Source organism: Rhodococcus sp. IEGM 1302, assembly GCF_030056935.1.
GTDB lineage: Bacteria > Actinomycetota > Actinomycetes > Mycobacteriales > Mycobacteriaceae > Rhodococcus_F > Rhodococcus_F qingshengii.
In genome coordinates, this window is record NZ_JASHKY010000007.1 from 57,672 (window position 1) to 115,342 (window position 57,671).

The 57,671-nt window shown below is 63.3% G+C and carries 54 protein-coding genes, 6 tRNA genes and 1 pseudogene (2 of these 61 cut by a window edge); 24 read left to right on the top strand and 37 right to left on the bottom strand.

Features of this window, described 5'->3' with window-relative positions; genetic code table 11:
• From QM609_RS13595 to QM609_RS13630, 8 genes are all read right to left on the bottom strand, one after another.
• Nucleotides 1-862 carry the 5' end (the start) of an ABC transporter substrate-binding protein gene (locus QM609_RS13595; protein WP_003943316.1) on the bottom strand. The gene continues 869 nt to the left of window position 1, outside the view, so only the first 862 of its 1,731 coding nucleotides appear in the window; its start codon is at nt 860-862; the stop codon falls past the left edge of the window.
• Between the two features lie 2 nt (nt 863-864).
• Complete coding sequence (gene secF / locus QM609_RS13600) at nt 865-2,088, bottom strand: protein translocase subunit SecF (protein ID WP_007732958.1); 1,224 nt, start codon at nt 2,086-2,088, stop codon at nt 865-867.
• Nucleotides 2,085-3,806: a protein translocase subunit SecD gene (gene secD, locus QM609_RS13605; RefSeq protein WP_007732956.1), complete on the bottom strand. Its 1,722-nt coding sequence runs from the start codon at nt 3,804-3,806 to the stop codon at nt 2,085-2,087. The genes secF and secD overlap by 4 nt, the downstream gene beginning before the upstream one ends.
• A gap of 197 nt (nt 3,807-4,003) precedes the next feature.
• Nucleotides 4,004-4,351, bottom strand: coding sequence for a preprotein translocase subunit YajC (gene yajC / locus QM609_RS13610; RefSeq protein WP_003943339.1), 348 nt, complete (start codon nt 4,349-4,351; stop codon nt 4,004-4,006).
• Between the two features lie 138 nt (nt 4,352-4,489).
• Complete coding sequence (gene ruvB, locus QM609_RS13615) at nt 4,490-5,587, bottom strand: Holliday junction branch migration DNA helicase RuvB (RefSeq protein ID WP_003943304.1); 1,098 nt, start codon at nt 5,585-5,587, stop codon at nt 4,490-4,492.
• Nucleotides 5,584-6,183: a Holliday junction branch migration protein RuvA gene (ruvA, locus tag QM609_RS13620; RefSeq protein ID WP_007732953.1), complete on the bottom strand. Its 600-nt coding sequence runs from the start codon at nt 6,181-6,183 to the stop codon at nt 5,584-5,586. Before ruvA ends, ruvB begins: the two co-directional genes overlap by 4 nt.
• Nucleotides 6,180-6,749, bottom strand: coding sequence for a crossover junction endodeoxyribonuclease RuvC (gene ruvC / locus QM609_RS13625; protein WP_003943325.1), 570 nt, complete (start codon nt 6,747-6,749; stop codon nt 6,180-6,182). The genes ruvA and ruvC overlap by 4 nt, the downstream gene beginning before the upstream one ends.
• A gap of 124 nt (nt 6,750-6,873) precedes the next feature.
• Nucleotides 6,874-7,626, bottom strand: coding sequence for a YebC/PmpR family DNA-binding transcriptional regulator (locus tag QM609_RS13630; RefSeq protein WP_007732951.1), 753 nt, complete (start codon nt 7,624-7,626; stop codon nt 6,874-6,876).
• A 145-nt stretch (nt 7,627-7,771) separates the two neighbouring features.
• Between QM609_RS13630 and QM609_RS13635 the strand changes: the two genes are divergently transcribed.
• On the top strand, nt 7,772-8,128 hold the full coding sequence (locus tag QM609_RS13635; RefSeq protein ID WP_003943322.1) for a GntR family transcriptional regulator: 357 nt from the start codon (nt 7,772-7,774) through the stop codon (nt 8,126-8,128).
• Nucleotides 8,125-9,045 (top strand): hypothetical protein, encoded by a 921-nt coding sequence (locus tag QM609_RS13640; RefSeq protein WP_050656601.1) that lies wholly within the window; start codon nt 8,125-8,127, stop codon nt 9,043-9,045. The genes QM609_RS13635 and QM609_RS13640 overlap by 4 nt, the downstream gene beginning before the upstream one ends.
• A 13-nt stretch (nt 9,046-9,058) precedes the next feature.
• On the opposite strand, the gene QM609_RS13645 is transcribed toward QM609_RS13640, so the two are convergent.
• Both QM609_RS13645 and QM609_RS13650 read right to left on the bottom strand, forming a co-directional pair.
• Nucleotides 9,059-9,760: a GAP family protein gene (locus tag QM609_RS13645; protein ID WP_050656602.1), complete on the bottom strand. Its 702-nt coding sequence runs from the start codon at nt 9,758-9,760 to the stop codon at nt 9,059-9,061.
• 1 nt (nt 9,761) lies between these two features.
• Nucleotides 9,762-9,962, bottom strand: a complete 201-nt coding sequence (locus tag QM609_RS13650; protein WP_003943331.1) for a hypothetical protein — start codon at nt 9,960-9,962, stop codon at nt 9,762-9,764.
• Between the two features lie 693 nt (nt 9,963-10,655).
• Here QM609_RS13650 and QM609_RS13655 point away from each other — a divergent pair.
• Both QM609_RS13655 and QM609_RS13660 read left to right on the top strand, forming a co-directional pair.
• Nucleotides 10,656-10,799 (top strand): annotated as a pseudogene (locus tag QM609_RS13655) (histidine kinase); the annotation flags it as partial.
• 444 nt (nt 10,800-11,243) lie between these two features.
• Nucleotides 11,244-11,921 carry a response regulator gene (locus QM609_RS13660; protein WP_050656604.1) on the top strand — a complete coding sequence of 226 codons (678 nt, stop codon included), beginning with the start codon at nt 11,244-11,246 and terminating at the stop codon, nt 11,919-11,921.
• A gap of 25 nt (nt 11,922-11,946) precedes the next feature.
• Here the strand turns inward: QM609_RS13660 and pdxT are convergent, their stop codons facing one another.
• Nucleotides 11,947-12,552 carry a pyridoxal 5'-phosphate synthase glutaminase subunit PdxT gene (gene pdxT / locus QM609_RS13665; protein WP_047269319.1) on the bottom strand — a complete coding sequence of 202 codons (606 nt, stop codon included), beginning with the start codon at nt 12,550-12,552 and terminating at the stop codon, nt 11,947-11,949.
• On the bottom strand, nt 12,552-13,421 hold the full coding sequence (gene tesB / locus QM609_RS13670) for an acyl-CoA thioesterase II (RefSeq protein ID WP_007732935.1): 870 nt from the start codon (nt 13,419-13,421) through the stop codon (nt 12,552-12,554). Before tesB ends, pdxT begins: the two co-directional genes overlap by 1 nt.
• Before the next feature lie 79 nt (nt 13,422-13,500).
• On the opposite strand from tesB, the gene QM609_RS13675 reads away from it, so the two are divergent.
• Nucleotides 13,501-14,124: a nucleoside/nucleotide kinase family protein gene (locus QM609_RS13675; protein WP_003943324.1), complete on the top strand. Its 624-nt coding sequence runs from the start codon at nt 13,501-13,503 to the stop codon at nt 14,122-14,124.
• 35 nt (nt 14,125-14,159) lie between these two features.
• Here the strand turns inward: QM609_RS13675 and QM609_RS13680 are convergent, their stop codons facing one another.
• The 3 genes from QM609_RS13680 to QM609_RS13690 all read right to left on the bottom strand — a co-directional run bounded on the left by QM609_RS13680 (nt 14,160) and on the right by QM609_RS13690 (nt 17,157).
• A complete protein-coding gene (locus QM609_RS13680; RefSeq protein ID WP_003943337.1) occupies nt 14,160-14,981 on the bottom strand; it encodes an acyl-CoA thioesterase in 822 nt (273 codons plus the stop codon).
• 114 nt (nt 14,982-15,095) lie between these two features.
• Nucleotides 15,096-16,607: an HNH endonuclease signature motif containing protein gene (locus QM609_RS13685; protein WP_050656605.1), complete on the bottom strand. Its 1,512-nt coding sequence runs from the start codon at nt 16,605-16,607 to the stop codon at nt 15,096-15,098.
• Nucleotides 16,608-16,833: 226 nt separating this feature from the next.
• Complete coding sequence (locus QM609_RS13690) at nt 16,834-17,157, bottom strand: NUDIX domain-containing protein (RefSeq protein ID WP_050656606.1); 324 nt, start codon at nt 17,155-17,157, stop codon at nt 16,834-16,836.
• 162 nt (nt 17,158-17,319) lie between these two features.
• On the opposite strand from QM609_RS13690, the gene QM609_RS13695 reads away from it, so the two are divergent.
• Nucleotides 17,320-17,796, top strand: a complete 477-nt coding sequence (locus QM609_RS13695) for a RidA family protein (RefSeq protein WP_050656607.1) — start codon at nt 17,320-17,322, stop codon at nt 17,794-17,796.
• Between the two features lie 101 nt (nt 17,797-17,897).
• Here the strand turns inward: QM609_RS13695 and pdxS are convergent, their stop codons facing one another.
• From pdxS to QM609_RS13740, 9 genes are all read right to left on the bottom strand, one after another.
• Nucleotides 17,898-18,806, bottom strand: coding sequence for a pyridoxal 5'-phosphate synthase lyase subunit PdxS (pdxS, locus tag QM609_RS13700; protein WP_003943338.1), 909 nt, complete (start codon nt 18,804-18,806; stop codon nt 17,898-17,900).
• A gap of 171 nt (nt 18,807-18,977) precedes the next feature.
• Nucleotides 18,978-20,000, bottom strand: coding sequence for an NUDIX hydrolase (locus QM609_RS13705; RefSeq protein ID WP_050656608.1), 1,023 nt, complete (start codon nt 19,998-20,000; stop codon nt 18,978-18,980).
• Nucleotides 19,997-21,124, bottom strand: a complete 1,128-nt coding sequence (locus QM609_RS13710; protein WP_003943332.1) for a glycosyltransferase family 4 protein — start codon at nt 21,122-21,124, stop codon at nt 19,997-19,999. Before QM609_RS13710 ends, QM609_RS13705 begins: the two co-directional genes overlap by 4 nt.
• The gene (locus QM609_RS13715) at nt 21,121-22,023 is read right to left on the bottom strand and encodes a phosphatidylinositol mannoside acyltransferase (RefSeq protein WP_042919909.1); all 903 of its coding nucleotides are present in this window, start codon (nt 22,021-22,023) and stop codon (nt 21,121-21,123) included. The genes QM609_RS13710 and QM609_RS13715 overlap by 4 nt, the downstream gene beginning before the upstream one ends.
• Nucleotides 22,020-22,697, bottom strand: coding sequence for a phosphatidylinositol phosphate synthase (gene pgsA, locus QM609_RS13720; protein WP_007732918.1), 678 nt, complete (start codon nt 22,695-22,697; stop codon nt 22,020-22,022). Before pgsA ends, QM609_RS13715 begins: the two co-directional genes overlap by 4 nt.
• 81 nt (nt 22,698-22,778) lie before the next feature.
• Nucleotides 22,779-23,333, bottom strand: a complete 555-nt coding sequence (locus QM609_RS13725; RefSeq protein WP_003943307.1) for an ATP adenylyltransferase — start codon at nt 23,331-23,333, stop codon at nt 22,779-22,781.
• A complete protein-coding gene (gene thrS, locus QM609_RS13730) occupies nt 23,330-25,387 on the bottom strand; it encodes a threonine--tRNA ligase (RefSeq protein ID WP_050656609.1) in 2,058 nt (685 codons plus the stop codon). The genes QM609_RS13725 and thrS overlap by 4 nt, the downstream gene beginning before the upstream one ends.
• 133 nt (nt 25,388-25,520) lie before the next feature.
• On the bottom strand, nt 25,521-25,973 hold the full coding sequence (locus tag QM609_RS13735; protein WP_030536868.1) for a TIGR02611 family protein: 453 nt from the start codon (nt 25,971-25,973) through the stop codon (nt 25,521-25,523).
• A 171-nt stretch (nt 25,974-26,144) separates the two neighbouring features.
• A tRNA-Val gene (locus tag QM609_RS13740) sits at nt 26,145-26,216 on the bottom strand.
• 293 nt (nt 26,217-26,509) lie between these two features.
• Between QM609_RS13740 and QM609_RS13745 the strand changes: the two genes are divergently transcribed.
• From QM609_RS13745 to QM609_RS13765, 5 genes are all read left to right on the top strand, one after another.
• Nucleotides 26,510-26,582, top strand: a tRNA-Gly gene (locus tag QM609_RS13745).
• A gap of 25 nt (nt 26,583-26,607) precedes the next feature.
• A tRNA-Cys gene (locus QM609_RS13750) sits at nt 26,608-26,678 on the top strand.
• Nucleotide 26,679: 1 nt separating this feature from the next.
• Nucleotides 26,680-26,754, top strand: a tRNA-Val gene (locus QM609_RS13755).
• Between the two features lie 92 nt (nt 26,755-26,846).
• Nucleotides 26,847-26,922 (top strand) — tRNA-Gly (locus QM609_RS13760).
• A 16-nt stretch (nt 26,923-26,938) separates the two neighbouring features.
• Nucleotides 26,939-27,013, top strand: a tRNA-Val gene (locus QM609_RS13765).
• A gap of 146 nt (nt 27,014-27,159) precedes the next feature.
• On the opposite strand, the gene QM609_RS13770 is transcribed toward QM609_RS13765, so the two are convergent.
• Nucleotides 27,160-27,636 carry an alpha-isopropylmalate synthase regulatory domain-containing protein gene (locus tag QM609_RS13770; RefSeq protein WP_003942597.1) on the bottom strand — a complete coding sequence of 159 codons (477 nt, stop codon included), beginning with the start codon at nt 27,634-27,636 and terminating at the stop codon, nt 27,160-27,162.
• A gap of 174 nt (nt 27,637-27,810) precedes the next feature.
• Complete coding sequence (locus QM609_RS13775) at nt 27,811-29,196, bottom strand: GH1 family beta-glucosidase (protein WP_050656610.1); 1,386 nt, start codon at nt 29,194-29,196, stop codon at nt 27,811-27,813.
• 116 nt (nt 29,197-29,312) lie between these two features.
• Here QM609_RS13775 and QM609_RS13780 point away from each other — a divergent pair, with 116 nt between their 5' ends.
• On the top strand, nt 29,313-30,509 hold the full coding sequence (locus QM609_RS13780) for an MFS transporter (protein ID WP_050656611.1): 1,197 nt from the start codon (nt 29,313-29,315) through the stop codon (nt 30,507-30,509).
• A gap of 67 nt (nt 30,510-30,576) precedes the next feature.
• Complete coding sequence (locus tag QM609_RS13785) at nt 30,577-31,110, top strand: GNAT family N-acetyltransferase (protein ID WP_007732909.1); 534 nt, start codon at nt 30,577-30,579, stop codon at nt 31,108-31,110.
• A 12-nt stretch (nt 31,111-31,122) separates the two neighbouring features.
• On the opposite strand, the gene zapE is transcribed toward QM609_RS13785, so the two are convergent.
• A complete protein-coding gene (gene zapE, locus QM609_RS13790) occupies nt 31,123-32,139 on the bottom strand; it encodes a cell division protein ZapE (RefSeq protein ID WP_003942629.1) in 1,017 nt (338 codons plus the stop codon).
• Nucleotides 32,140-32,182: 43 nt separating this feature from the next.
• Here zapE and QM609_RS13795 point away from each other — a divergent pair, with 43 nt between their 5' ends.
• The 4 genes from QM609_RS13795 to msrB are packed head-to-tail and all read left to right on the top strand — an operon-like array spanning nt 32,183 to nt 36,290.
• Nucleotides 32,183-32,932 (top strand): pyrimidine reductase family protein, encoded by a 750-nt coding sequence (locus QM609_RS13795; protein WP_050656612.1) that lies wholly within the window; start codon nt 32,183-32,185, stop codon nt 32,930-32,932.
• 19 nt (nt 32,933-32,951) lie between these two features.
• Nucleotides 32,952-34,505, top strand: a complete 1,554-nt coding sequence (locus QM609_RS13800) for an alpha/beta fold hydrolase (protein WP_050656613.1) — start codon at nt 32,952-32,954, stop codon at nt 34,503-34,505.
• A gap of 60 nt (nt 34,506-34,565) precedes the next feature.
• Complete coding sequence (locus QM609_RS13805; protein ID WP_007732903.1) at nt 34,566-35,849, top strand: glycosyltransferase family 87 protein; 1,284 nt, start codon at nt 34,566-34,568, stop codon at nt 35,847-35,849.
• 9 nt (nt 35,850-35,858) lie between these two features.
• Nucleotides 35,859-36,290 (top strand): peptide-methionine (R)-S-oxide reductase MsrB, encoded by a 432-nt coding sequence (gene msrB / locus QM609_RS13810; protein WP_003942631.1) that lies wholly within the window; start codon nt 35,859-35,861, stop codon nt 36,288-36,290.
• A gap of 54 nt (nt 36,291-36,344) precedes the next feature.
• Here the strand turns inward: msrB and QM609_RS13815 are convergent, their stop codons facing one another.
• The 7 genes from QM609_RS13815 to hemE form a co-directional block, all read right to left on the bottom strand.
• The gene (locus QM609_RS13815) at nt 36,345-37,265 is read right to left on the bottom strand and encodes a WXG100-like domain-containing protein (RefSeq protein WP_050656614.1); all 921 of its coding nucleotides are present in this window, start codon (nt 37,263-37,265) and stop codon (nt 36,345-36,347) included.
• Nucleotides 37,265-37,576 (bottom strand): hypothetical protein, encoded by a 312-nt coding sequence (locus QM609_RS13820; RefSeq protein WP_050656615.1) that lies wholly within the window; start codon nt 37,574-37,576, stop codon nt 37,265-37,267. Before QM609_RS13820 ends, QM609_RS13815 begins: the two co-directional genes overlap by 1 nt.
• Entirely contained in the window at nt 37,569-38,042 is a 474-nt protein-coding gene (locus tag QM609_RS13825) for a YbaB/EbfC family nucleoid-associated protein (protein WP_223304570.1), read from the bottom strand. Before QM609_RS13825 ends, QM609_RS13820 begins: the two co-directional genes overlap by 8 nt.
• Nucleotides 38,043-38,124: 82 nt before the next feature.
• Nucleotides 38,125-40,401 carry a molybdopterin guanine dinucleotide-containing S/N-oxide reductase gene (locus QM609_RS13830; RefSeq protein WP_050656616.1) on the bottom strand — a complete coding sequence of 759 codons (2,277 nt, stop codon included), beginning with the start codon at nt 40,399-40,401 and terminating at the stop codon, nt 38,125-38,127.
• Between the two features lie 54 nt (nt 40,402-40,455).
• The gene (gene hemQ, locus QM609_RS13835) at nt 40,456-41,151 is read right to left on the bottom strand and encodes a hydrogen peroxide-dependent heme synthase (protein ID WP_003942644.1); all 696 of its coding nucleotides are present in this window, start codon (nt 41,149-41,151) and stop codon (nt 40,456-40,458) included.
• A 4-nt stretch (nt 41,152-41,155) separates the two neighbouring features.
• Nucleotides 41,156-42,517, bottom strand: coding sequence for a protoporphyrinogen oxidase (locus QM609_RS13840; protein WP_007732889.1), 1,362 nt, complete (start codon nt 42,515-42,517; stop codon nt 41,156-41,158).
• Complete coding sequence (hemE, locus tag QM609_RS13845) at nt 42,514-43,611, bottom strand: uroporphyrinogen decarboxylase (protein WP_050656617.1); 1,098 nt, start codon at nt 43,609-43,611, stop codon at nt 42,514-42,516. Before hemE ends, QM609_RS13840 begins: the two co-directional genes overlap by 4 nt.
• 168 nt (nt 43,612-43,779) lie before the next feature.
• Between hemE and QM609_RS13850 the strand changes: the two genes are divergently transcribed.
• From QM609_RS13850 to QM609_RS13870, 5 genes are all read left to right on the top strand, one after another.
• Nucleotides 43,780-44,370 (top strand): DUF3000 domain-containing protein, encoded by a 591-nt coding sequence (locus QM609_RS13850; RefSeq protein ID WP_003942604.1) that lies wholly within the window; start codon nt 43,780-43,782, stop codon nt 44,368-44,370.
• Between the two features lie 60 nt (nt 44,371-44,430).
• Entirely contained in the window at nt 44,431-45,837 is a 1,407-nt protein-coding gene (locus tag QM609_RS13855; protein ID WP_003942594.1) for a WS/DGAT/MGAT family O-acyltransferase, read from the top strand.
• Between the two features lie 11 nt (nt 45,838-45,848).
• Entirely contained in the window at nt 45,849-47,138 is a 1,290-nt protein-coding gene (locus QM609_RS13860; protein WP_050656618.1) for an HRDC domain-containing protein, read from the top strand.
• 161 nt (nt 47,139-47,299) lie between these two features.
• On the top strand, nt 47,300-48,520 hold the full coding sequence (locus QM609_RS13865) for a thiolase family protein (RefSeq protein ID WP_003942598.1): 1,221 nt from the start codon (nt 47,300-47,302) through the stop codon (nt 48,518-48,520).
• Entirely contained in the window at nt 48,521-50,626 is a 2,106-nt protein-coding gene (locus QM609_RS13870; protein ID WP_050656619.1) for a 3-hydroxyacyl-CoA dehydrogenase NAD-binding domain-containing protein, read from the top strand.
• Between the two features lie 65 nt (nt 50,627-50,691).
• On the opposite strand, the gene QM609_RS13875 is transcribed toward QM609_RS13870, so the two are convergent.
• Complete coding sequence (locus tag QM609_RS13875; protein WP_082239186.1) at nt 50,692-52,263, bottom strand: GMC oxidoreductase; 1,572 nt, start codon at nt 52,261-52,263, stop codon at nt 50,692-50,694.
• A gap of 102 nt (nt 52,264-52,365) precedes the next feature.
• Nucleotides 52,366-52,917 (bottom strand): TetR/AcrR family transcriptional regulator, encoded by a 552-nt coding sequence (locus QM609_RS13880; protein WP_050656620.1) that lies wholly within the window; start codon nt 52,915-52,917, stop codon nt 52,366-52,368.
• A gap of 124 nt (nt 52,918-53,041) precedes the next feature.
• Here QM609_RS13880 and QM609_RS13885 point away from each other — a divergent pair, with 124 nt between their 5' ends.
• A complete protein-coding gene (locus tag QM609_RS13885; protein ID WP_050656621.1) occupies nt 53,042-54,058 on the top strand; it encodes an iron-siderophore ABC transporter substrate-binding protein in 1,017 nt (338 codons plus the stop codon).
• 349 nt (nt 54,059-54,407) lie between these two features.
• The gene (locus QM609_RS13890; RefSeq protein WP_050656622.1) at nt 54,408-55,850 is read left to right on the top strand and encodes a sugar porter family MFS transporter; all 1,443 of its coding nucleotides are present in this window, start codon (nt 54,408-54,410) and stop codon (nt 55,848-55,850) included.
• 88 nt (nt 55,851-55,938) lie between these two features.
• On the opposite strand, the gene dxs is transcribed toward QM609_RS13890, so the two are convergent.
• On the bottom strand, nt 55,939-57,671 hold the 3' portion of the coding sequence (gene dxs, locus QM609_RS13895; RefSeq protein ID WP_050656623.1) for a 1-deoxy-D-xylulose-5-phosphate synthase. It continues 214 nt past the right edge of the window; only the last 1,733 of its 1,947 coding nucleotides appear in the window; its start codon lies off the right edge, out of view — the gene reads right to left on this strand; the stop codon is at nt 55,939-55,941.

Sequence of the window (57,671 nt, forward strand, 5' to 3'; positions counted from 1 at the left end):
CGAGATCCTCGGTCAGATTCACACCACGTGGCCAGACGACGATGCGATCGGTCGCCGGCTTGTTGCCCCACCACCGCTCGTTCGCGACCAGCACCAGGCCGTCGTCGGTACTGTACGAGTCGATTCGATACGGACCAGCGGAGGGCAGTACGGAGGTGTCCACCTGACCTGGAGTCAGGTTCCACCCGGTGTTCCAGAAGTCCGCGATCTTCGACAACGCTTCGGTGTCACCGGCATTCACCGCGCTCACCACGTCGCTGACACCCGTGCGCTGCGTCACGACGTGTGAAGGCATCAACGCAGTCGCACCGAACAACGACCGCCAATCGGTGAACGATCGCCCGGGTTTGAAGAACACCGTCGCGTCCTTCGCCCCGCTCTGGCAGTCGATCCGGTCGATGTCCGCGTATCCGAGATTGTTCGCCGTGTCGAACATGGGCTTCACGGCACCATCGACGTCTTCGGTGAACTTGCCACTCGACGCCGCCCAGGTGAGGACGAGATCGTCACAGGACATCGGAATCCCGTCGGAGTACACGGACGCCGGATTGAGCTTGTACGAGACCGTGAGCACGTCACCGGGCAACTCCGACGCCGTTCCGATGTCGGTGTCGGAGACAGGTGCTCCGGCCGGGCCGGTGAACGTGAAGCCGGGAAGCACCCGGCCGAACGCGGCCATCGCCCCGGACACCGATCCAGCTGTCGTGTTGGCGTTGTACGTGGAGATGGAGTTGTCGATGGCATATCCGATGGACGGAACCTGCTCGGCGCTTTCCGAGCAGGCCGCCAACGAACCCGCAGCCACAGCGGTGGCCGCAACGAACGTCATCGATCGAACCAGTGTGCGTGTTCTTGGGAGCATGTTCAGTGCCCCTTCTTGTTTCGCTTTCCGGTCGGCCGCGCACCCGGCTGCGGAGCAACCGGCGCACGGCGTGCAACTGGTGCGCCGACGGCAACCGTCTGCGTACCCTTCTCGGCCAGCGTAGCCCGGCGCGAGAGCACCTTACGAGTGTGCGCGGCAACGGGTCCCCAGCGTTCCTTCATCGACACCAGGAGCGGCGTCGCGAAGAAGATCGAGGAGTACGCACCCACGATGATGCCGACGAGCTGAACGAGCGCAAGGTCCTTGAGTGTGCCGACGCCGAGCATCCAGACCGCGACGACCATCAGAGCGATCACCGGGAGCACACTGATGACGGTCGTGTTGATCGATCGCATCAAGGTCTGATTCACCGCGAGGTTGGCCTGCTCGCCGTACGTCCGGCGCGTCAGATGCAGAACACCGCGGGTGTTCTCTTCGACCTTGTCGAACACCACCACGGTGTCGTACAGCGAGAAGCCGAGAATGGTGAGCAAACCGATCACCGTCGCGGGCGTCACCTCGAAACCGACGAGCGAGTAGACGCCGGCAGTGACGATGATGTCGAAGAACAACGCAACGATCGCAGCTACCGCCATGTCCCGCTCGAAGCGGATGGCGATGTAGATACTCACGATCACCAGGAACACAATCAGCGCGATCAGCGCCTTCTTGGTGATCTGGCCGCCCCAGGTTTCACTCACGTCCGCAAAACTGATGGCTTGCGCCGACGGGTTCCCGTTCTTGTCCTTGGGCTGGAACTCGTCGAAGAGAGCCGACTGAAGATCGTTGATCTGCGTCGCGTTCAACGTCTCCGACCGGATCTGCACGGTTGCGCTGGCACCCGAGCCGACTGTCTGCACGCTGACCGGTTCGAACCCGAGTGTGTCGGAGTAGACGGTTTCCACCGCCGACGTCTCGACTCCGCCCTCGGCCGGGAACTGAATGCGTGATCCGCCTTCGAAATCGATACCGAAGGTGAAGCCGCGCAGGATGATGCTCAGCAGCGCAATGGCGACCAGAGCGCCGGTCAGTCCGTAGTAGAAGCGACGCTTGCCGACGACCTCGAACGCACCCGTTCCGGTGTACAACCGCGAGAGCCAGCTGTGCTTGGGCATCGCGCCCTGATCGACGCCTGAGTCGGTGATCTCCGACCGGGCCGCCGCATCGGCGGACTCGGCGGCGGAACTGTTGGTGGACCCCACCGGGGAGTTGTTGGACTCGCTCATGCTCGTGTCTCCTTAGCCGACGCAGCGGCGGCAACCTTACGTTCGCGGGCAACCTCTTGCACTGCGCCGAGACCGTTGACGCTGGGCTTGGACCAGAACGCCGAACGGGACGCCATGCTGACCAGTGGCCACGTCACGAGGAACACGACAATCACGTCGAGAATGGTCGTCAGACCCAAGGTGAAGGCGAAGCCTCGCACCTGTCCGACCGCCAGCACGTACAGAACTGCAGCGGCGATGAAGCTCACCGCGTTGCCGGAAAGAATTGTTCGGCGTGCTCTTGCCCAACCGCGTGGCACCGCCGAGCGGAAGCTACGGCCCTCACGCATTTCGTCCTTGATGCGTTCGAAGAACACGACGAACGAGTCGGCGGTCATACCGATACCGATGATCAGACCAGCCATGCCGGCCAAGTCGAGCGTGAAGCCGATGTATCTGCCGAGCAGAACCATGATCGCGTAGACCATGACTCCGGAGAGAATCAGCGACAACGCCGTCAGGACGCCGAGCATGCGGTAGTAGACGAGGCAGTACAGCAGAACGAGAACGAGACCGACCGCGCCGGCGATCAATGCCGCCTGCAGTGAGGCCAGGCCGAGCGTGGCCGAGACCGTCTCGGCCTCAGAGGCTGCGAACGAGAGCGGAAGCGAACCGTACTTCAGTGTGTTGGCAAGTTCTTTGGCACTCTCGGCAGTGAAACTGCCCGTGATCGAGGTGGCGCTACCCGCAGGCGTTGCACCTTGAATCGTGGGAGCGCTGACGACCTTCGAGTCGAGCGTGAACGCTGCCTGCTTGCCGATGTTGGCTGAGGTGAACTCGGCCCAGGTGTTGCTGCCGGTCGTCTTGAACGAGAGGCTGATCTCGTGGCGCGACTGCTGCGAGTTGAAGACCGAAGACGCGTCGGCAATCTCCTGGCCGTCGATGATCGAAGGACCGAGGAGATAGATGTTCAGTCCGTCTTGCGAGCACGCGACCAGCGGCAGGGTCGGGTCGTCGTTTCCACGGAGCGGATCCGCGACGGAGCAGTCGAGGTTCGCCACTGCTTGCTGCTGCACTGTCGGATCGCTGCTCTGCCGGAGGGCGCGCGCTGCGGCGATTTCCGCTGCTGCTGCGTCGCCTTCGTCGGTGCCGTCGCTCGGAGCGTCCCCGGTGGGGGCCGGAGTCGTTGTCTGCGGCGCGGGCGTTGCTTCGGGAGTAGTCGGGTCCTGAGCCAGGAACGGACGGTTCTGCGGCGTCTGCGTCCCGTCAGCGGGTGCTTCGGGGGCCGGTGCATCAGTGGCCGGAGTTTCGGCCGCCGGCGCCTCAGGCGTAGCTGTCCGATTCGCGTCACGGGTGGCGACGTCGATCGAACCCGTCACCGGGCGGATGTACAGACGAGCGGTCTGGCCGAGCGAGCGAGCCTGCGCACTGTCGTCGCCGGGAACGGTGATGACGAGGTTGTCACCGTCGACAACGACCTCGGAACCGGAAACGCCGAGACCGTTGACGCGGGTCTCGATGATTTCCTGAGCCTGCTTGAGACTGTCCTGACTGGGAGCGCTGCCGTCCGGGGTACGAGCGGTCAACGTGACGCGCGTTCCACCCTGCAGGTCGATGCCGAGTTTCGGCGTGGCCGACTTGTCTCCAGTGAAGAACACCAGGGCATACAGTGCCACTACCAGGACCCCGAAAAGGGCCAGGTAGCGGACCGGATGCACCGTTCCGGTGGAAGGTGCCACGATCTTTAAGTCTCCTCGGTAGGTGCAGAGCTTCAGTAAGTGCACGGCTCGGGTGGTCGACGACCACCCGAGCTGCGGCGTTCGAACTGCAACGATTGATCAACGGGGTGAACTGAGCTGCTGGTGTAAGAGCGGACAAGACAATCTGGACGTGTGTCCGAGTTCGCAACTCTAGAACACGTACCAGTTCGACGAAGTCAGGACTCCTTGGTGAGCCGGATTTCGGTATCGGCAGCAGACTCTTCGATCTCGGAAATCGAGTCGTCGTCGTACTCGTCGGTCTCGGTCGTCTCGACGACGCGCTCACGGATGACCAGACGCGACCAGGTGGTGATGACACCGTCCGCGATCTCGAGGTCCACGGTGTCGTCGTCCAGGGAAGCGATCGTGGCGTAGAGCCCGGCCGTGGTCTGCACCCGATCGCCGACCTGCAGCGAGTCCTGCATCTCGGAAGTCGCGGCCAAGGCCTTCTTCTGCTTGCGCATGCCCAGGAACATGGGCACCAGCAGTGCGAGGATCAAGAGGGGGAAAAGCAAACTCGACATGTGTTGATCAACCTCGGTTGTGTTGCACGTTTTACGCCGCGATGGTCCCGGATGGACCTACGCAATACACCAGTGTGCCATTAGTTGCTGAGGATTCCTGACAGATCGGCCGTTCAAGTAGGCCTTTCCAGTCGAAATTCACTCGCCGTTCGGATCGAACAACGTGGCCTGCGGTTCGTTGACACGAACCTCGATACCGCCCGCTGCGGCATCCGGCGGCGGTGTCATTCCGAGTTGAGTCCAGGCAGCGGCGGTAGCCACACGTCCTCGCGGCGTCCGGGCGATCATTCCGGCCCGGACCAGGAACGGCTCGCACACTTCTTCCACCGTCGACGGTTCCTCGCCGACGGCCACCGCAAGCGTCGACACGCCGACGGGCCCGCCGCCGAACGAACGCACCAAAGCACTCAGTACCGAACGGTCGAGACGGTCCAAGCCCAACTGGTCCACGTCGTAGACGGCCAAGGCCGCCTGAGCGACGTCCATGGTGACGATTCCGTCGGCGCGCACCTCGGCGAAGTCGCGAACCCGGCGCAGCAATCGGTTCGCGATACGCGGTGTCCCCCGCGAGCGTCGTGCGATTTCGGCACCGGCATCGACTTCGAGATCGACGCCCAGAATTCCGGCCGAACGCATCAGAATCTGTTGCAGCTCTTCGGGTTCGTAGAAATCCATGTGAGCGGTGAACCCGAAGCGGTCGCGCAACGGACCGGTCAGCGCACCCGACCGCGTAGTCGCACCGACCAGCGTGAACGGTGCAACCTCCAGAGGAATCGACGTGGCGCCCGGCCCCTTACCGACGACGACGTCGACACGGAAGTCTTCCATGGCCAGGTACAACATCTCCTCGGCCGGACGAGCGATTCGGTGAATCTCGTCGATGAACAACACGTCGCCCTCGACGAGGTTGCTCAGCATCGCAGCCAGGTCTCCGGCGCGTTCGAGCGCCGGTCCGGACGTCAACCGCAGAGAAGAGCCCAACTCCCCCGCGATGATCATCGCCATCGACGTCTTGCCGAGCCCGGGGGGACCGGACATCAGGATGTGATCAGGCGTGCTGCCGCGAAGTTTTGCTCCGGTGAGCACGAGCTGCAGTTGTTCGCGAACACGAGGTTGACCGATGAAGTCGTCGAGACTCTTGGGGCGCAGACTCGCTTCGACATCACCGTCTCCCGCCACCAATTCGGCAGAGACCTGCGACTCGTCGTCGAAATCGTCGATCGGGTCGAAGTTCATCGAGTCTTACCGAGCAGCGACAGAGCAGAACGCAGTGCGACCGACGTGGTGGCCTCGGGCGATTCCGCCAGAACCGAATCCGTGGCCTGCTCAGCCTGCTTGATCGGGAAGCCCAGACCTTCGAGAGCCTCGACGATCTGATCACGGATCGAGCTGCCGACGACGACACCGGACGCCGCGCCAGCCGTCGTCGCGACGGCGTCGACCTTGTCACGCAGTTCGACAACCATGCGCTCGGCGCCGCGTTTTCCGATACCGGGCACCCTCGTCAACGCCGTCAGGTTGCCTTCCGAGAGCGCCCGCCGCAACGCGTCCGGTTCGAGAACTGCGAGAGTTGCCATCGCCAGGCGCGGTCCGACTCCGGAAACCGTCTGCAGGAGGCTGAACAGGTCCTTCGACTCGGTATCGGAAAAACCGTACAGCGTCATCGAGTCTTCGCGAACGATCATCGTCGTGAACAGTCGCGCTTCGCTTCCCCGGTGCAGCGCACCGAGAGTCACCGGGGTGGCATTGACCCGATAGCCGACACCTGACGCTTCGATGACCGCGTGATCGAGCGCAATATCGAGTACCTCGCCGCGTACCGACGCGATCATCGTGAACCTGCCTTCTTCGTCTCGGCCAATTTTGCCTGATACTTACGCATTTGTTCAGCGGCCATCGCCTCGGCGCGGGCCATCCGCTCGATCATCGGTGCTCGCCAGCAGTGACAGATCGCCAGCGCCAGAGCGTCGGCAGCGTCAGCAGGTTTCGGCGCCGTCTTCAAATTCAGAATTCGCGTCACCATCGCAGTGACCTGCGCCTTGTCGGCGTTACCGCTGCCGGTGACGGCGGCCTTCACCTCGCTGGGCGTGTGGAAACACACCGGAATGCCGCGTCTGGCGGCGGCGAGCGCGACAACTCCGCCTGCTTGCGCCGTCCCCATCGCGGTACTGACGTTGTGCTGCGCGAACACGCGCTCGATCGCGACCACCTCCGGCTTGTACTGCTCGATCCACAGTTCAGCCGCATCGGAGATCCGCAGAAGCCGAGAACCAAGGTCCATCTCGGCCGGAGTCCGCACCACGTCGACCGCAATGGGGCGCACTTTCCTGCCGTTGCTCCCGTCGACCACTCCCAACCCGCAGCGAGTCAAGCCTGGGTCCACTCCGAGCACGCGCACTTGTCACACCTCTCCATACCGAACAGCTGTTCGATAGCTTAGCGGTGCGCGGGACTACTACCCCGCATCAACACGCAACCCGGCCCGGACGCGGACGTCAGGGCCGGGTTGAGTTGAAAAACAATCAGTCTTCGAGAGCCGCGAGAACCTCGTCGGACAGATCGATGTTGGTGTAGACGTTCTGCACGTCGTCAGAATCTTCGAGCGCGTCGACGAGCTTGAAGATCTTGCGTGCGCCGTCGACATCCAAGGGAACCTCGACGGAAGCGCGGAAATCGGCTTCAGCGGAGTCGTAGTCGATGCCGGCTTCCTGAAGGGCCGAACGTACGGCAACCAGATCCTGTGGCTCACTGACGATTTCGAAGGTTTCACCGAGATCGGTGACTTCCTCGGCACCGGCGTCGAGCACAGCCATCAGGACGTCGTCCTCCGACTGGCCGTTCTTCTCGAGTGTGACGACACCCTTGCGAGCAAACAGGTAAGAGACGGAACCCGGGTCAGCGAGGTTGCCACCGTTACGGGTCATCGCGGTGCGAACTTCACCGGCTGCGCGGTTGCGGTTGTCGGTGAGGCACTCGATCAGAACGGCGACGCCGTTGGGTCCGTAGCCCTCGTACATGATGGTCTGCCAGTCTGCGCCGCCCGCTTCTTCACCGGCGCCGCGCTTGCGCGCACGCTCGATGTTGTCATTGGGAACAGACGTCTTCTTCGCCTTCTGGATGGCGTCGTACAAGGTGGGGTTGCCCGTGGGATCGCCACCGCCGGTTCGTGCCGCCACCTCGATGTTCTTGATCAGCTTCGCGAAGGATTTGCCACGACGTGCGTCGATCACAGCCTTCTTGTGCTTGGTGGTGGCCCATTTTGAGTGGCCGCTCATGCGATTCAAGCCCCTTTCCTGCTGCGTTGCGCACGCCGAATGCGCGTCTTTCAGCTCTGCCGATGTTACCCGTCCCACGTCACAACTCGCTGCATCCCCCGACACGAATTAGTCAAACCACGCATTGTTTGCATAGAATGCAAACATGTTGGTCCGAATAGATCACGCCTCCACAACTCCACTCGCGGAGCAGATTGCAGCCGGGGTTCGTGGCTCGGTCATCCGCGGTGAGATCGGACCAGGTGACCGCCTGCCGTCCGCTCGCGCTCTCGCCGAGTCGATCGACGTCAATCTCCACACGGTTCTTCGTGCGTACGCAACACTCCGCGACGAAGGCCTGATCGACCTCCGACGCGGACGTGGCGCCGTCATTCGCGCCGAATTCGACTCGGGAAGAACAGCTCTCAACGAATCTGCGCGCGAGTTCGTACGGCAGGCCCGAAATCTCGGACTCGACACTGCGCACATGCTCGACCTCATCAAGGAGACCAGCACACAATGACGACCAGCAAGATCCGACTCTGGACAGCAGCTTCGCTGACTCTGATCCCGACCCTGATCCTGGTTCTCGCACGCTTCGCGTGGGGTGACCGCCTACCCGAGACCGTCGCGAGCCATTGGTCCGGATCGACCCCGGACGGCTTCAGCACCACGACGACGTTTTTCGCCATCGCGCTGGTGATTTCTCTGGTGGCTGTCGTTTGCGCCTGTGTCGTCGCGGCCCGTTCGAGCGACAACGCGCCCTTGTTTCTCGCCGTAACCTCGATCTCGAGTGCGACACTGGCGACGATCTGGATTCTGAGCGTCGCCCTGACGATCGACGCCGGGTCGCCGGAAGCCGCGCGTATCGGCTGGTGGATTCTTGCGCCGATCGCGGCGGTACTCGTAGGAGTTCTGGCATACGCGCTGCCTGACCAGCAACGAAGCGGCCCGGAGTCGCCACTGCCGACCCCGACGCTCGACACTCCGCTGACGGCCTCCGAACGTGCAGTGTGGGTCGGGCAGGTCCGCAGCGTCTGGCCGTGGATCGTTACCGCCGGCCTCGTAGTTCTCGTGATCGCGACTGCCGCGTACTCGGATTGGTGGGTTGCCGTGATCCTGGGTGTGTCCACCCTCGCCGTCACAGCATTCGCGTCGGTCACCGTGCGCGTCGACCGTCACGGTGTCGGCATCAGTTCCTGGGGCGTTCGATGGAAGAAGATCCCCATCTCGAAGGTGAAGTCCGCATCGGTCGACGCGATACGTCCAGCCGAATGGGGCGGATGGGGTTACCGAATGACACCGCGCGGAACAGCCGTCACTCTCCGCTCGGGTGAGGCCATCGTGGTCACTCTCGAGAGCGGACGACTGTTCGCCGTAACCGTCGATCACCCGGAAGACGGTGTGAAGCTGATCAATTCGTTGGTTCAGGCTGGTTGATTCACGAACAACGTCAATTCACGAACAACACGGCAGCGGCATTGCCGGCGAGGTAGAAACCGGCAATGCCGAATACCCAACCCATTGCGCTGTCGCCGTAGCGAGACATCAGCGAGTCCACTCGGCGCAGCGGCTTGTCGAGGCGGTTGCCGGCCACGACCCGCCCGCACAACAGAAGCACTGCCGGAGTGGCCATGATCAGGCAGTATCCGGCAAGTATCGACGCAGACGCGACTGCGGGCAGCCCAGCAGCGGTGATCATCGCGATCGCCGCCAAGTAGGGCAACATCGTCACCAATTCGGCGGTTCCCGCAGCAATCGCGAGAAGTACAACACTTCTCGCGGAACTGGCCGAGCCGAGCACCCGCTCTCGCCAAACATGGGTTCGATCGGCCTGACCGGATGTGCGCCTCTTCTCGGAATCGAATCGAAAGCTCCACGCGAACAACGCGATACCGAGAATCAACTGCGCACCGCGGGCGGCGGGGGTTTCGAGCAGCGGGGCGACGACAGGCATGCCTGCCCGTGCCGTCGTCCAGACTGCCACCCCGACAACAAAATAGAACGTCGTGATGACCACCAGATACGTCAGCAGCCTGCGAACCTGCGGTCGTCCCGGCATCAACAACATCCAGACCGGGACGACCAATGTTCCGATGCTCGTACTGTCCAGCAGGGCGAGCCCGCCCAGCGTGGTGAGCAGGACGAGTTCCACGTCAGTCGTTTCGGCGCTCGGGTATCGCTGTCTCCCTCGTTCGGACTGCATTCACGATGTCGAAGGCACCGATGATCGCGAGGATCACGCCGAGTGGTCCGCCGCGAAACCAGAAGAACTCGGCGTCACGCGCGAACAGCCACAGACAGCCGCCACCGACGACCAAGAGAATGCCGATCATCAACTCGAAGCGAATTTTCATACGTCGAGCCTGTCTTCTCTCTCGAATCCGCACATCAGCCATCGGAACAACGCCGACCTCATCATTTGGTATGACAAGTCAGGCGCCCCGATGTGCTCTGATAAGTCTGTGGTGACCAGAAGTCGGAGTGTCGGCAAGTGGAACGATCCGCTCATCGCCTTCGGCCTGTTCGCGATCGGGGTACTCCTCTACCTGGTCGGCCTGTACCAAATGTGGACCGATGTCGGAGGTGTCGCCGACGTTCCCGCCGGGGTTCGGATCGGGATGCTGGCTCTGCTGTGTGCGATCGACTCGTTCCGGCGGGTGCGTCCGGCAACAGCTTTGGCGGCGGGGGCCGTCATCGTCGCGGTCGACGCTGCCCTGGGACCCACTCTGCCGATGTGGCTGGTCCTCTCGGATCTCACCTACGCCGCAGTTCTGTACGGGACGGCGCGGCTGGGCCGAGTGGTGTGTTCTCTGACCGCGGTGACGGTTGCCGCTCTCACCGCACTCGTCTACCTGTCCACCCAGGACGTCCGCGCTGCGGCTGGGGCAGGCGTGGTGACCGCTCTGTTCTTCGGTACACCGGTGTGGTGGGCACTGGTCATCCGTCGACAAGTCGAACTGACCGAGGCCGAACGCGAGCGTTCCAGAGTCCACGAAGCACTCGCCACTCTGGACCGCGAGGCCGCAGTCGCTCACGAACGAGCAACCATGGCGCGCGATCTGCACGACGTCATCGCAAGCCACCTCTCCGCCATCGCAATCCATTCGGAGGCGGCACTGTCCACCTCAGCTCTCTCCGGTGAACGGGGCCAACCCGACGACGGATTGAGGGAGATGATCGGAGCGATCAGATCGAGCAGTCTCGCGGGCCTTTCCGAGATGCGGTCGATGATCGAACTGCTCCACGCCGGGGACGACGAGACCCCGGACCCGCGTTCCTCTCCCCCGCGGCTGACCGAGTTGCCCGTCGTCCTGGACGCAGTTCGGGCAGCCGGCGCCGCCGTGCACGTTGCGATCGACATCGATACTGCCGACCTGCCGAGCGTGGTCGATCACACGGCGTACCGGATCACCCAGGAGGCGTTGACCAATGCGCTCAAGCATGCGCCTGGTGCACCGATCTCGATGTCGATCTCTCTCCAAGCACAATGCATTACAGATCGAGATCCGAAACCCCGTCGGTCGCGACACATCCAGTTTTCGGGCGGGAACGCACGGACTTGCAAACATGCGTCACCGCGCCGAACTGCTGGGCGGTTCACTCGACGCACTTCCGGTCGACGGAGAATGGACGGTATGCGCACAGCTACCGGTCCCCGCGCCGAACGGAACGGATCAGTGATCACCGTCGCCCTGGTCGACGACCACGCCGCGATCCGGTCCGGACTCGCGATGATCCTGCGGCAGCACGACGACATCGATGTCGTTGCAGAAGCCGGTGACGGAGCGTCGGCGATCACCGTCACCCGCACGCATCAACCCGACGTCGTACTCATGGACGTCCGGATGCCAGGCACCGACGGCATCGAGGCGACGCGTCAGATCATCGGGACGACCCGCAGCCGGGTTCTGGTGTTGACCACCTTCGACCTCGACGAATACGTCTTCGCGGCCCTGCGCGCCGGTGCTTCGGGATTCCTGCTCAAGACTGCGACCGCGGACGAGCTGACCAGCGCTATCCGCAACGTCGCGGCCGGAGATGCAGTGCTCGCTCCGCGTGCGGCGCGTGCACTGCTCGGCGAGTTCGTGCAGCGCGCACCCAAACCCACCGAACCGCTGGGATTGAGCGAGCTCACCGACCGTGAACGCGAGGTCCTCGCGCTGTTGGGGACGGGTATGTCCAACGCCGAACTGTCGCGTGAACTCGGAGTCGGTGCTCCGACGGTGAAGTCGCACGTGTCGCGAGTTCTGTCGAAGTTGCACCTCACCTCACGCGTCCAGGCGGCGATCCTTGCCCGCGAACTGGAGCTGTAGGTTCGGCCGAGGCTGACTACTCCAGTTATCCGCGAACCAGATCGACGAACATCTCGTGCACTCGACGGTCCCCGGTAACCTCGGGATGGAAAGAAGTGGCGATCACCGAGCCCTGCCGAACCGCGACGATCCGGCCCGCGGCCTCCCCCGCGGCGGCGGGAACCTGCGCAAGGACCTCAACGCCCGGCCCAACTCGCTCCACCCACGGCGCGCGGATGAAGACAGCGCGAATGGGATCACCGATGATGCCCTCGAACTCCAGGTCGGACTCGAAAGAATCGACCTGCCGACCGAAAGCGTTGCGGCGCACCGTCATGTCGATGGCGCCGAGATGCTCGGCGTCCGGCCGGGTGTCTAGTACCTCGCTGGCGAGCAGAATCATGCCCGCACACGATCCGTAGGCCGGCAGCCCCCCGCGAAGACGCTCACGAAGCGGATCCAACAGTTCGAACACCTGCAGAAGCCGGCTCATGGTGGTGGATTCGCCACCGGGGATCACGATGCCGTCGACCTTGTCGAGTTCCTCCGGGCGCCGGATACCCACCGCATCCGCTCCCGAATCATCGAGTGCGGCAAGGTGTTCGCGAACATCACCTTGGAGGGCGAGTACACCGATCAACGGACGCGTCATCACACAGTTCCTGTCTTGTTCTCACGGCTGTTCTTGCTCTCATGGCTGTCGGGTTCGCGTTCGAGACGCGTCAAACCCTCCTGAACCACCGCTGCCACCATGTTGCCATCGCGATCGTAGATACGCCCCTGAGTGAGCGCGCGACCAAAACCTGCCGACGGCGACGTCTGGTCGTAGAGCAACCACTCGTCGGCCCGGAACGGACGCAGGAACCACATCGCGTGATCGAGCGAAGCAGTCTGCGTCTTCACGCCGCGGTGCGGGACTTTGGAAGTTCCGAGCAGGGTCATGTCACTGAGGTACGCGAGGGTGCAGATGTGCAGCAGCGGACGATCCGGCAGAGCCTCGCGGTAGCGCATCCACACGCGTTGTTGCGCGGCGAGATCCGGCGCTGACGCGCTCTGCTCAGCGGGCACAATTCTGATGTCCCAGTTCTTCCACTCCTGATAGAACTGCGATTCAGCCAACTTCGGAACGGTCTGCGCATCCGGCAAGTCCTCCGGCGCCGGAACGGAGGGCATCCGGTCCTGGTGCTCGATACCTTCGTCGTCGACGTGGAACGAGGCCGACATCGTGAAGATCGTCTTGCCGTCCTGAACTGCATTCACCCGGCGGGTGCAGAACGAGCGCCCGTCGCGGATGCGGTCCACCAGGTAGACCGTCGGAATCTTCGGATTGCCCGGGCGCAGGAAATATCCGTGCAACGAGTGCACGTGGTAGCTCTCGTCAACGGTGCTCACGGCAGAAACCAACGACTGCCCGGCAACCTGCCCGCCGAACGTCCGTTGAAGTGCGGTGGGATGGACCGCACCACGGAAGATGTCCTTCTCCAGGTGTTCGAGCGCGAGGATCTCCTCGATACCAACCATGAGTCCTCCGAAAACATAGACCGCCGCACTGGGCGCGATGACGGTTCACAATATCGCCTCGGCGAGCGGGCACGGCACCATGGTGGGCGTGAGTACATTCATCCCGTCCAGTCCCCTCGCCTTGGCCGAGCAGATTGCAACGCTTAGCGGATCGTTTCCGTCGGTGGCGGTAGTAGCGATCGACGGACCTGATTGTGCACAGCCGTCTCGGCTCGCGGAACTGGTCGGCACCGCCGTCGAGTCGCGCAACAGGCCGAGTGCTGTTGTGTCACTGCACGACTACGTGCGGCCGGCTTCGCTGCGATACGAGTTCGGCCACGAGGATGCGCTGAGTTACCGCACTATCTGGTTCGACTATCCGGCACTCGATCGTGAAGTGATCACCGCAGCCCGCACAAAACGGGCGTTCTTGCCGAAACTCTGGGACGAACCCACCGATCGATCGGCTCGGTCGACCCGTATCCCCGTCCATGAGCGCGCGGTCATCGTGATCGCCGGTCCGATGTTGCTCGGGCGCGGGCTGGAGTTCGACGTCAGCGTCCGCCTGGACATGAGCGAACCTGCCATGCGGCGGCACACACCGGAGGCAGATCTGTGGACCGTCGAGGCACTCCTCGAACACCGATCAGAAGTGTCCGAGGAGGTCGATTTCGAGGTCAGATACGACCATCCGGCCCGGCCTGCGGTGCGGTCTCGCCAGTGAAGGTCTCACTGCGATTGATCTCACGTCGGCCGACCTCACTTCGGGCGATACAGCCTGGTCAGACCCTCCTGGACGACTGCAGCAACCATATTTCCTCGGCTGTCGAAGATTCGTCCCTGCGTCAGTGCGCGACCGAAGCCCGCTGACGGCGACGTCTGGTCGTACAACAGCCACTCGTCGGCGCGGAACGGCCGCAGGAACCACATGGCGTGATCGAGCGAAGCGCTTTGCATGGCGACGTCCATGTGGGGGCCGCGAGAAGATCCGAGCAGCGTCATGTCGCTCATGTAGGCAAGCGTGCACACGTGAAATACCGGGTCGTCCGGGAGTGCCTCGCGGGAACGGAACCACACTTGCTGCTGCGCGGCAGCGCCCGGACGTTTGTCGATGTCGGCCTTCGGCACCATTCGAAGGTCCCAATCGGACCACTCACGCGCCAGCCACGCAGTCTCGGGATCCTCCGAATCCTGGGCGATGGCCAAGGTCTCGGGGTCAGGAACGGGTGGCATCTCGTCCTGGTGCTCGATGCCTTCGTCTTGGACGTGGAAGGACGCCGACATCGTGAAAATGGCTTGCCCGTCTTGAATTCCGGTGACCAAGCGGGTCGCGAACGATCGACCGTCCCGAACACGATCAACCAGAAAAACCGTGGGCTCCATCGGATTTCCCGGACGCAGGAAATATCCGTGCAACGAATGAACCGAGTAGGCCGGATCGACCGTGCGTACCGCCGACACCAATGCCTGTCCGGCGACCTGGCCGCCGAAAGTGCGGGTCAGGGTGGTCTCCGCGATGATTCCTCGAAAGATGTCCCGCTCGAGGCGTTCCAACTCCAGAATTTCTTCGATCCTCGCCATCGATGCTCCACATCTTCCCGTGTACCGACGTCTACCGACCTTCACACAATGCCTGACGCACCCCCGGCCACCAAAGTGGGCATCCGAAAACACTGAGCGACGGGGCGCATCGACTCAGAATGGCGGTGGATCGTCTCCGCCGTCGAAGGTCCTCCTCCGGGCCTTCTTCTTCATTCGGAGGTGCATTCGTAACCGCTGCCGCCGGCGTTCCCCCCACACACGAGCGGCCTTGTTCTCCAGACGTGTGCGCCGACGCCGACCACCCTCGGGCAGCACAGGCTCGAGCATTCCCGCCAGCAGACCTGACGGCCTGGTTCGGTAGCAATGTCCGGTCGGCGAGGTCAGCATGACACTCCGGTCCGGGTTCGAGATATGCAACCACTGACCGGAATGCTTGAGGCGGTGATGGTTTCGACAATACGCACTCAGATTCGACGCCACGGTCTTTCCACCACAAGTGGGATCGCGATGATCAAAGGGCTCAGTGTGATCAAGATCTGAATTCCATGCAGCGACATCGCAGTGCAACCACTGGCAGCTTCCTGCGATCACCCGCACCCAGGTGTCGAGGACAGCGCCGGGGCGGTAGACCGACGCCGAAGGAACAACGGGCGGAGGTACTGGCTCGCCCTCACCGGAAGACTCGAGCGCGGCATCGGCTGGTACCTTCACCTTCCGAATCAGCGCACCCGCGGCGATGTCACGCGCATGCTCTGCACTGATCACTCCATAACCGTCGAGGTGAGCGGGTTCGTCTGCACCTGGTGCGTCACCGCCCTGAAGCGTTGATTCCAGCATGACCACGTGAACCAACGGCCGACGCACCACCACAATCCCGCTTCGATCTTGTGGGCACTCGTCCCGGCCGCAATCGCACGGCAGAATCGTCGACCCGGATACCAACGCTCCCAATGCGTCAGCTCGTCGTTGCTCGTACCTACGGGAATCGTGTCGACACACCGACATTGCCAACTCCCGCAACCGACGGTCGAAAGCCCGTGCTTCCTCCGCCGGAATACTCCCCAATATCCGCGCCATTCCGTCCTCGGCAGCGCTCACACCCACGAACCGATCAGCCAGGGCGCGGCGTCGACGTTCGCGTATCCCCTCGGGATCCACCACGGCGACGATCCGGTCGATAGCCGCTGTCAATCGGCGACCCGTCAAGCCGGTACCGCCAGGCATCGGTGGCGCCGAGATCTTCTCGAGGAGTTGCCGTTCCACCTCGTCGATCAAATCGTCGGCTACGTTGGCCGTAGCGGAGTCGATCAATCCGACTCGATACAGATCCAGTTCTCCGCGCGCCATGGCGGCACGCGTGCGATGGAGGCGAGTCTTGAGAGAAAAGCCGAGACCGATCAACTTTCCCGCTGCGGCACGGCCCATGGTCAATGCCGCGCCGAGCTCGGCCTCAGCCAGTTCGTGAGCGGTAGACGACCAAGCACCGTTATCAGTGTGGTCAGCGCTGCGACGCTCGAAAAACTCGGCAATGGCAGCCAGTTTCCGTTCCACGAGCATCGATTCGCGCGCATGCAGATCGGCGATGAGATCGATGAGGGCGCAGTCGGATTCAGCACCGGACAGCTGCGCTGCGGTACCCGAACTTCCTACTCCGTCATCGAACATTCCTCAACATTATTCGAATATACGTTCGATATCCATGATTTCCAGGAATCAGTCCGAACAATCCTGATTGACCGAAAATTGTTGCGGAGCAACCTTTGCGGCCACTCGTGTTCCGGCAACGGATTCCCCTACTGAACCAGGGCGTTGATAATGCGGGCAGCTTCGGCCGGGTAGATAGGGCGGTCGGACCCACCACTCAATACCCAGTGGACTGGACTACCTTCGTCTAGGACTCGGAGTTGCACGTCGAGCGGAACGCATCGATGTCAGCCGAGTCGACTCCAAAGACATGGACAATCTCATGCCCAGGTCGCCCCTCGAACTCGAAGATGTTCTCTACGACCTCGAGCAACTCGACGCTTCCCAACGTGACGCCGAGTTCCTCCGCGAACTCGCGCCGCAGCGCTGCCTCGGCCGTCTCACCGAACTCGATACCGCCACCGATCAATCGATGAAAGTTCTCCCCCGTGACAGAGTCCGTGCCGTCGAGTATGAGTATGTGACCGGAACGGACAGGTATCCCCAGTGAGATGTTACGAATTGACGACATACGACACAGTTTAGGTGGCCAACTCGAACACCATTTTGAATCCGACGACGGCGAATATCACCAAAAGTGATGGGGTGGGCGCAAATACGACTTGGACTTGCCGAGACTCCCGATGACAGACTCGAACACCATTCCCGGACAAAAGAACCCATTGAGGAACCGATGAACGACGCAAGTACCTGGACCGCACGACTCGCCGCACTCGACCTGACGCTCCCGCCTGTTGCCACCCCCGCAGGCTCATACCTCCCCGCCGTTCAGACGGGGTCATACGTCTACACGTCGGGGCAATTGCCGCTCGTCGACGGCACTACGACGTGCATCGGCAAGTTGGGCGAGGGCGTCTCCGTCGAAGACGCCGCCCAGGCGGCGCGGTTGTGCACTCTCAACGGACTCGCGGCAGTCGATGCCTTAGTCGGGCTCGATCGCATCGTTCGGGTCGTCAAGGTCGTTGGATTTGTTGCTTCCGGATCCGGATTTTCGCAGCAACCCCAGGTGATCAACGGTGCGTCCGACCTGCTGGCCGAGATCTTCGGTTCGGCTGGACAACACGCCCGCTCTGCGATCGGCGTCGCCGAACTACCCCGAAACAGTGCCGTCGAGGTCGAGTTCGTGTTCGAGGTATCGGACAGCATCTGATCGGTCTGCCACACCCCGAAGGGGCGGCGGTTGCCAACGCAACCGCCGCCCCTTCGTCTGTGAGGACTTTCAGGCACTGAGCCCAGTCGTCGAACCTGCTGTCACCAACCGCGCTCTGCGAGGCGGTGTCCGACGGGCAGGTCGTCGACGTTGATACCGACCATTGCCTCGCCGAGTCCGCGCGAGACCTTGGCGAGCACGTCCGGGTCGTCGTAGAACGTGGTGGCCTTGACGATGGCCTCGGCGCGCTGCTTCGGGTTGCCGGACTTGAAGATGCCCGATCCGACGAACACGCCCTCGGCGCCGAGCTGCATCATCATCGCAGCGTCTGCCGGGGTGGCGATGCCGCCGGCGGTGAACATGGTGACAGGCAGCTTGCCGGCCTTGGCGACCTCGACGACCAGTTCGTACGGGGCCTGCAGTTCCTTGGCGGCTACGTACAGTTCGTCCTCGCTCAGCGAGGTCAACCGGCGGATCTCGCCGCGGATGGTGCGCATATGGGTGGTGGCGTTGGAGACGTCTCCGGTGCCTGCTTCACCCTTCGAGCGGATCATGGCCGCGCCTTCGTTGATGCGACGGAGCGCTTCGCCGAGGTTGGTGGCGCCACAGACGAAGGGAGCGGTGAACTTCCACTTGTCGATGTGGTTGGCGTAGTCGGCCGGGGTCAGGACCTCGGACTCGTCGATGTAGTCGACGCCGAGGCTCTGCAGGATCTGCGCTTCGACGAAGTGACCGATGCGTGCCTTGGCCATGACGGGGATGCTGACGGTGGAGATGATGCTGTCGATCATGTCCGGGTCGCTCATGCGCGAGACGCCGCCCTGTGCGCGAATGTCTGCGGGGACCCGCTCGAGTGCCATGACGGCGACGGCGCCTGCGTCTTCGGCGATCTTGGCCTGCTCAGCGGTGACCACGTCCATGATCACACCGCCCTTGAGCATTTCAGCCATGCCGCGCTTGACGCGGGCGGTGCCGATGGCGGTGGTGGGGGCAGAGTCGGGGGTGCTCACAGCAAACTCCTGCAGTAGTGGCGTGACGAAAGAAACGAGGCACGGCGAACACACGAGTTCATTCGCTCGGAGGCCTCTGGCCAGAACTCTAGGACTAACCGGCCTTCGATTCCGTATCCAATTTGCCATTGCTGGCCTTAAACTGCCCGCGAGCACTGAACGACCGAACGATCAGCGGATGGAACGCACTTCCGGATCCTCGGTACCGTCCGCGATCGTCGCCGCTTCCACCAGGAGGTTTGCCAGATCCAACGGGTAGACCGGCTCACCGGACTTGGCCAATTGGCGGATCTCGTCGGCGCTGCACCAGCGATGGCCGGTGATGGCACGCTGCTCCAATTCCGTGTGGCCTTGGAAGACCGGCTCGAAGCCGTGAGTGCGCGTAGCGAAGAACAGCTCTTCCGAACGGATCAGCTCACCGTCGAACGGGAAGATCGCCACCCGACGCCAGAGCGGACCTCGCAGATTCTCCGGATCCACGACGAATCCGGTCTCCTCCTCGATCTCACGAACGGCAGCCGCTCGCAGATGTTCGCCGCGTTCGAGCCCGCCGCCGACGGTGAACCAGAAGTAAGTGTTCGGGATCTTGGGATCGTGCCCGCGCAACAGCAGCACCCGATCTTCCTCGTCCAGCATCACCACGCGGGCAGAGGTCCGTGACGTATCCACGGTGATGCCCTCGGGCACCGCCGCCGCGGTCGTGCGCTCCGATATCTCGAAGTACTGAGGTAGCGGTGCCGTTCCCCCGAGGTGCAGCCAGCGAACAAGTCGACGCGTACGCAACGCGAGAGTGTCGCGCACCGCGTCGTTGTGGAACCGCCGAGCGATCAGGACCCTCGCCTCGGCATCGGCCAACTCGGCCACCAGTTGAGGTCGCAGCGACGTCGTGCCGTAGGCAGCGAGAGCATTGGACAGCCGGTTCTCGGCAAGCTCGCGATCCTGACGATCCGCACGTTCGGCGGCGTCCGCCAAGGTGACGAATCTGCGGGCGTCGTCGGCGCTCATGTCCACAGCCGCCGCGCGGACAACCGCGGCACGACGGGACAGAGCCGCATCGAGCGCCAACCACGACTGATCCGAACGCACATGCAGTCGATCGAGTCGGTTCGCCGTCCCGTACGCCCACAGTCCGACGACCAGGACGACGGCAGCGACGAGCCCGAGAATGAAGATTGTCAGAGCGGAGAAGGTCATGAACCCACCACGCGTACGCCGGTGCCGCCAACCGTGACGGTCTCGTAGACACGCAGGATCTGTTCGGCCACCACCGGCCAGTCGTATTCGGCAACAACACTTGTCGCGGTGTTGACCAGCGCGCGTCGTCGATCCGGGTCACCGAGAACGGAATCGATTGCCTCGGCCAAGGCATCGGAGTTCCCGATGGGGACCAGCAAGCCGGCCTGACCGTCGCGAAGAACACGGCGAAAAGCGTCCAACTCACTGGCCACGACGGCAGTGCCAGCCGCCATGGCCTCGACCAGCACGATCCCGAAGCTCTCACCGCCGAGATTGGGCGCGCAGTAGACGTCCGCACTGCGAAGCGCCGACGCTTTCTCCTCGTCACTGACCTGCCCGAGCAGGCGGAGATGCTTGAAGTACTTGCCCGCCTCTTTGCGGAGTTTCTCCTCGTCGCCGCGTCCGACCACGATCACTTCGAGATCCGGGTGACGCTCGACCAACTCCGGCAGTGCGCCGAGGAGGACGGCCATCCCCTTGCGCGGTTCGTCGTAGCGACCGAGGAACAGAATGGTTCCACCTTCGCGCGGGTAGCCGGGCAACAGATCGGCCTCGGCAAACGCTGCGACATCGACGCCGTTGGGGATCTCGACCGCGTCGGATCCGAGAGACTCGACCTGCCAACGACGCGCCAACTCCGAGACTGCGATCCGGCCGCTGATCTTCTCGAGATACGGAGCCAAGACACCCTGAAACGTGCTCAGCACCAACGACTTCGTGGTCGACGTGTGGAAGGTGGCGACGATCGGGCCTTCCGCGATGCGCAACGCGAGCATGGACAGACTCGGCGCATTGGGTTCGTGGATATGTAGAACGTCGAAGTCACCTTCCGCGATGAACTTGCGGAGGCGGTTGTTCGCCGTCGGGCCGAAAGACAACCGCGCAACAGAACCGTTGTAGGGAATCGCGACGGCTTTACCTGCGGAAACCACAAAATCCGGCAACTCGTCGTCATCGGACGACGGCGCAAGCACACTCACTTTGTGACCACGTTCGATCAGCACCTCGGCCAGATCCACCACGTGCGCCTGGACGCCGCCGGGGACGTCGAAGGAGTACGGGCAGATCATGCCGATTTTCATTCACCCTCCATGCGGGCGAGCCGCGATTCGGAAAGGTCCGAGCGCCACAGCGGTTGAAGCATGTGCCAGTCAGCGGGGTGCGCTGCGATGTTGACCGCGAAACGGTCGGCAAGTGCCTGCGTGGCCGGGCCGACTCCGCCGGATACGTCGATCGGCGGGTCGATCTTGAAACCCCAACCGTCGGGAGTGAACCAGCAGTGGACCGGAAGTAGCGGCGCGCCGGTGTCGATCGCGAGCTTCGCCGGGCCGGCGGGCATGCGAGTGGGTTCTCCGAAGAAGGTGACGGGCACACCCTTCTTCGCCAGATCGCGCTCCCCCAGCAAGCACACGATCTTGTTCTCGCGCAGATGCTTGGACAGTTCGACGAACGGAGGATGCTCCCCGCCGCTGAGCGGAAAGATCTCGAAACCGAGACTCTCGCGGTATTCGACAAACCGTTCGTACAGGGATTCGGGCTTGAGCCGCTCGGCAACGGAGGTCAACCCACCCCATTGCTGAACACACCACACGCCGGCCATGTCCCAATTACCGCTGTGGGGCAGCGCCAATACCGCGCCATGACCTGCTGCCATTGCTTTTTCCAGATGTTCCTGGCCCTCGACCAGCGCATGCAACGCCTTACCTGTCGCGACCAGGTCCATCGACGGTAGACGGAATGCCTCACGCCAGTACCGGGCGTACGAGCGCATAGAATCCTTGATCAACTGATCCGGAACTTCCTCCGGCGTCGTGCCCAGAACTCTCGCGAGGTTCTTCCTGAGTTGTTCGGGTCCGCCCTTGCGTACCGCGAAATCCGCTCCGGCGTCGAACAGCTTGACCGCCACCGATTCCGGCAGGCTTCGCACCAGACGCCAACCCGCGGCGTATCCCAGGTCGGTTGCACGCTCGGCAAAGCTCATTTCTCTGCCTCGCCGTCCGTGTCCGGCGCACCTTCGACCGTCGATGCGGCCGGGGCGATCGGCAGAAGTTCCCGAGCGCCAGGGGAATTGCGCACCGCGAGCACTCGCTGGAAGACCGTCACGATGCTTCCGGCGGCAAGTACCCACATCGCGATGTGGATTGCCCACGGAAGACCCATACCCGTCAGGCCGGATCCGACCAACACGATGATCAGTCGGTCCGGGCGCTCGATCCACCCGCCGTCCGCAGTCAGCCCGCTCGCCTCCGCACGCGCCTTCGCGTACGAGATGACCTGCGAGGTGACGAGGCAGATGAGCGTCGCGACGAGCAGCCACTTGCTGTTCTCGTGGTAGACCGCCCACCAGGCCAGGCCGGCAAAAATCGCGCCGTCGGCTACGCGGTCGCAGGTCGCGTCCAGTACGGCCCCGTACCGCGTTCCGCCGCCGCGAGCACGAGCCATTGCGCCGTCGAGCATGTCGAACATGACGAAGAACCAGATGAACATGGTTCCCCAGAACAGATGTCCGGACGGAAACAGCGTCACCGCACCGGCGACGCTTGCCACCGTGCCGATCACCGTCACCGAGTCCGGCGTCAGACCGGTCTTGACCAGCGCCTTCCCCATAGGTGCCGTCACCTTGGACACCGATGCGCGCCCGAAGAAGCTCAACACCGCAGGAACCCTCCCCGTCGTGAGTTCCGGTTCGGAACTCGTTGCAGCAATGCATCCTGCCATGAAGCCGGATGCGTCAACCTATTGTTGCCAGGCACCGGCGAGTAGTCCCCTGGTCTCCCGCAGCAATTGCGGCATCACCTTTACCCCACCGAGCACGGTGATGAAGTTGGCGTCGCCGCCCCAACGTGGCACTACGTGTTGGTGAAGGTGCTCGGACAGCGAACCGCCCGCAGCGGCACCGAGATTCAGGCCGACGTTGAATCCGTGAGGATTCGACACGCTCTTGATCACCCGCAACGCCTGCTGGGTGAACGCCATCAACTCGGCGCTCTCCTCCGGCGTCAGGTCTTCGAGTGCCGCAACCTTGCGGTACGGAACCACCATCAGGTGCCCCGGGTTGTACGGATACAGGTTCAGAACCGCATAGACATGCTCACCGCGGGCAACGATGAGCCCTTCTTCGTCCGACATCTTCGGAATGTCGATGAACGGTTCACCTGTCGTGCCCGGGGTGTTGGGCGCCTCGGTGATGTACGACATCCGATGCGGCGACCAAATGCGCTGCAAATGGTCAGGGTCACCGACGCCGTGGTCGATCAGCGAACCCGGACCGTCGTCACCGGGGGCGCTCACTGCGCCACGCTTGGCTGCACCAGTTCGGCTGTCGGCGAGGCGTTCTCGCGGCGGCCGATCCACTCGGTGATGATCCGGACGGCGTCGTCGACGGGAATGCCGTTAATCTGGGTGCCGTCGCGGAAACGGAAGCTGACCGCGCCGGCCTCCACGTCACGCTCGCCCGCGAGGAGCATGAACGGGACCTTTTGCGTGGTGTGGTTACGGATCTTCTTCTGCATACGGTCGTCACTGAAGTCGACCTCGGCGCGAACACCGGCTGCCTTGAGCTTCTTCGTGACGTCGAACAGGTGATCGGCGAAGGCCTCGGCCACCGGGATTCCGACGACCTGCACCGGCGCCAGCCACGCCGGGAACGCGCCCGCGTAGTGCTCGGTCAGGACACCGAAGAACCGCTCGATCGAGCCGAACAGCGCGCGGTGGATCATGACCGGACGAGTCTTGACGCCGTCGTTGCCGGTGTATTCGAGCTCGAACCGCTCGGGCAGGTTGAAGTCGAGCTGGATGGTCGACATCTGCCAGGTGCGGCCGAGTGCGTCCTTGACCTGAACGGAGATCTTGGGACCGTAGAACGCGGCTCCGCCCGGATCCGGCACCAGAGTCAGGCCGGAAGCTTCGCCGACCTCGGCGAGCGTTGCGGTCGCCTCTTCCCAGACGTCGTCGCTACCGACGAACTTGTCCGGGTTCTTGGTGGACAGTTCGAGGTAGAAGTCGTCGAGGCCGTAGTCCTTGAGCAGGTTCAGAACGAACTGCAGGGTGGTGGTCAGCTCGTCGCGCATCTGCTCACGGGTGCAGTAGATGTGAGCGTCGTCCTGGGTCATGCCGCGCACGCGGGTCAGGCCGTGGATGACGCCGGACTTCTCGTAGCGGTAGACCGAGCCGAATTCGAAGAGCCGCAACGGCAATTCACGGTACGAGCGTCCGCGAGCACGGAAGATCAGGTTGTGCATCGGGCAGTTCATCGGCTTGAGGTAGTAGTCCTGGCCCGGCTTGCGCACGGTGCCGTCCTCGTTCAGTTCCTCGTCGACGTGCATCGCCGGGAACATGCCGTCGCGGTACCAGTCGAGGTGACCGGAAACCTCGTACAGATGCCCCTTGGTGATGTGCGGAGTGTTGACGAACTCGTAGCCCGCCTCGATGTGGCGGCTGCGCGAGTAGTTCTCCATCTCGGTGCGGATGATGCCGCCCTTGGGATGGAACACCGGCAGACCCGAACCGAGCTCGTCGGGGAAGCTGAAGAGGTCCAGTTCGGTACCGAGCTTGCGGTGATCACGACGCTCGGCCTCGGCGAGCAGTTCGAGGTATTCGTCCTGAGCCTCGGTGGACTCCCACGCGGTGCCGTAGACACGCTGAAGATCGGCGTTGTCCTGGTTGCCACGCCAGTAGGCGGCGGAGCTTCGGGTCAACTTGAAGGCCGGGATGTGCTTGGTGGTCGGAATGTGCGGGCCGCGGCACAGATCGGACCAGATCTTGTCGCCGGTACGAGGATCGAGATTGTCGTAGATGGTCAGCTCGTTGCCGCCCACCTCCATGATCTCGGGATCGTCGATACCGGACTTGTCGTCGATCAATTCGAGCTTGAAGGGCTCGTCGGCCAACTCGACCCGAGCGTCCTCGATCGAATCGACGACTCGACGCGAAAAGCGCTGTGATCCCTTGATGATCTGCTTCATACGCTTTTCGAGCTTGGCCAGATCCTCCGGAGTGAACGGGCGGTCCACCGCGAAGTCGTAGTAGAAGCCGTCCTTGATCGGCGGACCGATGCCGAGCTTCGCGTCGGGGAATTCTTTCTGAACCGCCTGCGCGAGGACGTGGGCCGCGGAGTGCCGGATGACGCTGCGGCCGTCCTCGGTGGATGCTGCCACCGGCTCGACGTCGACATCGACCTCAGGTGTCCACGACAGATCCTTGAGCGTTCCCTCGCCATCGCGGACAACGACGATCACGTCGGGCCCCTTCGTGGGGTATCCGGCTTCGCGCACTACAGTCCCGGCGGTCGTCCCCGCGGGCACCCGAAGTGGGGCGGCTGAGTGCTCTGGCGCGGGACTGGTCACGGCGATGTGCTCCTAAAGGTATTGCGACAAGTTAGACAGGCGTCGTACCCACTGCGAGCACGCGCACGATCATGTTATCGGCCCTACCGACATGGTGAGACAACCGAGTGAAGGAAACCGGGCCGCGTTCAACTCACAGCGGCGACTCGAGCCACGAGTAGTCCAGGCCCACCCATGTCCCGATCAGGCCGAAAGTGCCGAGCACCCACAAAGTCGCCAGGACGATCACTGTGGTGAACAGAACGCCCAACCCTTTGACGAACAGCGACTGCTTGCCGAACCATTCCATGAACCGGTCGTATCGAGCCTTCGCGAAATGAAGGAGTCGATGTGCCCACGCGAACTCCGACGCCAGGATGCCGAGGCCGGCGAAAACGATGAGCCAACCGGGCCCGGGGTACGGAATAGCCACGATGCCGGCGGCGAACACGATCGTGCCCACGACTCCGACGCCGATGCGGTACGCAAGATTGAGGGTGGGCCGCGCGGCGATTCCCGCGCGCCACCGCTCCCAGCGGGACTCTGCGTCCTGGAAGACGGACAGGTCTGAATCGTCGACGGAAGAATCGACCTTTTCGGTACTCAAAGCAGTCACCTTTTCGGTCGCGAAATGTCTCTTCGACCAGGCTACCGAAATCGTCGCCCGGCGACCTGCGACGACGGTCTGCATCCCGAAATAACCGTGCCCTCGAACAGCTGTGCTCTCAAACGACTGAAGGCGTCCCCGATGATCGGGAACGCCTTCAGTGTTTTTCTGTGGTCCCGGCTGGGATCGAACCAGCGACCTTCCGCGTGTGAAGCGGACGCTCTCCCACTGAGCCACGGGACCGTAAGTCATACGAACGCATGCGCTCGAACGAGTTGGAACATTAACACGGCTGCGCGATGAATACGAATCACCAGGTTGGCATTCGTTTTGCTCCAGGCCGCTCCGAAATCTACGAATTCGAACTGATTTCAGACCGTATTCATCGCCAAGACGGACAGTTGCAACGCGCGCGACGGGCCGATTCGACTCCGAACACGCCACTGAGCTGGTGATTTGTGTGTATCCGACACGGTCGGCTAATGTTTCCAACGCACCGAGGAGAGCGAGCAGCTCCCCAAGCAACACGGTGCGATGCGGACGTGGCGCAGCTGGTAGCGCACAACCTTGCCAAGGTTGGGGTCGCGGGTTCGAATCCCGTCGTCCGCTCGAGAGGTGTGACTCAACCTTTTACGGTGGAGTGGCCGAGTGGTGAGGCAACGGCCTGCAAAGCCGTGCACACGGGTTCGATTCCCGTCTCCACCTCGCGCGATTAGCTCAGCGGGAGAGCGCTTCCCTGACACGGAAGAGGTCACTGGTTCAATCCCAGTATCGCGCACCACGTCAGGCCCTAGGGCCTGATGGTCAAGACCTGCTTGCAGGTCTGATAAGTTAGAAAAGTACTGAGTTCCGGTAACGGAGTTCATTGCTCATGCGGACGTGGCGCAGCTGGTAGCGCACAACCTTGCCAAGGTTGGGGTCGCGGGTTCGAATCCCGTCGTCCGCTCCATTTTTCTCCAGAACCCGCGCGATTAGCTCAGCGGGAGAGCGCTTCCCTGACACGGAAGAGGTCACTGGTTCAATCCCAGTATCGCGCACCATTTGAGAATGCAAGAAGCCGGAACCTCAGGGTTCCGGCTTTTTGCGTTCGAGCGCCGAACACACGGGCCGCAGTACTGACGCAAGCCCCCTCGGGAATCCACGTCAGTACTGCGGTTGATGTAGCTGATCAGATTGTTGTAACTGCTCAGTGAGAGAAGCGGTTCGCTGCCGAAGTCATCGCGCGCAGCGAGGACTCCGTCGACGACTCCGCAATACCCATCGCCCAGCTCCGACGGCCGTCGCACTCGGTGAAGATGAACGTCGCAGTGCGGTGGCCGATCTGGTGCTGATGGAAAGACAGGATCTCGAGCGAGATTCCCGCGTCGTGCAGCATCGACGTCATGGCCGAGATCGCGCCGGTCGAGGTGGCGGACGCTTTCTGGATACGCTCCCCCAGACCGAGAGTCGCTTCGAAGGTCCAACGACCCGGCGCAATCTTCTCGGAGGACCACGCACCCAGACGGATCGGGCCGCTCATAGCCGCATACGTGGACTCGAACTCGGTCCACGACATCGCTGAGCATTCGGCACGCAAGCCGGCGGGCAGAGATTTGCCGTGACGCGCCGCGAAGGGATCAGCAGCAGAAGAAGAATCAGAAGCGAAAGCGAAGTTGTAAGTCATGATCGTGGTCTTCCTGGAATGAAGTGGAGGACCAACTGGTAGCAAGACGACCCGCAGCGAGGGGTCGGTCCGATTCAGACCCCGCTACGGCGGCTTACTACGAGAATTCGCTTCATGAGAGACGAGGCTAGGCGGCCCGGTTCGAGAATGCAACCCAGACCGCCTCCGCACAGGTCAGACCTGAGCCGCTTTGTGCTCGGCGATGAGGGCGCGATACCACTCGAACGAGGTCTTCGGAGTGCGCTTCTGGGTGTCGAAATCGACGTGCACCAGGCCGAATCGCTCTTTGTATCCCGCAGCCCATTCGAAGTTGTCGAGAAGTGACCACACAAAATAACCGCGGACGTCGACACCGTCGTCCATTGCCGATCGGAGGGCGCGAAGGTGCGCATCGTGGTAGTCGATTCGTGCTTCGTCGTCGACGACGCCTGCGGCATCCGGGGCGTCGTGGAATGAACATCCGCTTTCGGTGATGTAGATCGGCGGCAGTGCGTCACCGAAGCGGGCGTGGAACGTCCGCAAGATCTCGCCCAGCCCCTCGGGAACGATCGGCCAACCGAAATCGGTTGTGGGATAACCGGTAATCGCGACAGGGGCAAAGGGCAGGCCCGGGGGCAGGTCGACTTCGAGCACACCTTCGGTCCCCTGGCCTTCCACCGGAGCAGCAATCATCGTCGGCTCGTAGTAGTTGATCCCGTACCAGTCGAGCGGCGCCCCGATGATTTTCAAGTCCTCGTCGACAGGACCGCTGAGCAGCTGAGCGAATTCGTCGGCCGGGTACTTCCCGACCAGAACCGGGTCGGCGAACATCCAATTGACGACGTGGTCGTAGATGTCGGCAGCCATCACGTCTTCCGGCGAATCCGAAGCGGCACGCACCGGAGCATGGTTCGAGGCGATTCCGATGTTCGTGCATCCGGTTGCCCGAAGCGCTTCGACAGCGAGTCCATGCCCGAGCAGCTGGTGATGTGCGGCTTGGAAAGCCTCGAACCCCAAGGCCAGTCCGGGGGCGTGAACTCCGAGGGCATGCCCGTAAAGCGTGTGCACAACTGGTTCGTTGAGCGGCATCCACATTCCGACCCGATCCGACAGCCGCTCGCCGACGACCTGCGCATACTCCCCCAGCCGATACGAGGTGTCGCGGTTCATCCAGCCGCCCTGCTCCTGCAAGGCAAGGGGCAGATCCCAGTGAAAGAGCGTGACAGCGGCAGTAATTCCCGCCGAACACAGTCGGTCGATCAGGCGGTCGTAGAAGTCGAGCCCCTTCGTATTCACTGCCCCCGATCCGGTGGGCAGAATGCGCGACCACGACAGAGACAGCCGATAAGCGTCGAGCCCGAGCTGATTCATCAGCTCGATGTCCGACTCCCAGCGGTGATAATGATCGGCAGCGACCGTCCCGGTGTCGCCCCCGACGACAACACCGGGACGGTCACAGAACTCGTCCCAGATCGACGGTCCGCGACCGTCTTCGGCCACTGCTCCTTCGATTTGATAGGCCGCAGTGGCGGTTCCCCAGACGAAGGAAGTCGGAAATTCTGGTGTCGGCTGCCGAGTCATGTCGGTCAGTTAATCAAAGAACCGTGCAAAACACGCAGCTTTGTTGGACACTCGACCAGTATCAAGATCCAGTACCGTTCGGCCTAACCGAACGAACGAGACAAAGGCCCTGCTTGATGACGGATAACACCCGCACCCTGACGAGGGCTCGGATCGCCACTTCGGTGGCCTTCGGACTTCAAGGATTTCTGCTCGCCGCCATTCTGACGCAGCTGCCGCAGTACAAGGACTTGTTCGAGCTGAGCGAGACACTGGTTGTGGTTGCGGTTGTCACCGTGTCCGTCATCGCCGGGCTCGGCAGCGTGCTCGCCGAGATGCTGGCCGTGAGAACGTCGAGCAAGATGACCCTGCGAACTGGGCTCGCCGTCATCGCAGTCTTCGGCGGGGCAACCGGAATTGCGCCCAACGCAGCGATGTTCTTCGTTCTCCTGGCGATCTACGGCATCGGACTCGGCATGGTCGACGCGGCCGCCAACATGCAGGCAGTCTCGATCCAACACGCCAAGGGCCGCTTCATCCTCTCCTCGTTCCATGCTTCCTGGAGCGTCGGAGCGATTGTCGGCGCCCTGTTCATCTCTGCTACCGCAGGCCTCGACATTTCGATCCGCGTCACGCAGGTGATCGCGGGAGTTGTTGTCGGACTGATGCTTCTGGCCTTCGGCCCGCAACTACTCGATCGGTCCGAGTCTCCGGTTGCCGAGGCAAACATCACGAGCACCGCGAAATTCGCGGTACCCACCCGCGCCTTCGTCCTCCTCGGCGTCGCGATGGCATTGTTCTACGCGGTCGACTTCAGCGTCGGAAACTGGTCGACTCTGTACGTCAAGGACGAACTGCTCGCCGACGCCGGGACCGCTGCCCTTTCCGTGGCGGCGTATCAGATCGCGGCACTTGTCGCACGACTGACCGGGGACTACTGGGTCGGGAAATTCGGTGAGACCACCGTCGTGCGGATCGGCTCTCTCATCGGCGTAGTCGGTATGACAGTTGTCGTCCTCGCGCAATCTCCCGCCGTTGCCATCGCCGGGTTCCTCATCGTCGGGCTCGGGGTACCGGTGATCGCTCCGATCTGCTTCAGCGCTGCCGGCAGGATGGCTCCCCCGGATCAGGTCGATGCGGTGATCGCACGCATCAACCTCTTCAACTACGTCGGCACAGTCGTCGGCGGCGGCATCGTCGGCGCGGTCGCCGCCTTCAGTGACCTTCGAATCGGGCTCCTGATTCCGCTGGCGTTCTGCGCGATCTTGATAGTTCTTGCTCCCGCGTTCGCACCGAAACGAGCCACAACTCCGGTCGCCGAGAACGCCGCTTGAGCATTGCGCCCGAGGAAAGTGGTGTACTTGATCGACCGAATTGTGTGCACGAGAGGCAGAAACTGACGTGACGATCACCGTTGACCGGGCCGGGATCTGGGATTCCGAAGCAATAGCCGACGTGGCAGCGGTGACATTTCCACTGGCGTGTCCGCCGGACGCATCCGACGACGACATCAGTGCCTTCATCGACAACGTTCTCTCCGTCGACAAGTTCTCCGAGTACCTGACCGATCCGACGCGAACCGTTCTCAAGGTCATTCGCGACGGTTCGATCGTCGGCTACGCGATGCTTGTCGACGACGAGCCCTCCGACCCGGACGTCAAAGCTGCTGTGACACTTCGCCCGACAACGGAACTGAGCAAGTTGTACGTGCTTCCGGGTAACCACGGGACCGGCGCGGCAGCATCCTTGATGGACGCGGTTGTCGACCACGCACGACGCAGCGGAAGTGCCGGGATCTGGCTGGGCGTCAATCAGGAGAACCTGCGCGCCCAGAAGTTCTACGCAAAGCACGGTTTCACACAGGTCGGCACGAAGACTTTCCTCGTGGGCGCACAACTCCACCACGATTTCGTGATGGAGCGCCCCGTCAGCTGACAGGCGTGCAGACTAGCCGGCCGCGACCTCGAAACGAGAAAGTGCGAGCAGGCGCGAGGTCGCGCGCAAGTACTTCTTCTTGTACCCACCGGCGAGCATCTCGGGGGTGAAGATCTCGTCGAGGCGTGCGCCGGAAACGGTGACCGGGATGCTCGCGTCGTACAGGCGGTCGGCGAGAACCACGATGCGCAGTGCAACGGACTGATCCGTTGCCGGGTGGACACCGTCGATGAACACGGCCTTCACACCCTCGACCAGCTTGTTGTACCGCGACGGGTGCAGGGTGCTGAGGTGCTTGCACAGCTCGTCGAAGTTGTCGAGCGTGGCGCCGTCGATGGCGTCGGCCCGAGAAACCAACTCCTCCGAGGAGATGGGCTCGGGTGCGGGCGGGAGATCGCGGTGACGGTAGTCGGGGCCGTCGACGCGAATCGTCTCGAAGATCGAGCCGAGCTTCTTGATCTCGCGCAGGAAGTCCTGGGCGGCGAAGCGACCCTCCCCGAGCTGGCCCGGAAGCGTGTTCGACGTCGCGACGATGGACACGCCGCGCGCGGAAAGCTCCGAAAGGAGGCGGGATACGAGCATGGTGTCGCCCGGATCGTCGAGCTCGAACTCGTCGATGCAGAGAACGCTGTGGTCGGCGAGCGCTTCGACCGCCTTGTTGAAGCCGAGAGCGCCGACGACGTGTGTCAGCTCGACGAAGGTTCCGAAAGCCTTCGGCGACGGAACGCTGTGGAAGATCGACGCCAGCAAGTGAGTCTTACCGACACCGAACCCGCCGTCGAGGTACAGGCCGGCGCCGGTCGCCTGGGTCTTCTTGCCGAACAGTCCGCGGCGTCCACCACTACGGATCTTGGTGACGCGCTTGGAGAATTCCTCGGCCTTGGCGACAGCAGCTGCCTGGCTCGGTTCCTTCGGATCAGGAATGTAGGAGGCAAAACTCACCTCGTCGAACATTGCGGGAGGCACCATTTGAGCTACCAGTTGATCGGCGGGTACCACCGGGCTGCGATCGACAAGACGTTCATGCATCCGTCAAGGGTATCTACGTGATGTGATCTCTCATGTGCACCGTATGGATATTGCGACCTACTTCACACCAGGCCACGAAGACGAACTCCGCGGCTTGTACGCCTATCCGGAGAACCTCTCGCAACCCTGGATGCGCGTGAACTTCGTTTCCAGCATCGACGGGTGCGTCTCCGTCGACGGAGTGAGCCATGGACTGGGCACACCGGCCGACAAGTCGGTATTCGGGATCTTGCGCGAACTCTGTGACGTCGTCCTCGTCGGCGCAGGCACAGCGCGAGCCGAGAACTACGGGGGTGTGCAGGTCTCGGACGAAGCCCGGGCGCGACGAAAGGCGAGCGGCCTCGCTCCGGTCCCACCGATCCTCGTCGTCTCGGCGCACGCGTCGATCGACCCCGAAAGCCGACTCCTTCGCGATACCGAAGTTCCACCGATCCTTGTTGTCGGTCGCGACGCGGACTCCGCGGCAATTTCGGCGCTGAGATCTGCCGGAGCGCACGTGGAGGTGACGGACTCACCGAACGTCACCAGCGGCGACATCGACAGGGCCTTGTCGGCTCGCAAGCTCCGTCGCGTGCTGTGCGAGGGCGGACCGTCACTTTTCGGGCAGTTGATCGAGGACAATGCCGTCGACGAACTCTGCATCACCACGTCACCTCAACTGGTGGGGAGCAAAGTCGGCCGAATCTCACTCTCCCCCAACGCAATGCCCACCGCCATGCGTCCCGCGCACATTCTCGGTGATACGGACGGCACGATCCTCACTCGATGGGTTCGTCAGCAGCCACTTCGGTGAACCTGGCACTCTGGTCGGCATGCGCAGAGTTGCTTTGATGGCCGTCGTCCTCGCGACGTGTTGTGCGTGCGGCGCCGGTCCGTCGCTTCGGCCCGCCGTCGCGGTCGAAGGCCGCACCGACGGCAGCCCTGCCCAGAGCGAGGGACCGTCGCCCGATGCGCCGCCGGTTGACCCTGGCGTCCCGACCGATGACATACCGTGGCGAGACTGCACCGGCACGTCACTCGCCGACCAGGCTCTCGCGGCGTCGAGCGCCGGCGTCATTCTCGAATGCGCGGAATTCAATGCCCCCATCGACGTGACCGGCGCCATCGACGGCAACTTCACTGCCGGCTTGACCCGCGCTCGGACCTCGTCGACGCCTGCCGACGCGTATCCGATCGTGTTCACATCGGGCACCGATCGTTCGTCGGGAAACTCTCTGGCCATGCTCGCCGCTTCCGGCTTGAACACGGTTCTCGCCGAACATCCGGTGGTTGCCCTCGATCGCCGCGGAATCGACAGGTCCACCGCAATCGACTGCATGACGCCGGAGATTCGGCGCGGACTTCACGATCTGGGCCAATTCGACTCGGACACCACCGGTGACGCCGCCGATGCGGTCGCGGCTCTCGGTCACGACGCCACCATTGCCTGCACGGACTACCTCGACCCTCAAGAACTGAAGTTCGGCGCCGACTCCGCAGCCGAGGACATCGACGCTCTACGTACACGGTGGGGCGTCGAGACCATCGCTCTGTGGTCTGCAGGGTCCGGCTCGGACATCGCGCTGAGCTATGCGGCAGCCCACCCGAACAACCTCGCGAGATTGATCCTCGATTCTCCCGCTCCGGTGGCCACCGACGCTGCGACCGAGGCCGAAAGCCGCGTGCAGGGCGAGGAAGCGGCATTGGCGGCATTCGCTCAGCGATGTGTGGCGCTGGGGTGCTCGCTCGGACCTGATCCGAAGAAATCGGTCACGGACTTGATGGAGCGCGCTCGCGCCGATGAATTCCAGCCGCTGTCCGCCGCTGCGGTGTCGAACGCGATTTCGGCCAGCCTGTGGACTGCCGGAACCAACCGTGAGCAGGAGACCCGCTCACTGTCCGACGCTCTGTCCGCGCTCGGTACCGGCAACGCTTCGCCGATTCGAGAGCGCGCCGCCCGGGCGGAGAACGAGGTGGACGGCGACGGCCAGTTCATCGGACGGTGCACCGACGGCATGCAATGGCCGGGCATCGGGCGTGCGCGCGAGCTTGCGGACACCTGGGGCACCAACTATCCGGTGTTCGGGCGAGAAGCCGCGCTCGGGTTGCTGGCGTGCGCCAGCTGGCCGTCGACCGCCAACTCCCCCCTGCCGAATCAGTTGAAGCCCCCAGTCCTCGTGCTGAGCGGTCAGGGTGACCCGGCCGTCGGGAACTCCGGACTCTCGACCGTCACCGGCGTCGTGACCAATGCAGGATCGCGCTTCGCAACTCTGGACTGGCAAGGTGCGGGTCACCCCGCGGCACAATCCACCTGCGCTCAACAGGCGATGCGCCTCTACCTCAGCGACGCCTCCCTGCCCAGTAACGGAAGCGTGTGCCCGGCCTGACTCGGGCGCTCGTCCACCACGACCGAAAAGGGGTGCATCCCCCGATCACACCCTGCTCCGGTGTACCGTGCCGAAGTGTTCCTTCGACAGCTCGAGCCGCGTACCGGGCGGACAACCCAACAAGTCGTCAACTTCGTTTTGTGGCCGATCGCCGTGATGACAGTGCTCAATCGTGTCATCGTCACAGCAGTCAACGGCGCCATCACCGATGACTTCCGACCGGTCTACAACGCCGCGCTGGCGTTCTGGAACGGGCGCGACGTCTACACCGCAGATTTCAACTCCGTAGACCCCCATTACCTGTACCCACCATCGGGTTCCTTGTTGATGGCCCCCCTGGCGATCCTCGATCCCGAGCGCTCACGGTGGCTGTTCATCGGTGTCAATGCCGTCGCCATTCTCGTGGCTCTCTACCTGCTGTTGCGCTTGTTCGACCTGACGATCAGTTCCATCGCGGCGCCGATTCTGGTGCTCGGCGCGTTCATGTCGGAGACGGTCACCAACACGTTGGTGTTCACCAACATCAACGGCCTCGTCCTGCTCGGCGAAGTTGCCTTCCTCCTGTTGCTGATGCGCAAGAAGGACCTGTGGGCCGGCGCCGCGATCGGTCTCACCATCGCAGTGAAACCCACTCTCGCGCCGCTGCTCCTGCTGCCACTCGTTCGCGGTCAGTGGAAGGTGTTCGTCACCGCCCTGGGCATCCCGTTCATTCTCACGGTCGTGGCATGGCCGCTGGCGTCGGATCCGATGGACTTCGTCCGCCGCACCGTGCCGTACCTGCTCGAATCTCGTGACTACTTCAACAGTTCGATTGTCGGAAACGGCGCTTACTTCGGTCTGCCCGAATGGTTGATCCTGCTCTTGCGCGTCGTGTTGGCCGCCATGGTCGTCGTTTCTCTGTGGCTTCTGTACCGCTACTACCGCAACGACGAACTGTTCTTCCTCACCACCGCGACCGGTGTGATCATGACCGCGTCGTTCCTGCTGCCCTCGCTCGGCCAGATGTACTACTCGATGATGCTGCTCCCGCTCCTGATGTCCGTGGTGCTCAAGAACTCGGTCATGCGGAACTGGCCGGCCTGGCTCGCCGTCTACGGCTTCATGACGTTCGACAGCTGGTGGTCGAACCGCTGGCCGACCTTCGGCCGGGCGGCCGAATACACCAAGAGCACCCTCGGCTGGAGCCTTCTGCTGATCGTGATCTTCTGTGTCCTCGGATACCGGTATCTGGTCGCGCGTCGAGAGGGCCGCTTGGATCGGGGAATCGATCCCGCGTACCTCCTCGATCCCCCACTCGATACCGTCTCACCTGCCGACGAAGCCGAAACGGCGACAAAGCATTAGCGTGGAGGCATGAGTTCTTCACACGATGGCATCGACAGCACACCTGAGGTCACGTACACCGAGAGCGAGTGGCGCGAAAAACTGACGCCGGAGGAGTTCGCCGTCCTGCGCCAAGCCGGCACCGAACGCCCCTTCGTCGGCGAGTACACCGACACCACCACGGAAGGTGTCTACTCCTGCCGGGCCTGCGGAGCCGAACTGTTCCGCAGCACCGAGAAGTTCGAATCGCACTGCGGGTGGCCGTCCTTCTTCGATCCGGCGGATTCGGATGCTGTGATCCTGAAAGAAGACAGCTCACTCGGGATGCGCCGCGTCGAGGTCATCTGCAAGAAGTGCCACAGCCACCTCGGTCACGTCTTCGAGGGCGAGGGATACCCGACGCCGACCGATCAGCGGTACTGCATCAACTCGATCTCGCTGGTCCTCAAGCCCGCTCAGTAGCCAGGTCGTGGGCTACCCCGTATCACTGGTAGCCCACGATTCGAGACTTTCCACTCAGAAGTCCCAGTTCAGCGCAGTCGGGCTCAGACCGGCCGCATTCAGGTCCTCGTTGCGAGCGACAAGTCCGTCTTTGACGGAACCGATCCCGCCACCGATCGCGCCGGAAGTGATGTCCGTCAACGCGGCGTCGCCGCCCGTGACCTCCTTCGTCACGATCGCAGCGGACGCTCCCGAGACCGCGTCGTCGAAGGCACCTCGCGCGATCTCCTGCAACCTCGAACCGGTCGGAAGCGGATTCGGGTCAGGGCCGACACGATCCGGCGTCGTCTTCAACCCTCCGTTCGCAAGTCCCTTGATGAAACCGTCGCGCCCCTCGGTCACGACCTTGCCACCGTCGATCGACTGGCGATGATCCATCGTCATCTGCCCGAGTTGAATGGCGAGGCCGGAGAAGACGGCAGCGGCAGCTTCCACTGCCGCAGCCTCGATCACTCGTATCAACAATTGCTGCAACAACATTCGGACCGTGAGTGTTGTTGCGACCTCAGCCGCCACGACCCCGGCGGTACTGACACCCAGTGTCGGGACAGCAGCCGCCACCATGGCGGCAATCTCGAGCGCCAGTGCGCCCAGCGCCGCGAGGATCGACAGTTTGGTGTACTCGATGTCCGTGCCGGTATCGGTGCATGACTGACCCAGTTCGCCCGCGGCAGAGGACAACCGCTCGAAGACCTCCGCAACTCCCCCGGCCTCGGACCAATACCGAGACAACGAGTCGCCGGCTCGACCGTCGATCGATGCCAGTACTGCCTGCAATCCGTAACCACCGGCAGCGGCCGAAGCCTCGATCCGATCAGCCGCGCCTGACCAGGCATCACCCAACCTCCACAGTGCCGTTTCGTCTCCTTGCGGCCAGTCACTGCCCACCGCGACCGACGCAACCGCCTGTAACCAGCCTGGAATCTCGAGTCCCATCAGAGCCCACCCGCCATGTCGTCGGCAAGCGAGGTGTCGATCGATTCGAAACGATCGGTGATCTCGATCAGCGTGGCGGTCAATTCGCGCAGCGCGCCCGCGACCAGCGTCATCCCACCGACTGCTGACTCAGCACCGGGAACATATGCGCCTGAGAATGCGGATCCGAACTGGTCAGCGCCCCAGCAACCCTCTTCGGCGGCGACCACTGCGTCGAGAGCGCTCCGCGCCTCGTCGAGATCGGCAGCGACCACCGCGAAGGCTGGTGCAGCACTTTTCATCGCGGCCACATTCACGCCCAGTTCAGACATTGCCGGAGCTCCTCAGAACGGTGCGGTCCCAGTTCTCGTCGCAGGAAGCCGGTGTGGAGCTCGGACGAGGTTCGAGAATCTCGCGCAATCCGAGCACGCCCGGAACCAGGTCCGGCAAGTCGATTCCGGCCGCCTCCGTGAGCGGCTTCGTCATCTCGGCAACCTGTCGGCGTATGTCTTCTGCCGCAGACGCGGCCGTAGCCAGGATCAGATTCCCCAACGCTGCCGGCGAATGCTTGGCGTAAGAACTCCCCGAGAGATCGACTCCCACCACCGCCCCCGAGGCGTCGACGACGATTTCCACGCTGCCGTCACTCGAACGCGCGCTCGCCGTCGCTCGAGCGATCCTCTCCTGCAAGTCCGCCAGCGATCGAGTCCGCTCCAACAGAACGTGCTGCATCGAATCGATCTGGGCCCGAAGTACTTCGACTTGCCCCCGCATCGAACCAACATCCGCTGCACTCACGATGGCCCCCACCTTCGATAGATCGTGACACCTGATTCAGGCGCTCACGAGGTTCGACGCGAGAGGTGGCCGATCGGTTCCGTCAGCGTGAACGAAGCACGGGCGGATCGAACGCCTTGACCGGCGGCAGGGCCCCGTCGAATTTCTCGATCTGCACCAGAACGTGCTGGCCGGTGCACCCGTGCGAGAGTGACGACGTACCGATGTCCGGTGTCAGAACGTTGGGATTGCCGTGCACGCACAGAGAGTCGGGATCGGCAGGATCGAGCGGGTCGTACCAGGCACCGGTGGAAAGTTGGACGACGTCGCTCCGCAAGTCCGAGTCGACGATCACACCAGCAAGGCACGCTCCGCGATCGTTGAACACCCGCACCACGTCTCCTGCCGAGACGCCGCGCGCGGCCGCTGCATCGGGGTGCATACGAATCGGCTCGCGTCCCTGAATCTTCGACGCCTGGCTCGCAGCGCCGTGATCGAGTTGGCTGTGCAGACGCGTCTTGGGCTGATTGGCGATCAAGTGAAGCGGGAATTGCGAGGCTCGCGGTCCACCCAGCCACTCGTCGGGCTCGTACCAGCGCGGATGGCCGGCGCAGTCGTCGTAGCCGAAGGACTCGATGGTCTCGGAGAAGATCTCGATCTTCCCACTCGGAGTCGAGAGCGGATATTTCTCGGGATTCTCACGGAAGTCACCGAAGAGCACGAGGTTGTCTTCGGTTCGCATCCGGTAGTGCCCTTCTGCCCAGAAGTCCTCGAACGTCGGTGTGTTGCCGCCGTCTGCATCGACGAACGGCCGCCATTGAGCGTAGAGATGCTCGATCCACTCCTGTGAGGATCGCCCCTCTGTGAACTGTTCCCCGAATCCGAGCGCAGAAGCCAGAGCGGCAAACGTGTCGTAGTCGTCACGCGAGTTCTCGAAAGGTGGAACGACCTGCTGCATCGCGACCAGAAGCGGGTCGTTTCGAGTGCAGCTCAGGTCATTTCGTTCGAGCGAGGTGGTCGACGGGACCACGATGTCGGCGTTGCGGGCCATCGGCGTCCAGTACGGATCGTGAACGACGATCGTGTCCGGACGCGCAAATGCCCGTCGCAGCCTCGGGAGATCCTGATGGTGGTGAAACGGATTGCCACCGGCCCAATAGACCAACCGGATGTCAGGATAGGTCAGGCGTCGGCCGTCGTAGTCGAACTCCTCCCCGGGCGAAAGCAGCAGGTCGGAAATCGCGGCTACCGGAATGAAATCCGACACCGGATTCACACCTTGCGAGAAGGTCGGCAAGGGATACGGCACCGGAGCCAGACCCGGCTCGTTCATCGAACCGTAGCCGTGCCCGAAACCTCCACCCGGAAGCCCGAATTGGCCGAGCATCGCTGCGAGTGTCACGCCCATCCACGGCGCCTGTTCACCGTGTTTGATGCGTTGCAACGACCACGTGACGGTCACCAGCGTCCGGCCAGACGCCATTCTCCGAGCCAGGTCGGTGATGAACTCCGCCGACACACCGGAGATCTTCTGCGCCCAGCGCGGATCCTTCGGTACACCGTCGGAACGTCCGAGCAGGTAATCCTCGAAGCGTTCGTAACCGACGCAGAAACGGCCCAGGAAATCGCGATCGTGCAGGTCCTCCGACGCCAGGACAAACGCCAGGGCAAGCATGATTGCAACGTCGGTTCCCGGAACGGGTGCGATCCACTCGCAGTCACCCTCGACGTCGTCACGCAACGGACTGAAGGAGACGATCTTTCCGCCGCGGGCACGAAACGCGTCGAGCGCCCCGCGCGTCGGATGATCACTCGTACCACCGGCATTGACTCCGGTGTTCTTGATCGGCACTCCCCCGAACGAGACGAGGAGATCGGAGTGCTTCGCGATGACGTCCCACGACGTGGAGCGCGCGAACAACTTCCAGTGCGTTCCGACCACACGCGGCATGATGACACCGGTGGCACCGAGCGAGTAGCTGTGAACTGACTTGGTGTATCCACCCAGCTGATTCAGAAATCGGTGAACTTGGCTCTGCGCGTGATGGAATCGGCCGGCGCTGGCCCAGCCGTACGAGCCGCCGAAGATCGCGTTGTTTCCGTGCGCGTCGACCACGCGACGCAGTTCACGCGAGAGGAGTTCGGTCAGTTCGTCCCAGGAGACCGAGACGAATTCGTCGGCTCCACGTCGGTCGCTGGGACCCGGCCCGTTCTCGAGCCAACCCCGACGCACCGCCGGGCCCGAAACACGAGCCCGACTGCGCACCGAACCGGCGAGGTTCCCGAGCATCGGCGAAGGATTCGCATCACCCTCGTACGGATGCACGGCGGTCACCTCGCCGGCGACCGATTCGGCGGTGAACATTCCCCAATGGGACATGTGTTGACGACGCCGGTTCGGTGCAGTTGTCACAGAAACTACTTTCGAAGCAGATCAGGGAAGGGAAAGGACCAGCTTCTCGATGTCCACGCGCGGGCCGGTGAAGAACGGCACCTCTTCGCGAACGTGCAAGCGAGCTTCGGTGGCACGTAGATCGCGCATCAGATCGACGATACGAATGAGCTCGGGTGCTTCGAACGCGAGAATCCACTCGTAGTCCCCCAGGGCGAAGGCCGGGACCGTGTTGGCGCGAACGTCCTTGTACGAACGAGCAGCCATACCGTGATCGGCGAGCATCTTGCGACGCTCCTCGTCGGGGAGCAGGTACCACTCGTACGAGCGGACGAACGGGTAGACGCAGATGTAGTCGCCCGGATCCTCACCCGCGATGAACGAGGGCACGTGGCTCTTGTTGAACTCCGCGGGGCGGTGCACCGCCGAGTTGCTCCAGATGGGAGCACTGGCCTGTCCGAGGACGGTGGTGCGACGGAAATCCGCGTACGCGGCCTGCAGTTCCTCGATGGTGGCCGCGTGGGTCCAGATCATGAAGTCCGCGTCGGCGCGCAGGCCGGCGACGTCGTAGATCCCGCGAACCACGACGCCCTTGTCTTCGAGACCCTCGAAGAACAAGCGGGCGTCCTTGACCGCAGCTTCCCGATCATCGCCCAGCACACCGGGTTCCACCTGGAACACGGAGAACATGAGGTAACGGATTTCAGAGTTCAGTTTGTCGAAATCAAGGCGTGCCATGGGTCTATCGTGCCACTCGCTCGAATATCCGTGTAGCCGCCGTCGTGCCGACTGCGACACACGCCGGAACCCCAACGCCGTGCAGCCACGACCCGGCCAGGGCGAGGCCGTCGAACTGCGTCATCCCGGACTCGATTTCAGCCACGATTTCCGTGTGACCTGGGGCGTATTGGGGAAGACCTCCGTGCCACCGCTGTACGAAGGTCGCGCCTGGCTCCTCGGTGATTCCGGTCACGGTCTCGAGATCGGCGCGCGCGAAGTCGATCAACTCACCATCCGGCCGGTCGACGATCTCCGATGCACCGAATCGACCGAACGACACCCGAACGAGGTGCTCACCGCGATCAGCGAGGTGTGTCCACTTTCGGCTCGACAGCGTGAACGCCTTGGCGGTCAGGTCGGCGTCGGTGGCTACCAGGATCCCTGAATTCTGCGGAAGTTCGACCTGCCCGGACAACCGGAGCGCCACCACCGCGGACGACGCCAGTTCGATCCGAGCGACGGTACTCGCAACATCCGCATCGACTCCGGCCAACAGCGCCGCCGCGCGCGGCGCCGGGACGGCCAGAATCACCGCGTCGACGCTTCCGAGCGGATCGACGTTCCAACCAGCCCCGTCGCTGCGCAACCCGGAAGCCTCGCCACGGACGAAGGTCGCGTCGGCGGCCTGCTGCAGCGCATCGAGCAGGATGCCGTACCCGTCTCTGAGCGCTCCGAACACCGGCCCCGGTGCAGGCGTCGGCAATGCGGCTGCGACTGCATCCGTGAGGCTCCGAGAGCCCGCATCGAGGGCCGCAGCGAGTGTCGGCAAAGCTGCACGCACGCCGATGGTCTCCGCCAGCCCCGAGTACACCCCACCGAGAAGCGGATCCACCGATCGGCTGACCACCTGATCACCGAATCGCTGCGAAACCAGTTCGGCAACACTGCAATCGGAACCGCGGGTCCACTCCAGCGGGACGCCGGCCTCGGCCGCTATGCGCGCCAGGGTCTGCTCGTCGACAAGATCTCGAACCGACTCCGCCGAAGCCGGGATTCCCATCAGGGTTCCGGTCGGCAACCGATTCAGTGAGCCCTGAGACCAGATCAACGGACTCAGGCCCGCGGGATAGACGATCTGATCGGTCAGTCCCAGCTCGGCGAGAAGCGCAGGAACTTCCGGCCGACGGGCGATGAAAGCCTCGGCACCGATGTCGATCGGGCCACCGCCCAGATCAATCGTTCGCAGCTTCCCGCCCAGCCGCGGTGAGTCGTCGACGATCGTGATGTCCGCTTCGGAGCCCAGACTGCGCCGAAGCCGGTACGCGGCAACCAGACCGGAGATTCCGCCTCCGATCACCGCGACCGACGGCCGAGTCGTTGTCACAGCGAGTGCACCAGCTCCACCGCCGAGGTGATCGCCGTGGGATCGGTGTCGGGAAGAACTCCGTGGCCGAGGTTGAAGATGTGGCCGATGGCACCGGCCTCGATCGCGCGGTCCCCTTCGGCGGCGATCCGGCGCACCTCACGATCGATCACCTCGGGGCCCGCGAACAGTACGGCGGGATCGAGATTGCCCTGCAGCGCCTTACCCGGACCGACACGACCAGCCGCGACGTCGAGCGGAATCCGCCAGTCGACACCCACGACGTCGGCGCCTGCCTCCCCCATCGCGCCGAGAAGTTCACCGGTGCCGACACCGAAGTGGATACGCGGGACGCCGGCAGCGGCAACCTCGGCGAACACTCGCTCGGAATGCGGCAGGACAAATTCCCGATAATCGGCCAGCGAGAGCGCGCCGGCCCACGAGTCGAACAGCTGGACCGCGTCGACGCCCGCCTTGAGCTGCGCCTGCAGGAAGCAGATCGTGGTGTCGGCCAAACTTCCGAGCAACGCGTGCCAGGTCTTCGGATCGGAGTGCATGAGCGCTTTGGTCTTCTCGTGGTTCCGGCTCGGACCACCTTCGACCAGATACGACGCCAGAGTGAACGGCGCTCCGGCAAAGCCGATCAGCGGCGTGGAGCCCAACTCGGTGGTGAGAAGCCGAACGGCCTGCGCGATTGCGCCTACCTCTTCGGGGACCAGTCGCGGGAGTGCTGCAACGTCGGCGATGGAGCGAATCGGATTGGCAACCACCGGTCCGACGCCGGCAACGATGTCGAGATCGATTCCCGCGGCTTTGAGTGGAACGACGATGTCCGAGAACAGGATTGCCGCGTCCACGTCGTGACGGCGCACCGGCTGCATCGTGATCTCACAGACCAGCGCCGGATCGAAACAAGATTCCAACATGCCGATCCCGGCGCGGACCTCGCGGTACTCCGGCAACGAACGCCCGGCCTGACGCATGAACCACACCGGCCGTCGACTCGGAGTGCGTCCGGTCGCCGCGGCAAGCAACGGTGCGTCGGGCAAGACTCGCCGAGCGCTGTACTCCGCCGACCCGGTAATGCCTGAATTCATGTTGTCCAACCCGCTCATCAGTCCTCGCGCTCTCCGCCAACGTGTGTCTTCGATCGACTCAATGCTGCCACGTCCCACACTCGGGATCGGACACCCGAGCGGTTCGTGAGCGGCCACACACCCGAGCCACACTCGGTCGGCGCGCCTCCACCTCCCCGCCCACATCCCCGACTAACGTCCTGACCTGTGACGACATCCGGATCGACAGCCGACCCGGCCGAGTTCCGTGCCGCCGTGGAGGCGATGACCGCTGCGCGGGTTCGGCCCGAGATAGAGGTCGGTCCCATCCGCCCGCCGCAGCGTCTCGCTCCGTACAGCCACGCGGTGGGGGCCGAGGTTCTCCACCCGGACTCCGACGTAGTGGCCGAGCAGTCCGAAGGTGACGCTTTCGGCCGCCTGATCCTGTTGTTCGATCCGGACGGCGACGAGGCGTGGAACGGCACCATGCGGTTGGTGGCGTACATCCAGGCCGATCTCGACGAAGCCGTCGCCGCGGATCCACTACTTCCCGAAGTAGCCTGGAGTTGGCTGGTGGACGCTTTGGAGGCCGGACCGGAACCTTTTGTGGCCCTGGGCGGTACGGTCACAGCTACAACTTCCGTGCGGTACGGCGACATCGCCGGGCCTCCGCGAGCCCATCAACTGGAGTTGCGAGCGTCCTGGACTGCAACTTCGTCCGAATTGGCTCACCACGTCGAGGCTTTCTGCGAGGTTCTCGCGTACGCGGCGGGGCTTCCGCCTGCCGGGATAACCACGCTGTCGCGGCAGAACGACTGACTCTGTCACTCGTTTGAGCATTCCCCCGGAAAAATACTAGAACCTGTTCTAGAATGAGTCATGCAACGTCTCAGCGGACTCGACGCGACCTTCCTCTACTTGGAAACACCGACCCAGCTATTGCACGTTTGTGGACTCGTCCTGCTCGACCCCACGACCATCCCGGGCGGCTACGACTACCGGAAGCTGCTTCGCGAGTTGGACTCGCGAATGGCCACCATGCCGACCTTCCGGCGCAAACTCAAAGATTCCCGTCTCAATCTCGACTACCCCGTGTGGGTCGACGATCACGATTTCGACATCGAGCGGCACTGCCATCGGACCGCGGTACCTGCTCCCGGCACACACGCGGAACTGGCAGAGCTCGCCGGACACATCGCGAGCCAACCGCTGGATCGTTCCCGACCGCTGTGGGAGATGTGGGTCATCGAGGGACTTGCCGACGGACAGATCGCCGTCATGTCGAAGATCCATCACAGCGCTGCCGACGGTGTCACCGGCGCGAACATCCTGGCTCAGCTGTGCAGTCTCGAACCGGATTCACCGGCGCTCGTGGATCCCACAGCACAGGGTGCGGGCGACGCGGGAACGCTGGACATCGCCATCGGCGGACTCATGGCCGTCATCGCCCGACCCGCAAGAATCGCCCGTCTGGTCCCGGGCGGAATCGCCATGCTCCCGAAGTGGGTGACGCGTGCGCGAAAGGGTGAAGCGATGCCTGCTCCGTTCACCGCGCCGCGGACCTCGTTCAACGGCGCGATCACCGGTCACCGCAACGTCGCGTTCAGCCAACTCGATCTCGCGAAGGTCAAAGCCGTCAAGGACCGTCACGGCGTCAAGGTCAACGACGTGGTTCTCGCGCTCTGCGCCGGGGCACTGCGTAAGTATCTGGAGGACCGGGACGAACTGCCGGAGGACTCCCTCGTCGCCATGGTGCCGGTGTCGGTCCACGGCAAATCCGATCGTCCGGGCACGAACCAGATCTCGGGCATGTTCACGCAACTCGGCACCCAGATCGCCGATCCGGTCGAACGCCTGCACGCGATCAGCGATTACAACGCCACCTCGAAGAACCACAACGAGGCTCTGGGCGCGAACATGCTCCAGGACTGGTCGCAGTTCGCTTCGCCGGCGGTGTTCGGCGCCGCCATGCGCGTGTACTCGTCGCTCAAACTCGCCGAGCGTCACCCCGTCGTGTCCAACCTGGTCGTGTCGAATGTGCCTGGACCACCGGTCCCGCTCTACTTCCTCGGTGCCCAGATCAAGGGAATGTTCCCGCTCGGCCCGATCTTTCACGGAGCAGGTCTCAACGTGACGGTGATGTCTCTCGACGGAAAACTCGACGTCGGCATCGTCAGTTGCTCCGATCTGGCACCCGAATTGGACCAGCTCGCGCAAGGTTTCGGAGCCGCACTCGACGAACTGTTCGACGCTGAGGTGACAACCCCGGCCCCGACTGCGACGTAGAGTCAGTGACCATGTCCGAAGTCACCGATGATGCAACCGAGCCCACCTCCGACGTAGTTCCGCTGCTCGTTCCGCGTGACGGAGTTCCGGACGTCATCACCACTGCCGCCGGTGTCGCCGACGCCGCGGCCGCGCTGGCCTCCGGCCACGGCCCGCTCGCCGTGGACGCCGAGCGCGCATCCGGATTCCGCTATTCGGCACGGGCGTACCTGATCCAGCTTCGACGCGAAGGAGCAGGATCGTTCCTTCTCGACCCGATTCCGACAGCGCAAGACCTGCAGCCGTTGGCCGAGGTGATCAACCCGTTGCAATGGGTGCTGCACTCTGCCGATCAGGATCTCCCCGGCCTCGCCGAACTGGGCCTGACGCCGGCCGAACTGTTCGACACCGAACTGGCCGGACGACTGGCCGGGTTCGAGCGAGTCGGACTCGCCGCGATCGTGGAACGAACCCTGCGAGTGGAACTTCGCAAGGGTCACGGGGCTGCGGACTGGTCGACACGTCCGCTGCCGGACGCCTGGTTGAACTACGCCGCCCTCGACGTCGAAGTGCTTCTCGAACTGCGCGACGCAATGGAAGCCGAACTCGAATCCCAAGGCAAGCTCGAGTGGGCGAAGGAAGAGTTCGAGTACATCCGTCTGGCCGGCCCGCCCAAGCCCAAACCGGACCGCTGGCGTCGTACGTCGCACATCACCTCACTCAAGACCACCCGTCAGTTGGCGGCAGTACGGGCGCTGTGGCAGGCGCGCGAGGATCTCGCACGCAAGCGCGACGTGTCTCCGAGTCGGGTTCTTCCTGACTCCGCGATCATCGATGCCGCTCTCAAAGATCCTCGGTCGCTGGACGCGCTCCGCTCGCTTCCCGTCTTCGGCGGACCACGTCAACGCCGTTATTCGCGTATCTGGATGGACGCACTGGAAGCCGCGCGGAAGCTCCCCGACAGCGAGCTTCCGCCGAAAACCCCGCCCATCGTCGGGCCGCCCGCTGCCGGCCGCTGGGCCCGCCAGGATCCAGCGGCGGCTGATCGGTTGACCGCGGCGCGCGCAGCACTGTCGGACCTGAGCAAAGAGGTTTCGGTGCCCGTGGAGAATCTGCTCCAACCCGACCTGGTCAGGCGCCTGTGCTGGGACTGGAAACTGGAACCCGACTCGGACATCGCCGAAGTCGAGAGTGCGATCGAGACCAAGCTCACTTCCGGTGGCGCACGTGGCTGGCAACGCACTTTGACCGTTCCCGTCCTCGCCGAGGCACTGAACTCCGTGGTCCCGGCCGAGCCCGAAGTGGAAGAGCCGGAATCCTGACCTGACCCCGGTGTGAGGTTGGAGCAATTCGGCACGTTAAGTTACCGGTCAGTAATGGGCAGTAGTACGCTCGATACGAGGCCGGACGCCTGGCCGTGATCGCCGAACCAACGTCTCACCGCCCTTCGGTGCGGTGGGCAGCTCCATCAGGAGGAATTCGCGTGGCTCCATCCACAAACAACCAACGCAACGTCGTCTTCGTCGACGGCATTCGCACCCCGTTCGGCAAGGCCGGCCCGAAAGGCATGTACGCCGACACGCGCGCAGACGATCTCGTCGTCAAGGCGATTCGTGAGCTGCTTCGCCGCAACCCGCAGCTCGATCCCGCACGGATCGACGAAGTTGCCGTTGCAGCCACCACGCAGACCGGCGACCAGGGCCTGACCATCGGCCGCACCGCTGCGATCCTCGCCGGTCTCCCCGAAACCGTTCCAGGATTCGCCATCGACCGCATGTGTGCCGGCGCGATGACCGCCGTCACCACGACCGCGTCGGGCATCGGCTTCGGCCAGTACGACGTCGTGATCGCCGGTGGCGTCGAGCACATGGGTCACCACCCGATGGGTGAGGGCGCAGACCCCAACCCGCGTTTCCTCGCCGACCGCCTGGTCGACCCGAGCGCCCTCGTGATGGGTAACACCGCCGAGAACCTGCACGACCGGTTCCCGACCATCACCAAGGACCGCACGGACGCCTACGCCGTCAACAGCCAGAACAAGTACGACGCTGCCAAGAAGGCCGGCTTCATCGCCGACACCCTGGTCCCCGTCGCCACCCGCAGTTCCGCGGGCTGGGGTCTGGCCACCGAAGACGAGCCGCCGCGCCCCGGAACCACCGTCGAAGATCTCGCGAAGCTCAAGACGCCGTTCCGCCCGGCCGGACGCATCACCGCCGGTAACGCAGCCGGACTCAACGACGGTGCCACCGCAGCACTGCTCGCCGGCGAGGACACCGCAGCCGAGCTCGGCCTGCCGGTCGGCATGCGCATGGTGGGCTTCGCCTACCAGGGCGTCGACCCCGCCGTCATGGGCATCGGCCCGGTTCCCGCCACCGAGAAGCTGCTGGCACGCACCGGCCTCAAGATCGAGGACATCGGACTCTTCGAGATCAACGAAGCGTTCGCCGTTCAGGTCCTCGCGTTCCTCGAGCACTACGGAATCGCCGACGACGACCCGCGCGTCAACCAGTGGGGCGGCGCCATCGCGTGTGGCCACCCTCTCGCTTCCTCGGGCGTTCGCCTGATGACGCAGCTCTCCCGCCAGTTCGCGACGCGTCCCGACGTGCGCTACGGCTTGACCACCATGTGCATCGGCCTCGGCATGGGCGGCACCGTCATCTGGGAGAACCCGAACCACGCTGACTACCAGGCAGGAGTCAACTAAATGTCTGATATTGCAACAGCATTCGCCGACGAGGTCGTGACGAACGCCTACACGAAGATCATCTCGGTCCCCGGCATCGAGGGCCCGTTTGCACTGATCACCCTCGACAACGGCTTCGACCACACCAAGCCGTCGTCCTTCGGTCCCGGCGGACTCGCAGCATTCGACGCCGCCCTCGACGAAGCCTTTGCCGCCAACCCGGTTGCCATCGCCGTCACCGGCAAGCCGTTCATCTTCGCCGCCGGCGCGGACCTCAAGGGTGTTCCCGCGATCACCTCTCGTGAGCAGGGACTCGAGCTGGGCCGCTTGGGCCACAAGGTGTTCCGACGCCTGCGTGAGTCGTCCGTTCCCACGTTCGCCTTCATCAACGGTGTCGCTCTGGGCGGCGGCCTCGAGGTCGGACTGCACAGCCACTACCGCACGGTTGCCGCCAATGCGGGCGCACTGGGTCTTCCGGAAGCATTCCTCGGTCTGGTCCCCGGTTGGGGCGGAACGCAGTTGCTCCCCAACCTCGTCGGCCCGTCGAACGCCGTCACCGTGGTTATCGAGAACTCGCTGAACCAGAACAAGGTGCTCTCCCCCAAGAAGGCACTCGAACTCGGCGTCGTCGACGTCGTTCTCGATTCCGCCGACTTCATCGAGCAGTCCCTCGCCTGGGCGTCGCAGGTCCTCGCCGGCACAGTGTCCCCCGCTCGCCCCGAGATCGATCGTGGCCAGGGCTGGGACGACGCGATTGCTCGTGCGAAGGCGATCGTCGACGGCAAGACCAAGGGCAACGCTCCCGGCGCCGTCAAGGCCGTCGAGTTGCTCGAACTGGCTCGCAGCACCGACATCACCGATGCCGCCTCGCTCGACAAGGGCTTCGCGGCCGAGGACGAGGCTCTTGCCGATCTTCTGCTGACGGACGAGCTCCGGGCTGGTCTGTACGCCTTCGATCTGGTGAACAAGCGCGCCAAGCGTCCCGCCGGAGCACCCGACCGCTCGCTCGCTCGTAAGGTCAGCGGCGTCGGCATCGTCGGCGCCGGCCTCATGGCCAGCCAGCTCGCGCTGCTCTTCGTCCGCCAGCTCAAGGTGCCGGTCATCCTGACCGACATCGACCAGGAACGCATCGACAAGGGTGTCGGCTACGTCCACACCGAAATCGAGAAGCTCCAGGGCAAGGGGCGCCTGTCCCCCGACGCTGCGAACCGCCTCAAGGCGCTCGTCTCCGGTTCCCTCGACAAGGCCGCGTTCGCCAAGACCGACTTCGTCATCGAAGCCGTCTTCGAGAACATGGACGTCAAGAAGAAGGTCTTCGCGGAACTCGAGCAGTTCATTGCTCCCGAAACCATCCTCGCCACCAACACCTCTTCGCTCTCCATCACGGAAATGGCGTCCGGCCTCGAGCATCCCGAGCGTGTGGTCGGCTTCCACTTCTTCAACCCGGTGGCCGTTCTTCCCCTCCTCGAGATCATCAAGGGCAGCAAGACCGATGATGCCACTCTCGCAACGGCTTTCGCCACCGCGAAGTCGCTGAAGAAGTCCGCCGTCCTCTGCGGCGACAAGGCCGGCTTCGTCTTCAACCGCCTCGTCACCCGCACCTTGGGTGAGGTCATGTCCGCCGTCGACGAAGGCACCCCCTTCAACGTCGCAGACAATGCCATCGCCGAACTCGGCATGCCCATGTCGCCGTTCACCTTGCTGGCCCTCGTCGGACCCGCAGTGGCACTGCACACCGGTGAGACCCTGCAGGAGTCGTACCCGGACCGGTTCAAGAGCTCACCCGGACTCGAAGCACTCGTCGAGGCCCGCAAGCCCGGCGTGTGGACCTGGGGCGAGAACGGTCAGGCCGTCGACCCCGAGGTCGCCGCACTGTGGCCGCAGGGTGACAAGGTGTCCACTTCGGAAGAGGTCCTCGAGCGCACACGTCGTGCATTTGCCGAGGAAATTCAGATCATGCTCGACGAGGGCGTCGTAGCGGCAGCCGAGGACATCGACCTCTGCCTGCTGCTCGGCGGCGGATTCGGATTCTGGAACGGCGGCATCACGCCGTACCTGGACCGCACCGGCACCTCCGAGGCCGTCAACGGCAAGCGCTTCCTCGCGCCTGGTGTTGCCAGCGTCTGAGTCAGTCGATCGACCCGTCACGGACGGCGTGCCCTCGGGTACGCCGTCCGTGGCGTTCTGCAGGCTCAGAATAGGGTTCCCACATCGTCTTTCACGATGTTCTCGAGCGCACGCTCCGCGACGGCGGCGATAGTCATCGACGGATTGCACGCAGCGGAGTTTCCCGGCAGCAGAGCGCCGTCGAGCACGTACAACCCCCGCTGGCCCAGAACCCGCCCATCAAGATCGCACACCGAGTTCATGCAGGCACCGCCGAGGGGATGCCACGTGGACGGCAGTATCGCGTTCGTATCGGTGAGCAGTCCTCCTGCCGCGATCTGCTGGGCCGCAGGTCCGATGTGGCCTTGCTGGATCGCAGAGTCGCCATCACTCGGCCAACGGAGCACCGCCTCACCCCGCGCCGAGTCGTACACGAACCGACCTCGGTCGCGGCTCACACCGAATCCGACCATCACCGTGCTGTGAGCGTCGAACGCAACGGGCGGGAACGACGCCTGAATGACGGTGAACGCGTTATGCGGGTCGTCCCAGTTCCGGCTGCCGTAGACGACCGGCCCGCCCTGCGTCGCGCCGAAATTCTCGGCGAGATCCGACCAGATGTAGATCCGATCGGCATTGGTCCCCCACCCTGCGCCGAGCTCGTCCGGCAGATCCGTGATCCGCCCCGTCGCCGCGGCGCGGACCAGGAGTTTGGTGGTGTTCATGCTGCCTGCAGCCATCACGAGCGCATCCGTCGTCAAGATCTTGTTCTCGAGAATCTTGCCGGAAATGTCGGTCCGGTCCACGTACACGCGCCACCGTCCGTCGGCAGCCCGCTCGACATCGGTGACCTGGTGCAGAGTCTCCACATTCACCAATCCGGTCGCTTCCGCAGCCGCAATGTAGGTGACATCCACCGAATGCTTGCCACCGTTGTTGACACCGAGCGCGCCGTCACCGTTGGTGTAAGACGGCTTCATCTCACCCCTCAGTTCGGCCAACGCGAAGTTCCAGTCGATCGGCATCGGAATCTTCGACACGGGTAGACCGGAACGCGTTGCGTTACGCGCGAATACACGTGCCGCCTCGTAGTTCGGGCTGGAAATCAGTTCGTCTGGTGCAGTTTCCACTTGCAGCATCCGCGCCACCCGCGGGTAATGGACGCGGTCCATTCGTGCGTAATCGAGCTCCTCCGGAAAGTGCGTGTTGAAGACCGCTTCTTCCGGTTGCAGCGTCATCCCTTGGTACACAAGCGATCCGCCGCCCACACCGGCTGCGCAGATCGCGGTCATGTTCTCACCGGTCACCGTCTCCAACAACCCCGCGTATGGCTCGAAGATCGCCGGCCTGCCGAACAGAGTCGGGTTGGACTGATGCCAGAGGATGCGCTTGTCCGGGCTGGCGGGGTGCGGGAAAGTTTCGGCATTCGGCCCGGTCTGCCACCGAATCCCTCTCTCCAGCAAAGTGACCGGAACCCCCGCCTCGGCCAGGCGAAGTGCCGTCACCCCGCCGCCGAACCCCGATCCGATAACCACGACACGGTGCACTTCACGGGTCAGCGGAATCCCTGTTGCAGCCCTGGCAGTGCGTGGCGCCATCATCGCGACTCCCACGGCGGCCGTACCGGCCAAGAACGATCTACGTTTCACTCCGGACATGACTGGTGCTCCCTCGAAGAATGTCGCCAGAGAATTCCGGGCACGCCAAAACTAGACACTCTGACGCTCGAGTGTCAAGGTTTTGGCGGAGCAGGCAAGGAACTACGAGGTCGACCGGATTGCGGGCCCGAGCCACCTCGAGAGAAAGGCCCGCAAGGAGTCGTCGGAATGTACGAGGTCACTGTCGAATGCAACAACCGAAAGCCCCAGTCGCACGGCAATTTCCACTATCTCATCCAACTCCGCCTCGGTGGCGAGGCCACGTTCGACCATAGGGGTGAGCATCTGACCAGCGAAAGGTATTGCTCGACTCATCATTTCGATATCGAAGACAGGGTTTCCCCGCTCGGCGAGGAGCAGAGTCGCGAGCACCGGGTGAGCACGCACGGCAGTTCGCGCGGCAACGATGAATTCGACGACGTATTCACACGCCGTGTCGACCGACTCCACCTGTGCCGTGATCTCCCCGAGAACCTCGACAGCGAGACCGCCCATCGCCTGGGAGACGACCTCTTCACGTGTGCCGAAAATCGAGTACACCGTCTGGCGCGAGACACCGGCCGCGGTGGCAACTGCGGCAATGTTCACAGCCTCGAATCCGCCACCTTCGATCAGTCCGAGGGCGGCACCGAGAATCTTCTGCTGTGATCGCACGAGGAAAGTATTGCCCACCGAAACGGTGCACTGAGAAACGCGGTCCAGATCCGACTCCCACCTGCATAAACGGCACAATCGGTTTCGTTTGGCTGCCGAAATTCAGTAGGTTAGGCTGCCCTTCATGAAAACTTCTGTTCGGGGCTTCACTGCCCTCGGTGCGGCTGCAATCGCGGTCACCGCACTTGTCTCGTGCTCCTCGGATTCAGGCACATCCACGCCATCCCAAGCTACGGACGGATTCCCCGTCAGCATCGAGAACACCTTCGGCACCACGACCATCGACTCGAAGCCCGAGCGCGTCGTCACCCTCGGATGGAACGCGCAGGACATCCTGTACGCACTCGATCTGACTCCGGTCGGACAGCCCAAGTACACCTACGGCGCGGACGACAACGGCGTCATGCCCTGGGCGCAGGACTACTTCGACGCGGACAAGACAACGCTCTTCGACATGCCGGCCAGCGGAGAACCGCCGATCGAGTCCATCGCGTCGTTGACCCCCGACGTCATCCTCGCGCCGTACGAGGGCTTCGAGGAATCCGTCTACAACCAACTGAGCAAGATCGCACCGACGGCCGCCTACCCCGGCGCGGCCTGGCAGACATCCTGGCAGGACCAGACCCGCATCGTCGGCAAGGCAGTCGGCAAGAGCGAAGAGGCCGACAAGCTCGTCGACGGCCTCGACGCGACTCTCGCCGATACCGCCACAGCCCACCCGGAGTTCGCCGGAAAGACATTGGCAGTGGTCAACTTCGACACCGATTCGAGCAACATCAACGTCTATCTGCCCACTGATCCGCGGGTCCAGGTGCTGACCGAACTCGGGTTCGTCAACGCACCGGGCGTCGAGAAGCTAGCCGCGGACAATGCAGGTGGATCGTTCTTCAAGACGATCTCCTACGAGAACATCGCCGACATCGACGCCGATGTGATCGTCGGCTTCACCGACGGCTCCGGTGATCCGTCCGGCATACCCGCAGTCGGTGGACTCGGCGCGGTCAAGCGTGGATCCACCGCATTCCTCAGCGACACCCGGGTCATCGGCGGACTGAGCAACGTCAACGTCCTGAGCACGCCGTGGGTCCTCGGCCAGATCACACCGACGTTGAGCGAAGCCGCAAAGCGCGCCTCCGCCTAGAAACGAGATTTTCCCGACAACCCTCTCCGGCGTGATCCGTATCGAACGGCTCGCCGGAGAGGCGGGTGACCCGGAAATTCATGGCGAAGGATCTCGAAGACATTGCAGCAAAAGCCGAGCGCCGTCGGGCGAGTAAAGCGCCCTCACCTGCACTTACCATATTGTTTGCATACTAACTGCAATCAATACGACATTACTGTGTCAAGCTGATTCGCTGCGGGAATGGACTCAGCTGGGTAACGGCGCGTGAGTCCCCGCCAAATCTGCCCCGGTGGGCGTAGCGTGCAGAGTGCTCGCGGATGGATCGGCGCATCGGGGTGTCGACCGTAGGGCCTTTGAGGGGGCAGGAATGGCATTCAGCGGAACCGCCTCCGGCGGAGGATCAGGCGCTACTCGCGCCGACGTCGGACATGCAGTGCTCTTCGCCGGCGCCGCCGCGCTCGGCGGTTTTCTGTTCGGATACGACACCGCCGTCATCAACGGGGCGGTCGGTGCGATCCGAGACAAGTACGACATCGGCGCCTCGGGCACCGGGCTCACGGTCTCACTGACTCTGCTCGGCGCAGCACTCGGCGCCTGGATCGCAGGCACACTCGCCGACCGACTCGGCCGCATCCGCGTCATGCAGATAGCCGCGGTGTTGTTCATCATCGGCGCCGTAGGCTCCGCAATTCCGTTCAGCGTCTACGACCTCACGTTCTGGCGCGTGGTCGGCGGCCTGGCAGTGGGTTTCGCGTCAGTCATCGCCCCGGCCTACATCGCGGAGATCTCCCCCGCCGCGATTCGCGGACGTCTCGGCTCGATGTACCAACTGGCGATCGTTCTCGGAATCGCCGTGTCGCAGTTGGTCAATTACGCCCTCCAGGCCGCGGCCGGTGGTGATCGCAATCAGATCGCAGGCCTCGAAGCCTGGCAGTGGATGCTGATGCTCGAGGCGGTTCCCGCAGTCCTGTACCTGATCATGACAACCACGATTCCCGAATCTCCACGGTTCCTCGTGGCGCAGGGCAAGGACGATCGTGCTCGCAAGATCATCTCCGATCTCGAAGGTGGAGATCACGACGCCGTCACCGAACGCATGAACGAGATCCGCGAATCTCTGACGGAGAAGCAAGCCAAGACCACAGTCCGCCAACTCTTCTCGAAGCGGCTCGGGGTCTCCCATCTGGTGTGGGTCGGTATTGCACTCGCCGCATTGCAGCAGTTCGTCGGTATCAACGTGATCTTCTACTACTCGAGCACCCTCTGGCAGGCGGTCGGATTCGGCGCCGACCGATCCCTGCTGATCAGCGTCGTGAGCGCCTTGGTCAACATCGTCGGTACATTTGTCGCCATCGCCGTCATCGACCGGGTCGGTCGAAAGCCGCTGTTGTTGGTCGGTTCCGCCGGTATGGCCATCTCACTGGGCACCGCGGCGTTCTGTTTCCATTCGGCAACAGTGACCAAGAACGAGATCGGCGAATCTGTGGCCACGCTGACCGGAGCGAACGCGACTATCGCACTTATCGGTGCGAACGCATTCGTATTCTTCTTCGCTCTGTCCTGGGGCCCGGTGGTCTGGGTGTTGATCTCCGAGATGTTCCCCAACCGCGTGCGTGCTGCAGCAGTAGGAATTGCGACCGCCACCAACTGGGTCGCGAACTTCCTGGTCTCCTGGACGTTCCCGGCACTGGCCGATTGGAATCTGTCGTACACCTACGCCGGCTACGCCGTCATGGCAGTGTTGTCGCTGTTCGTCGTCCTGAGGTTCGTGAAGGAAACGCGAGGCAGCACACTCGAATCCGTCCAGTAGCGAGATCTCACGGTTTCACACCGAAAAGCGGTGGCCCTCGGATTGATCCGAGGGCCACCGCTTTTCGAGATTATCGTGAGACGAGCCGTCAGCCTTGCGCGACTTCGCCCTGAGCCGACGCCGAGGACGCGTCTTCCTGGACGTGGACGCCGACGCTGCCCATCCCCGCCACCCAGCCGGTGATCTTGCGGGAGAGGTCCTGAGCCGTGAGTCCGAGTTCCTTGTGGATGGCCTCGCGGCTGGCGTGATCGAGGAACTGCTGGGGAACGCCCATGTCGCGGCACGACGTGTGCACTCCGGCTGCCCGCATCGCGGCCGAGACCGTCGAACCGATGCCGCCGTGCAGACCACCGTCTTCGATGGTGACCACGAGGGCGTACTTGTCCGCCATCTTCACCAGCGAATCCGCGACCGGCAGAACCCACCGCGGATCGACGACGGCAACCGAGATGCCCTGCTTGTCGAGCCGCTCGGCAATCTCGAGTGCCAGGGATGCAAACGGGCCCACCGCGACGAGGAGCACGTCGCCGCGCTCACCCTCGCTGGACTTGAGAACGTCGACCATTCCGTCGAGTCGCTTCACGGCCGGAATCGCTTCGGGTACAGCGCCCTTCGGGAAACGAACGACGGTTGGGCCGTCGTCGACGAGAAGTGCCTCGTCCAGCTCTTCCCGCAGCGTGTCTGCGTCACGCGGTGCCGCGACGCGGATCCCCGGGATGATTCCGAGCAGCGAAAGATCCCAGACGCCGTTGTGGCTGGCGCCGTCGACTCCGGTGACCCCGGCGCGGTCGAGCACGACTGTGACCGGTTGCTTGAGTAGAGCGACGTCCATCAACAACTGGTCGAAAGCCCGATTGAGGAAGGTCGAGTAGATAGCAACGACGGGGTGAAGTCCACCCAGTGCAAGACCGGCGGCCGAGGTCATCGCGTGCTGCTCGGCAATACCGACGTCGAACATGCGGTCGGGGAACTTCTCACCGAATGCCGCAAGGCCGGTGGGCCCGGCCATCGCTGCGGTGATGGCGACGATGTCCTCACGACGCGAAGCCTGCTCGATCAATGCGGCCGAGAAGACCGACGTCCAGTCCGGCGAGGACGACTTGGTGCCGCGACCTGTGACGGGATCGATGACGCCGGTGGCATGCATCTGGTCGGCCACGTCGTTCTCGGCGTGTGCGTAACCGTTGCCCTTACGAGTGACGGCATGCACGATGACCGGTCCGCCGTAGGCCTTTGCCCGGCGCAATGCCGATTCCATGGCGGCTTCGTCGTGTCCGTCCACCGGTCCGAGATACTTGATACCCAGATCGGTGAACATGACCTGAGGGCTGACCGCGTCTTTGAGACCCGCCTTCATTCCGTGCAGGACGGAGTACGCGGTGCGCCCCACCCAGGGCAGTCTCTTGACCATGCGTCGGCCACTGTCGAGGGCGCGCTCGTAACTCGGCGCAGTGCGCAGTGCCGAGAGATGGTCGGCGAGTCCGCCGATGGTCGGTGCGTACGAGCGACCGTTGTCGTTGACGACGATCACCACCGAACGGTCCTTGCCTGCCGCGATGTTGTTGAGAGCTTCCCAACACATTCCGCCGGTCAGCGCGCCGTCACCGACGACGGCAACTACGTGGCGATTCTGACCCGTCAGCGCGAAGGCCTTCGCGAGGCCGTCGGCATAGGACAGCGCGGCGGAAGCGTGAGAGGACTCGACCCAGTCGTGTTCGCTCTCGGCGCGGCACGGATACCCGGACAGTCCGCCCTGCTTACGCAGAGTGTCGAACTGATCCTGACGACCGGTGAGGATCTTGTGTACGTAGGCCTGATGGC

Coding starts and splice junctions, on each gene's coding strand:
- QM609_RS13770 (WP_003942597.1), bottom strand. CDS start 27,636: ATGACTTACAACTTCGCTTTCGCTTCTGATTCTTCTTCTGCTGCTGAT.
- hemQ (WP_003942644.1), bottom strand. CDS start 41,151: ATGGCACGCCTTGATTTCGACAAACTGAACTCTGAAATCCGTTACCTC.
- QM609_RS13690 (WP_050656606.1), bottom strand. CDS start 17,157: ATGTCGTCAATTCGTAACATCTCACTGGGGATACCTGTCCGTTCCGGT.
- QM609_RS13870 (WP_050656619.1), top strand. CDS start 48,521: ATGTCTGATATTGCAACAGCATTCGCCGACGAGGTCGTGACGAACGCC.
- QM609_RS13820 (WP_050656615.1), bottom strand. CDS start 37,576: ATGTCTGAACTGGGCGTGAATGTGGCCGCGATGAAAAGTGCTGCACCA.
- QM609_RS13855 (WP_003942594.1), top strand. CDS start 44,431: ATGCAACGTCTCAGCGGACTCGACGCGACCTTCCTCTACTTGGAAACA.
- QM609_RS13815 (WP_050656614.1), bottom strand. CDS start 37,265: ATGGGACTCGAGATTCCAGGCTGGTTACAGGCGGTTGCGTCGGTCGCG.
- QM609_RS13795 (WP_050656612.1), top strand. CDS start 32,183: ATGGATATTGCGACCTACTTCACACCAGGCCACGAAGACGAACTCCGC.
- QM609_RS13630 (WP_007732951.1), bottom strand. CDS start 7,626: ATGAGCGGCCACTCAAAATGGGCCACCACCAAGCACAAGAAGGCTGTG.
- QM609_RS13710 (WP_003943332.1), bottom strand. CDS start 21,124: ATGAAAATCGGCATGATCTGCCCGTACTCCTTCGACGTCCCCGGCGGC.
- QM609_RS13640 (WP_050656601.1), top strand. CDS start 8,125: ATGACGACCAGCAAGATCCGACTCTGGACAGCAGCTTCGCTGACTCTG.
- secF (WP_007732958.1), bottom strand. CDS start 2,088: ATGAGCGAGTCCAACAACTCCCCGGTGGGGTCCACCAACAGTTCCGCC.
- msrB (WP_003942631.1), top strand. CDS start 35,859: ATGAGTTCTTCACACGATGGCATCGACAGCACACCTGAGGTCACGTAC.
- QM609_RS13890 (WP_050656622.1), top strand. CDS start 54,408: ATGGCATTCAGCGGAACCGCCTCCGGCGGAGGATCAGGCGCTACTCGC.
- QM609_RS13635 (WP_003943322.1), top strand. CDS start 7,772: ATGTTGGTCCGAATAGATCACGCCTCCACAACTCCACTCGCGGAGCAG.
- QM609_RS13860 (WP_050656618.1), top strand. CDS start 45,849: ATGTCCGAAGTCACCGATGATGCAACCGAGCCCACCTCCGACGTAGTT.
- QM609_RS13680 (WP_003943337.1), bottom strand. CDS start 14,981: ATGGCGAGGATCGAAGAAATTCTGGAGTTGGAACGCCTCGAGCGGGAC.
- QM609_RS13660 (WP_050656604.1), top strand. CDS start 11,244: ATGCGCACAGCTACCGGTCCCCGCGCCGAACGGAACGGATCAGTGATC.
- QM609_RS13685 (WP_050656605.1), bottom strand. CDS start 16,607: ATGTTCGATGACGGAGTAGGAAGTTCGGGTACCGCAGCGCAGCTGTCC.
- QM609_RS13715 (WP_042919909.1), bottom strand. CDS start 22,023: ATGAGCTTTGCCGAGCGTGCAACCGACCTGGGATACGCCGCGGGTTGG.
- QM609_RS13775 (WP_050656610.1), bottom strand. CDS start 29,196: ATGACTCGGCAGCCGACACCAGAATTTCCGACTTCCTTCGTCTGGGGA.
- ruvA (WP_007732953.1), bottom strand. CDS start 6,183: ATGATCGCGTCGGTACGCGGCGAGGTACTCGATATTGCGCTCGATCAC.
- QM609_RS13695 (WP_050656607.1), top strand. CDS start 17,320: ATGAACGACGCAAGTACCTGGACCGCACGACTCGCCGCACTCGACCTG.
- QM609_RS13830 (WP_050656616.1), bottom strand. CDS start 40,401: ATGTCCCATTGGGGAATGTTCACCGCCGAATCGGTCGCCGGCGAGGTG.
- pdxT (WP_047269319.1), bottom strand. CDS start 12,552: ATGACGCGTCCGTTGATCGGTGTACTCGCCCTCCAAGGTGATGTTCGC.
- QM609_RS13705 (WP_050656608.1), bottom strand. CDS start 20,000: ATGACCTTCTCCGCTCTGACAATCTTCATTCTCGGGCTCGTCGCTGCC.
- hemE (WP_050656617.1), bottom strand. CDS start 43,611: ATGAGCGGGTTGGACAACATGAATTCAGGCATTACCGGGTCGGCGGAG.
- QM609_RS13780 (WP_050656611.1), top strand. CDS start 29,313: ATGACGGATAACACCCGCACCCTGACGAGGGCTCGGATCGCCACTTCG.
- ruvB (WP_003943304.1), bottom strand. CDS start 5,587: ATGAACTTCGACCCGATCGACGATTTCGACGACGAGTCGCAGGTCTCT.
- QM609_RS13800 (WP_050656613.1), top strand. CDS start 32,952: ATGCGCAGAGTTGCTTTGATGGCCGTCGTCCTCGCGACGTGTTGTGCG.
- yajC (WP_003943339.1), bottom strand. CDS start 4,351: ATGTCGAGTTTGCTTTTCCCCCTCTTGATCCTCGCACTGCTGGTGCCC.
- QM609_RS13875 (WP_082239186.1), bottom strand. CDS start 52,263: ATGTCCGGAGTGAAACGTAGATCGTTCTTGGCCGGTACGGCCGCCGTG.
- tesB (WP_007732935.1), bottom strand. CDS start 13,421: ATGGTTGGTATCGAGGAGATCCTCGCGCTCGAACACCTGGAGAAGGAC.
- zapE (WP_003942629.1), bottom strand. CDS start 32,139: ATGCATGAACGTCTTGTCGATCGCAGCCCGGTGGTACCCGCCGATCAA.
- QM609_RS13675 (WP_003943324.1), top strand. CDS start 13,501: ATGGTGGGCGTGAGTACATTCATCCCGTCCAGTCCCCTCGCCTTGGCC.
- QM609_RS13650 (WP_003943331.1), bottom strand. CDS start 9,962: ATGAAAATTCGCTTCGAGTTGATGATCGGCATTCTCTTGGTCGTCGGT.
- QM609_RS13885 (WP_050656621.1), top strand. CDS start 53,042: ATGAAAACTTCTGTTCGGGGCTTCACTGCCCTCGGTGCGGCTGCAATC.